Source organism: Allobosea massiliensis (assembly GCF_042655245.1).
In the GTDB taxonomy this organism is placed as follows: domain Bacteria; phylum Pseudomonadota; class Alphaproteobacteria; order Rhizobiales; family Beijerinckiaceae; genus Allobosea; species Allobosea massiliensis.
In genome coordinates this window covers 1-52,657 of record NZ_JBHSLU010000038.1, presented here as the reverse complement: position 1 = coordinate 52,657, position 52,657 = coordinate 1, and the positions used below count along the sequence as shown (strand labels likewise).

General features: G+C 67.8%; 60 protein-coding genes (1 of these 60 cut by a window edge). 43 read left to right on the top strand and 17 right to left on the bottom strand.

Features of this window, described 5'->3' with window-relative positions; all coding sequences use genetic code 11:
- Nucleotides 1-259: the 3' end of a 2-hydroxychromene-2-carboxylate isomerase gene (locus ACFPN9_RS13530; protein WP_066719664.1), read on the top strand. It extends 350 nt beyond the left edge of the window; only the last 259 of its 609 coding nucleotides appear in the window; its start codon lies beyond the left edge, outside the window; it ends in the stop codon at nucleotides 257-259.
- A 10-nt stretch (nucleotides 260-269) separates the two neighbouring features.
- Here the strand turns inward: ACFPN9_RS13530 and ACFPN9_RS13525 are convergent, their stop codons facing one another.
- Both ACFPN9_RS13525 and ACFPN9_RS13520 read right to left on the bottom strand, forming a co-directional pair.
- On the bottom strand, nucleotides 270-1,367 hold the full coding sequence (locus ACFPN9_RS13525) for a M48 family metallopeptidase (protein WP_066719666.1): 1,098 nt from the start codon (nucleotides 1,365-1,367) through the stop codon (nucleotides 270-272).
- 34 nt (nucleotides 1,368-1,401) lie between these two features.
- Complete coding sequence (locus tag ACFPN9_RS13520) at nucleotides 1,402-1,959, bottom strand: LemA family protein (RefSeq protein ID WP_066719668.1); 558 nt, start codon at nucleotides 1,957-1,959, stop codon at nucleotides 1,402-1,404.
- Between the two features lie 210 nt (nucleotides 1,960-2,169).
- Here ACFPN9_RS13520 and ACFPN9_RS13515 point away from each other — a divergent pair, with 210 nt between their 5' ends.
- Nucleotides 2,170-4,008, top strand: a complete 1,839-nt coding sequence (locus tag ACFPN9_RS13515) for a methyl-accepting chemotaxis protein (RefSeq protein ID WP_066719670.1) — start codon at nucleotides 2,170-2,172, stop codon at nucleotides 4,006-4,008.
- A 21-nt stretch (nucleotides 4,009-4,029) separates the two neighbouring features.
- On the opposite strand, the gene ACFPN9_RS13510 is transcribed toward ACFPN9_RS13515, so the two are convergent.
- A complete protein-coding gene (locus ACFPN9_RS13510; protein WP_066719672.1) occupies nucleotides 4,030-4,695 on the bottom strand; it encodes a sulfite oxidase-like oxidoreductase in 666 nt (221 codons plus the stop codon).
- A 90-nt stretch (nucleotides 4,696-4,785) separates the two neighbouring features.
- Between ACFPN9_RS13510 and ACFPN9_RS13505 the strand changes: the two genes are divergently transcribed.
- The 8 genes from ACFPN9_RS13505 (at nucleotide 4,786) to lhpI (ending at nucleotide 11,663) form a co-directional block, all read left to right on the top strand.
- The gene (locus tag ACFPN9_RS13505) at nucleotides 4,786-5,019 is read left to right on the top strand and encodes an antitoxin (protein ID WP_066719679.1); all 234 of its coding nucleotides are present in this window, start codon (nucleotides 4,786-4,788) and stop codon (nucleotides 5,017-5,019) included.
- A gap of 2 nt (nucleotides 5,020-5,021) precedes the next feature.
- Nucleotides 5,022-5,420, top strand: a complete 399-nt coding sequence (locus tag ACFPN9_RS13500; protein ID WP_066719682.1) for a type II toxin-antitoxin system VapC family toxin — start codon at nucleotides 5,022-5,024, stop codon at nucleotides 5,418-5,420.
- A 314-nt stretch (nucleotides 5,421-5,734) separates the two neighbouring features.
- Nucleotides 5,735-7,438 (top strand): 30S ribosomal protein S1, encoded by a 1,704-nt coding sequence (gene rpsA, locus ACFPN9_RS13495; protein ID WP_066721713.1) that lies wholly within the window; start codon nucleotides 5,735-5,737, stop codon nucleotides 7,436-7,438.
- An 88-nt stretch (nucleotides 7,439-7,526) separates the two neighbouring features.
- The gene (locus tag ACFPN9_RS13490) at nucleotides 7,527-8,816 is read left to right on the top strand and encodes an Hsp70 family protein (protein ID WP_066721709.1); all 1,290 of its coding nucleotides are present in this window, start codon (nucleotides 7,527-7,529) and stop codon (nucleotides 8,814-8,816) included.
- Between the two features lie 131 nt (nucleotides 8,817-8,947).
- Nucleotides 8,948-9,916 (top strand): signal peptide peptidase SppA, encoded by a 969-nt coding sequence (gene sppA, locus ACFPN9_RS13485; RefSeq protein WP_066721707.1) that lies wholly within the window; start codon nucleotides 8,948-8,950, stop codon nucleotides 9,914-9,916.
- A gap of 28 nt (nucleotides 9,917-9,944) precedes the next feature.
- Nucleotides 9,945-10,229 (top strand): integration host factor subunit beta, encoded by a 285-nt coding sequence (gene ihfB, locus ACFPN9_RS13480; protein ID WP_066721705.1) that lies wholly within the window; start codon nucleotides 9,945-9,947, stop codon nucleotides 10,227-10,229.
- 145 nt (nucleotides 10,230-10,374) lie between these two features.
- Nucleotides 10,375-10,713, top strand: a complete 339-nt coding sequence (locus tag ACFPN9_RS13475) for a LapA family protein (RefSeq protein ID WP_066721703.1) — start codon at nucleotides 10,375-10,377, stop codon at nucleotides 10,711-10,713.
- On the top strand, nucleotides 10,713-11,663 hold the full coding sequence (gene lhpI, locus ACFPN9_RS13470; protein WP_066721701.1) for a bifunctional Delta(1)-pyrroline-2-carboxylate/Delta(1)-piperideine-2-carboxylate reductase: 951 nt from the start codon (nucleotides 10,713-10,715) through the stop codon (nucleotides 11,661-11,663). The genes ACFPN9_RS13475 and lhpI overlap by 1 nt, the downstream gene beginning before the upstream one ends.
- A 20-nt stretch (nucleotides 11,664-11,683) precedes the next feature.
- Here the strand turns inward: lhpI and ACFPN9_RS13465 are convergent, their stop codons facing one another.
- Nucleotides 11,684-11,857, bottom strand: a complete 174-nt coding sequence (locus tag ACFPN9_RS13465; protein ID WP_082733039.1) for a DUF3309 family protein — start codon at nucleotides 11,855-11,857, stop codon at nucleotides 11,684-11,686.
- Between the two features lie 101 nt (nucleotides 11,858-11,958).
- Nucleotides 11,959-12,945 (bottom strand): tripartite tricarboxylate transporter substrate binding protein, encoded by a 987-nt coding sequence (locus ACFPN9_RS13460; RefSeq protein WP_066721699.1) that lies wholly within the window; start codon nucleotides 12,943-12,945, stop codon nucleotides 11,959-11,961.
- A gap of 140 nt (nucleotides 12,946-13,085) precedes the next feature.
- Here ACFPN9_RS13460 and mepA point away from each other — a divergent pair, with 140 nt between their 5' ends.
- The gene (gene mepA / locus ACFPN9_RS13455) at nucleotides 13,086-14,033 is read left to right on the top strand and encodes a penicillin-insensitive murein endopeptidase (protein ID WP_066721697.1); all 948 of its coding nucleotides are present in this window, start codon (nucleotides 13,086-13,088) and stop codon (nucleotides 14,031-14,033) included.
- 7 nt (nucleotides 14,034-14,040) lie between these two features.
- Here mepA and ACFPN9_RS13450 read toward each other — a convergent pair whose 3' ends face one another.
- Both ACFPN9_RS13450 and ACFPN9_RS13445 read right to left on the bottom strand, forming a co-directional pair.
- Complete coding sequence (locus ACFPN9_RS13450) at nucleotides 14,041-15,177, bottom strand: extensin-like domain-containing protein (RefSeq protein WP_377817183.1); 1,137 nt, start codon at nucleotides 15,175-15,177, stop codon at nucleotides 14,041-14,043.
- Between the two features lie 98 nt (nucleotides 15,178-15,275).
- Entirely contained in the window at nucleotides 15,276-15,680 is a 405-nt protein-coding gene (locus ACFPN9_RS13445; protein ID WP_066721693.1) for a DUF2306 domain-containing protein, read from the bottom strand.
- Nucleotides 15,681-15,854: 174 nt separating this feature from the next.
- Here ACFPN9_RS13445 and ACFPN9_RS13440 point away from each other — a divergent pair, with 174 nt between their 5' ends.
- The 6 genes from ACFPN9_RS13440 (at nucleotide 15,855) to ACFPN9_RS13415 (ending at nucleotide 20,799) form a co-directional block, all read left to right on the top strand.
- Nucleotides 15,855-16,082 (top strand): DUF2798 domain-containing protein, encoded by a 228-nt coding sequence (locus ACFPN9_RS13440; RefSeq protein WP_066721691.1) that lies wholly within the window; start codon nucleotides 15,855-15,857, stop codon nucleotides 16,080-16,082.
- A 1-nt stretch (nucleotide 16,083) separates the two neighbouring features.
- The gene (locus ACFPN9_RS13435; protein ID WP_066721689.1) at nucleotides 16,084-17,328 is read left to right on the top strand and encodes an amidase; all 1,245 of its coding nucleotides are present in this window, start codon (nucleotides 16,084-16,086) and stop codon (nucleotides 17,326-17,328) included.
- A gap of 385 nt (nucleotides 17,329-17,713) precedes the next feature.
- The gene (locus ACFPN9_RS13430) at nucleotides 17,714-18,043 is read left to right on the top strand and encodes a hypothetical protein (protein WP_156446565.1); all 330 of its coding nucleotides are present in this window, start codon (nucleotides 17,714-17,716) and stop codon (nucleotides 18,041-18,043) included.
- A 149-nt stretch (nucleotides 18,044-18,192) separates the two neighbouring features.
- Nucleotides 18,193-19,191 carry a Tim44 domain-containing protein gene (locus ACFPN9_RS13425; RefSeq protein ID WP_066721685.1) on the top strand — a complete coding sequence of 333 codons (999 nt, stop codon included), beginning with the start codon at nucleotides 18,193-18,195 and terminating at the stop codon, nucleotides 19,189-19,191.
- Nucleotides 19,192-19,356: 165 nt separating this feature from the next.
- The gene (dapB, locus tag ACFPN9_RS13420; protein ID WP_066721723.1) at nucleotides 19,357-20,163 is read left to right on the top strand and encodes a 4-hydroxy-tetrahydrodipicolinate reductase; all 807 of its coding nucleotides are present in this window, start codon (nucleotides 19,357-19,359) and stop codon (nucleotides 20,161-20,163) included.
- A 12-nt stretch (nucleotides 20,164-20,175) separates the two neighbouring features.
- Complete coding sequence (locus ACFPN9_RS13415) at nucleotides 20,176-20,799, top strand: alpha-ketoglutarate-dependent dioxygenase AlkB family protein (protein WP_066721683.1); 624 nt, start codon at nucleotides 20,176-20,178, stop codon at nucleotides 20,797-20,799.
- Nucleotides 20,800-20,807: 8 nt separating this feature from the next.
- Here ACFPN9_RS13415 and ACFPN9_RS13410 read toward each other — a convergent pair whose 3' ends face one another.
- From ACFPN9_RS13410 to ACFPN9_RS13400, 3 genes are all read right to left on the bottom strand, one after another.
- The gene (locus ACFPN9_RS13410) at nucleotides 20,808-21,431 is read right to left on the bottom strand and encodes a trimeric intracellular cation channel family protein (RefSeq protein ID WP_066721681.1); all 624 of its coding nucleotides are present in this window, start codon (nucleotides 21,429-21,431) and stop codon (nucleotides 20,808-20,810) included.
- 3 nt (nucleotides 21,432-21,434) lie between these two features.
- On the bottom strand, nucleotides 21,435-22,040 hold the full coding sequence (gene grpE, locus ACFPN9_RS13405; RefSeq protein ID WP_066721679.1) for a nucleotide exchange factor GrpE: 606 nt from the start codon (nucleotides 22,038-22,040) through the stop codon (nucleotides 21,435-21,437).
- 89 nt (nucleotides 22,041-22,129) lie between these two features.
- Nucleotides 22,130-24,874 (bottom strand): [protein-PII] uridylyltransferase, encoded by a 2,745-nt coding sequence (locus ACFPN9_RS13400; RefSeq protein WP_066721721.1) that lies wholly within the window; start codon nucleotides 24,872-24,874, stop codon nucleotides 22,130-22,132.
- Between the two features lie 348 nt (nucleotides 24,875-25,222).
- Between ACFPN9_RS13400 and ACFPN9_RS13395 the strand changes: the two genes are divergently transcribed.
- The 4 genes from ACFPN9_RS13395 (at nucleotide 25,223) to ACFPN9_RS13380 (ending at nucleotide 28,437) form a co-directional block, all read left to right on the top strand.
- Nucleotides 25,223-26,188: an aliphatic sulfonate ABC transporter substrate-binding protein gene (locus ACFPN9_RS13395; protein WP_066721677.1), complete on the top strand. Its 966-nt coding sequence runs from the start codon at nucleotides 25,223-25,225 to the stop codon at nucleotides 26,186-26,188.
- Between the two features lie 16 nt (nucleotides 26,189-26,204).
- Nucleotides 26,205-27,038: an ABC transporter permease gene (locus ACFPN9_RS13390; protein WP_082737554.1), complete on the top strand. Its 834-nt coding sequence runs from the start codon at nucleotides 26,205-26,207 to the stop codon at nucleotides 27,036-27,038.
- Between the two features lie 11 nt (nucleotides 27,039-27,049).
- On the top strand, nucleotides 27,050-27,832 hold the full coding sequence (locus tag ACFPN9_RS13385; protein WP_066721675.1) for an ABC transporter ATP-binding protein: 783 nt from the start codon (nucleotides 27,050-27,052) through the stop codon (nucleotides 27,830-27,832).
- A gap of 95 nt (nucleotides 27,833-27,927) precedes the next feature.
- Nucleotides 27,928-28,437 (top strand): OsmC family protein, encoded by a 510-nt coding sequence (locus tag ACFPN9_RS13380; protein WP_066721673.1) that lies wholly within the window; start codon nucleotides 27,928-27,930, stop codon nucleotides 28,435-28,437.
- A 12-nt stretch (nucleotides 28,438-28,449) separates the two neighbouring features.
- Here the strand turns inward: ACFPN9_RS13380 and ACFPN9_RS13375 are convergent, their stop codons facing one another.
- The gene (locus ACFPN9_RS13375) at nucleotides 28,450-29,634 is read right to left on the bottom strand and encodes a DNA recombination protein RmuC (protein ID WP_066721671.1); all 1,185 of its coding nucleotides are present in this window, start codon (nucleotides 29,632-29,634) and stop codon (nucleotides 28,450-28,452) included.
- A 120-nt stretch (nucleotides 29,635-29,754) separates the two neighbouring features.
- Here ACFPN9_RS13375 and def point away from each other — a divergent pair, with 120 nt between their 5' ends.
- From def to truA, 3 genes are all read left to right on the top strand, one after another.
- Nucleotides 29,755-30,342: a peptide deformylase gene (gene def / locus ACFPN9_RS13370; RefSeq protein ID WP_066721669.1), complete on the top strand. Its 588-nt coding sequence runs from the start codon at nucleotides 29,755-29,757 to the stop codon at nucleotides 30,340-30,342.
- A gap of 155 nt (nucleotides 30,343-30,497) precedes the next feature.
- Nucleotides 30,498-31,427 carry a methionyl-tRNA formyltransferase gene (gene fmt, locus ACFPN9_RS13365; protein ID WP_066721667.1) on the top strand — a complete coding sequence of 310 codons (930 nt, stop codon included), beginning with the start codon at nucleotides 30,498-30,500 and terminating at the stop codon, nucleotides 31,425-31,427.
- Nucleotides 31,427-32,164 carry a tRNA pseudouridine(38-40) synthase TruA gene (truA, locus tag ACFPN9_RS13360; RefSeq protein ID WP_066721666.1) on the top strand — a complete coding sequence of 246 codons (738 nt, stop codon included), beginning with the start codon at nucleotides 31,427-31,429 and terminating at the stop codon, nucleotides 32,162-32,164. The genes fmt and truA overlap by 1 nt, the downstream gene beginning before the upstream one ends.
- A 20-nt stretch (nucleotides 32,165-32,184) precedes the next feature.
- On the opposite strand, the gene ACFPN9_RS13355 is transcribed toward truA, so the two are convergent.
- The 3 genes from ACFPN9_RS13355 to ACFPN9_RS13345 are packed head-to-tail and all read right to left on the bottom strand — an operon-like array spanning nucleotide 32,185 to nucleotide 34,455.
- Complete coding sequence (locus ACFPN9_RS13355; protein WP_066721664.1) at nucleotides 32,185-32,775, bottom strand: hypothetical protein; 591 nt, start codon at nucleotides 32,773-32,775, stop codon at nucleotides 32,185-32,187.
- Between the two features lie 55 nt (nucleotides 32,776-32,830).
- Nucleotides 32,831-34,033 (bottom strand): succinyl-diaminopimelate desuccinylase, encoded by a 1,203-nt coding sequence (gene dapE / locus ACFPN9_RS13350; RefSeq protein ID WP_066721662.1) that lies wholly within the window; start codon nucleotides 34,031-34,033, stop codon nucleotides 32,831-32,833.
- Nucleotides 33,976-34,455, bottom strand: coding sequence for a DUF805 domain-containing protein (locus tag ACFPN9_RS13345; protein ID WP_066721660.1), 480 nt, complete (start codon nucleotides 34,453-34,455; stop codon nucleotides 33,976-33,978). Before ACFPN9_RS13345 ends, dapE begins: the two co-directional genes overlap by 58 nt.
- Before the next feature lie 208 nt (nucleotides 34,456-34,663).
- Here ACFPN9_RS13345 and ACFPN9_RS13340 point away from each other — a divergent pair, with 208 nt between their 5' ends.
- From ACFPN9_RS13340 to ACFPN9_RS13295, 10 genes are all read left to right on the top strand, one after another.
- Nucleotides 34,664-35,278, top strand: coding sequence for a ribonuclease D (locus tag ACFPN9_RS13340; protein ID WP_066721659.1), 615 nt, complete (start codon nucleotides 34,664-34,666; stop codon nucleotides 35,276-35,278).
- 114 nt (nucleotides 35,279-35,392) lie between these two features.
- Complete coding sequence (gene lptC, locus ACFPN9_RS13335; RefSeq protein ID WP_197426640.1) at nucleotides 35,393-36,169, top strand: LPS export ABC transporter periplasmic protein LptC; 777 nt, start codon at nucleotides 35,393-35,395, stop codon at nucleotides 36,167-36,169.
- A 2-nt stretch (nucleotides 36,170-36,171) separates the two neighbouring features.
- Nucleotides 36,172-36,846, top strand: a complete 675-nt coding sequence (locus ACFPN9_RS13330; RefSeq protein ID WP_066721657.1) for an LptA/OstA family protein — start codon at nucleotides 36,172-36,174, stop codon at nucleotides 36,844-36,846.
- A gap of 95 nt (nucleotides 36,847-36,941) precedes the next feature.
- Nucleotides 36,942-37,793, top strand: coding sequence for an LPS export ABC transporter ATP-binding protein (gene lptB, locus ACFPN9_RS13325; RefSeq protein ID WP_066721655.1), 852 nt, complete (start codon nucleotides 36,942-36,944; stop codon nucleotides 37,791-37,793).
- Between the two features lie 221 nt (nucleotides 37,794-38,014).
- The gene (gene rpoN / locus ACFPN9_RS13320; RefSeq protein ID WP_066721653.1) at nucleotides 38,015-39,541 is read left to right on the top strand and encodes an RNA polymerase factor sigma-54; all 1,527 of its coding nucleotides are present in this window, start codon (nucleotides 38,015-38,017) and stop codon (nucleotides 39,539-39,541) included.
- 119 nt (nucleotides 39,542-39,660) lie between these two features.
- On the top strand, nucleotides 39,661-40,248 hold the full coding sequence (gene hpf / locus ACFPN9_RS13315; RefSeq protein ID WP_066721651.1) for a ribosome hibernation-promoting factor, HPF/YfiA family: 588 nt from the start codon (nucleotides 39,661-39,663) through the stop codon (nucleotides 40,246-40,248).
- 83 nt (nucleotides 40,249-40,331) lie between these two features.
- Nucleotides 40,332-40,793 carry a PTS IIA-like nitrogen regulatory protein PtsN gene (gene ptsN, locus ACFPN9_RS13310; protein WP_066721717.1) on the top strand — a complete coding sequence of 154 codons (462 nt, stop codon included), beginning with the start codon at nucleotides 40,332-40,334 and terminating at the stop codon, nucleotides 40,791-40,793.
- A 126-nt stretch (nucleotides 40,794-40,919) separates the two neighbouring features.
- The gene (locus tag ACFPN9_RS13305; RefSeq protein ID WP_066721649.1) at nucleotides 40,920-42,548 is read left to right on the top strand and encodes a fumarate hydratase; all 1,629 of its coding nucleotides are present in this window, start codon (nucleotides 40,920-40,922) and stop codon (nucleotides 42,546-42,548) included.
- Entirely contained in the window at nucleotides 42,545-42,892 is a 348-nt protein-coding gene (locus tag ACFPN9_RS13300; RefSeq protein WP_066721647.1) for a hypothetical protein, read from the top strand. The genes ACFPN9_RS13305 and ACFPN9_RS13300 overlap by 4 nt, the downstream gene beginning before the upstream one ends.
- 47 nt (nucleotides 42,893-42,939) lie before the next feature.
- Nucleotides 42,940-43,602 (top strand): MBL fold metallo-hydrolase, encoded by a 663-nt coding sequence (locus ACFPN9_RS13295; RefSeq protein WP_066721715.1) that lies wholly within the window; start codon nucleotides 42,940-42,942, stop codon nucleotides 43,600-43,602.
- Between the two features lie 15 nt (nucleotides 43,603-43,617).
- Here ACFPN9_RS13295 and ACFPN9_RS13290 read toward each other — a convergent pair whose 3' ends face one another.
- The 3 genes from ACFPN9_RS13290 to efp all read right to left on the bottom strand — a co-directional run bounded on the left by ACFPN9_RS13290 (nucleotide 43,618) and on the right by efp (nucleotide 46,243).
- On the bottom strand, nucleotides 43,618-44,802 hold the full coding sequence (locus ACFPN9_RS13290; protein ID WP_066721645.1) for a hypothetical protein: 1,185 nt from the start codon (nucleotides 44,800-44,802) through the stop codon (nucleotides 43,618-43,620).
- A gap of 261 nt (nucleotides 44,803-45,063) precedes the next feature.
- Nucleotides 45,064-45,582, bottom strand: coding sequence for a DUF1993 domain-containing protein (locus ACFPN9_RS13285; protein WP_066721643.1), 519 nt, complete (start codon nucleotides 45,580-45,582; stop codon nucleotides 45,064-45,066).
- A 91-nt stretch (nucleotides 45,583-45,673) separates the two neighbouring features.
- Nucleotides 45,674-46,243: an elongation factor P gene (gene efp / locus ACFPN9_RS13280; protein ID WP_066721641.1), complete on the bottom strand. Its 570-nt coding sequence runs from the start codon at nucleotides 46,241-46,243 to the stop codon at nucleotides 45,674-45,676.
- Between the two features lie 115 nt (nucleotides 46,244-46,358).
- On the opposite strand from efp, the gene epmA reads away from it, so the two are divergent.
- The 9 genes from epmA to ACFPN9_RS13235 all read left to right on the top strand — a co-directional run bounded on the left by epmA (nucleotide 46,359) and on the right by ACFPN9_RS13235 (nucleotide 52,378).
- Nucleotides 46,359-47,423, top strand: coding sequence for an EF-P lysine aminoacylase EpmA (epmA, locus tag ACFPN9_RS13275; protein WP_066721639.1), 1,065 nt, complete (start codon nucleotides 46,359-46,361; stop codon nucleotides 47,421-47,423).
- Nucleotides 47,420-48,487 (top strand): lysine-2,3-aminomutase-like protein, encoded by a 1,068-nt coding sequence (locus ACFPN9_RS13270; protein WP_377817182.1) that lies wholly within the window; start codon nucleotides 47,420-47,422, stop codon nucleotides 48,485-48,487. The genes epmA and ACFPN9_RS13270 overlap by 4 nt, the downstream gene beginning before the upstream one ends.
- A gap of 53 nt (nucleotides 48,488-48,540) precedes the next feature.
- Nucleotides 48,541-48,786 (top strand): type II toxin-antitoxin system Phd/YefM family antitoxin, encoded by a 246-nt coding sequence (locus ACFPN9_RS13265; RefSeq protein ID WP_066721636.1) that lies wholly within the window; start codon nucleotides 48,541-48,543, stop codon nucleotides 48,784-48,786.
- Nucleotides 48,783-49,169 (top strand): type II toxin-antitoxin system VapC family toxin, encoded by a 387-nt coding sequence (locus tag ACFPN9_RS13260; RefSeq protein ID WP_066721634.1) that lies wholly within the window; start codon nucleotides 48,783-48,785, stop codon nucleotides 49,167-49,169. Before ACFPN9_RS13265 ends, ACFPN9_RS13260 begins: the two co-directional genes overlap by 4 nt.
- A 13-nt stretch (nucleotides 49,170-49,182) precedes the next feature.
- Nucleotides 49,183-49,827: a DsbA family oxidoreductase gene (locus ACFPN9_RS13255; protein ID WP_066721632.1), complete on the top strand. Its 645-nt coding sequence runs from the start codon at nucleotides 49,183-49,185 to the stop codon at nucleotides 49,825-49,827.
- A gap of 81 nt (nucleotides 49,828-49,908) precedes the next feature.
- Entirely contained in the window at nucleotides 49,909-50,616 is a 708-nt protein-coding gene (gene pyrF / locus ACFPN9_RS13250; protein ID WP_066721630.1) for an orotidine-5'-phosphate decarboxylase, read from the top strand.
- 37 nt (nucleotides 50,617-50,653) lie between these two features.
- Nucleotides 50,654-50,941: a DUF1330 domain-containing protein gene (locus ACFPN9_RS13245; protein WP_066721627.1), complete on the top strand. Its 288-nt coding sequence runs from the start codon at nucleotides 50,654-50,656 to the stop codon at nucleotides 50,939-50,941.
- A gap of 1 nt (nucleotide 50,942) precedes the next feature.
- Nucleotides 50,943-51,251, top strand: coding sequence for a DUF1330 domain-containing protein (locus ACFPN9_RS13240; RefSeq protein WP_066721625.1), 309 nt, complete (start codon nucleotides 50,943-50,945; stop codon nucleotides 51,249-51,251).
- A gap of 26 nt (nucleotides 51,252-51,277) precedes the next feature.
- On the top strand, nucleotides 51,278-52,378 hold the full coding sequence (locus ACFPN9_RS13235; protein WP_066721623.1) for an anhydro-N-acetylmuramic acid kinase: 1,101 nt from the start codon (nucleotides 51,278-51,280) through the stop codon (nucleotides 52,376-52,378).
- Nucleotides 52,379-52,657 lie beyond the last annotated feature (279 nt).

The following is a 52,657-nucleotide window of genomic DNA, read 5'->3' as shown; positions in this document are numbered from 1 at the left end:
CGCCGGCTTCGGTGAAGGCCGCAACATCGCGGAGGAGGCGGTTCTGAATGCGGCGCTGAAGGAGGCCGGGGCCGATCCGGGCACTGCCTACGCCGCGTCCCGCAGCGAGGAGGTCAAGGGCCGCCTGCGGGCCGAGATCGAATACGCCAAATCGCTCGGCATCTTCGGCGCGCCGACTTTTGTCACGGAGGATGGTGAGATCTTCTGGGGCGACGATCGTCTGGAGGAGGCGCTGGACTGGTCGCGCCACGGCCGCTGAGGCCCTTGACTCAGGGACTGGCGCTTCCGCCTCCGGGCGGCCGCGCCCAGGGACCCCGGGCGGCCGGATCGACACCTGCGGCCGATTCCGCGACCATCGTCGGCAGATCTTGGCGCTCCGCCACGCGCGGCGGCTGCGGCGGCATCGCCGGCATGCGCCCTCCGGCGGTCTGGATCAGCGCCTGAACACGCTTCGTCACCGAGGGATGGGTCGAGAACAGGTCGGCGAAATCGTCGGGATCGTTCTCGAAACACATGTCCATCACGCCGGACGGCACGCCCTCGATATCGGCGCGGCCGGCGATCTTGAGCAGGGCCGAGATCATCGCATCCGGGTTCTTGGTCAACTCGACCGCCCCCGCATCGGCGAGATACTCGCGCGAGCGCGAGAGCGAGAGCCGGATCACCACGGCCAGGAACCAGGACAGCGCGATCACCGCGAAGCCGATCAGGATCGCGACGCCGCTGCCCTTCTTCGCATCGTCGGACGACATCCGGATGCGGCTGCGCGACAGCCCGCGGAAGACGATTTCCCCGACCAGCGAGATGACACCCGCGATCACGACGGCGATGATCATCAGGCGGACGTCGCCATTGCGGATATGGGTCAGCTCATGCGCCAGCACGGCCTCGACCTCGGCATCGTTGAGCTGCGCCAGCAGGCCGCTCGTCACCGTGACCGTGAACTGCTTGTCGTTGACGCCGCTCGCGAAGGCGTTCAGCGCCTCGCTCTCGACGATGGCGAGCTTGGGGACGGTCAGCCCGCGCGAGATGCAGAGGTTCTCCAGCATCCGGTAGAGCTTGGGGTTGTCGTCCCGCGTCAGCCCCTTGGCTCCCGCCATCGCGCCGATCAGCCCGACATTGATGCGAAAGCCGATAAAGACCCAGGCCCCGGCCGCGAGCGTGGTGAAGGGCAGCCACCGCCAGAAGGTCCGCCCGGCCTCGGCATAGGCGGTGGTTCCGCGCGGCACACCGCCATAGCCATAGCCCACCAGCAGCAGGCCCCAGACCGTGACATAGACGAGGGCGAACAGCCCGGCGATCAGGAAGCCGGACCTGATCCGGTTGTTGCGCATGTGGCTGTAGAGCCCGAAGGCCTGGCCCAGCATCGCAGCCGCCCCGTTCGCCGCCTGCGGCGCCGCTTCAGAACTTCACGCTCGGCGCCACCTCGATCTGAGCGCGCGTGGTTTCGCCGACATCGAAGAATTCGCGCTGGCTGAACCCCATCTGCGGCGCGAACAGCACGGCCGGGAAGGCCTGGATCGCGGCGTTAAACTCGCTGACGGCGTTGTTGAAGAAGCGCCGCGCCGCGGCGAGCTTGTCCTCGACATTGCCGAGATCGACCTGGAGTTGCTGGAAGTTCGCGCTCGCCTTGAGATCGGGATAGGCCTCGCCCAGCGCCAGCAGCCGCCCGACCGCGCCGGACAATTGCTGCTCGGCCGCCGCCTTGTCATGGACGCTCGTCGCGCCCTGCGCGGCGTTGCGCGCGGAAATCACCGCATCGAGCGTCGTCTTCTCGTGAGTGGCGTAGCCCTTCACCGTCTCGACGAGATTGGGGATCAGGTCGTGGCGCTGTTTCAGCTGCACATCGATGTCGGCGAAAGCCTGGTTGACGCGCTGCCGCATCGCCACGAGGCCGTTATAGGTCATGATCAGGTAGACGGCGATCGCGGCGATCAGCCCCAAGACAACCCAGCCCATGGCGTGCTCCTCAAGCGCAGGCGAGACCGCCGCAGCGTGACACGAAGGCGGCTGGCGGGAAAGCGGCCAGACGGGAACCGCACCGCTGACGACCATGCGGCGGATAAAAATCCAGAACCCTGATGTGGATTGTAAAGGCTTCTTAACTGTCGTTGCGTCAAGCTGACAGGAAGGCTGTCAACTCGTCTTACCTTCTGCGTGATCCAAGCCATGACAATCCCCTTTTTTCGCCGCACCGGGACCCAGGCAGGTGAATGGGCCGCCATTCGGCGCTCGCAAGCCGTGATCGAGTTCCGGCTCGACGGTACGATTCTGGACGCCAACGAGAACTTCCTGAAGGCCGTGGGCTACTCCAGGGACGAGGTGGTCGGTCAGCATCACCGCATGTTCGTCGACGAGGTCGAGCGGGAATCGAGAGATTACGCGGCCTTCTGGGACCGGCTGAATCGAGGCGAGTGCATCGAGATCCCGTGCCTGCGCATCGCGAAGGGGGGGCGCCGGATCTGGCTGCTGGCGAACTACACGCCAATCCTAGACGGCAGTGGAAAGCCGGTGAAGGTCGTCAAATTCGCCAGCGACATCACCGCGCGGCGCGAGGCGATGGCCAATCTCGAAGGCCAGATCGCCGCCATCCGCAAGTCGCAGGCCGTGATCGAATTCGACCTCTCCGGCCATATTCTCGATGCGAACGACAACTTCCTCTCGGCTGTCGGCTACAGCCTGGCCGAGATCAAAGGCAAGCATCACCGCCTCTTCGTCGATCCTGCCGAGCAGGGCAGCGAGGCCTATCGCTGCTTCTGGGAGAAGCTAGGACGCGGCGAATTTGACGAAGGGCAGTATCGCCGGCTCGGCCGGGGCGGCCGGGAGATCTGGCTCCAGGCGACGTACAACCCGATCTTCGATGCCATGGGCCAGCCCTGCAAGATCGTGAAATTCGCGACCGACATCACGGCCAACAAGCAGGTTCAGCTGGCCCTGCGTGCCGCCGTGGCCGATACGCGTGGCGTGGTTCAGGCTGCGATGGCGGGAAATCTGACGCGCCGGATTTCGCTAGCGGGCATGACGGGCGAGATCGCCGAACTCTGCGGGGGCGTGAACGAACTGGTGGATGCGGTTGCCCAGATTATCGGGACCGTCACGACCATTTCTCAGGACATCATCGTCGGGGCGGACCGGATCGGCCATGGGAGCCGCGAACTCGCGCAGCAGGCCGAGGCCCAGGCCGACTGCCTCCAGGAAGCAGCGGCGACGACCGACACGCTCTCGGCCTCGGTCAAGCGCAGCGCCGGTCGCGCCCGCGAGGCCACCAGCCTCGGCGAAGCGGCCAACGGCATCGCCAATCGCGGCGGTGGCATCGTCGGCGAGGCGGTTGGCGCGATGGAGCGCATCGAGAAAGCCTCGGGCGACATCGCCGAGATCATCACGGTCATCGACAACATCGCATTCCAGACCAATCTGCTCGCGCTCAATGCGGCGGTCGAGGCGGCCCGGGCGGGCGATGCCGGCAAGGGCTTCGCGGTGGTCGCTTCCGAGGTGCGGGCCTTGGCGCAACGCTCCAGCGACGCCGCCAACGATATCAAGGCTCTGATCTCGAACTCGACGCAGCAGGTCGCCACCGGTGTGCGCCTGGTCAAGGACGCCGGCGCGGCGCTGGCCGAAATCGTCGAGTCCTCGACCAGTGTCGCCGCGGCACTGGCCGATATCTCCAGCGCCTCGACCGAGCAGGCCAATGGCATCGGGGAGGTCGCGAAGGTGGTCGCCCAGATGGACGACATGACCCAGCGCAATTCCTCCATGGCCGAGCAGAGCGCCGGCGTCGCACGCGAGCTACAACAGGCAACCAACGAGCTGCGCAGGATGGTCGAGCGCTTTTCGATCGGTGGTGCGCCCAGCCGCACCCTCGACGCGAGCATTCGCGCCGAACTGCGCGAGATGGCTCCTCACATGGCGCCTGTGCGGGCTGCAGCCACCCGGGCCGCGCCCCCAAGGCTGCCCGCTGCTGCTGCGACCACGCGCCGTGCCGCAGAGACGGGCTGGTCGGAGTTCTGACGCCCTCCGGTCGACGATGCCTCAGTCGTCGCTATAGCGCTGCTCGGTCCACGGATCGCCACGATCGTGATAGCCGCGCACCTCCCAGAAGCCGGGGCGATTCTCGGCCGTGAACTCGATCCGCTTCAGCCATTTGGCGCTCTTCCAGAAGTAGAGCTTCGGAAGCACGAGGCGAAGCGGCCCGCCATGCTCGGCGGAGATCGGTTTGCCCTCCCAGGAATGGGCGAGGATGGCGTCCTCGCTGGCAAAATCGGCCAGCGTCAGATTGGTGGTGTAGCCGTCATAGCTGTGCAGCACGACGAAGCCGGCCTCGGGCCTGGGGTGCGCGAGATCGAGGACGGTGCGCGTCGCAACCCCGTCCCAGCGGTTGTCGTAGCGCGACCAGGTCGTGACGCAGTGGATGTCGGAGACCTCCGTCGCCTGCGGTTGAGCCATGAGATCATCCCAGCGCCAGTGCAGGGAGTGGTCGACCAGCCCGTCGATGTCGAGCGTCCAGCTGGAAAGGGCGATCGCGGGCTGCAGGCCGAGATCGAGCACGGGCCAGTCCTTCACCAGATGCTGGCCGGGCGGCAACCGCTCGTTTTCAGGCCGCGCGACGCGGCCGGTGATGAACTTGCCCGTCTGCGCCCAGGCCTGCTTGGTCCGGGTCAGCTTCGTTGCCGGGGGCGTTTCGGGATCGTCGGGCATGGCCATCTGATGTATATACGAGGATTGACATGGCGGAGCGTGCTGGCCACGTCTTCAATCAGAGCATGATCTTCTTGCAGGAGGAAGCCGATGGCCACGACCCGCGCCTTCAAATCCGGCAATAGCCAGGCTGTGCGCATTCCTGCCGAAATGGCGTTCGAGGATGGTCAGGAACTGACGATCACCCGGCATGGCGACGTGTTGACGATCTTGCCGAAGAGCGAAGGCCTCCGCCAGGTTCTGGAAGAACTTCTCGCGGCCCCGCCGCTCCCGCCTTCCGGGCCGCTTGAACGGATCGAGCTTCCCGAGCGGAAGCGATATTGAGCGTGGCCTTTCTCCTCGACACCAACGTCGTTATCGATGCCCGCGACGGCGTGAGGTCCGTTCTGAGGAAAATGATGGAGCACGAGGGCGCCGTGCTGGTGTCGGCTCTGAGCGTCGCCGAGCTCCAGAGAGGGCTCAGATCGACCGATCCCGATGCGCTGGGCCGCCGCGCGCGGCTGGAGAAGCTACTGGCAAACCTGCCCGTCGTGGCTTTCGGCAAGGCTCAGGCCGAGGCGTATGGCGCGGTACTGTCGGTGCAAGGTTGGGTCCGGGGCCGCGACTTCGATCGCATGATCGCCGGGCATGCCATCAGCCTCGGCGCCACCCTCGTTACCAACAACCAGCGCGACTTCCGCGACATTCCCGGTCTCGCGGTCGAGAATTGGCTGGCGGAAGCCTGACGGACCCTCTTGGCGGCGTCCGCCCTTGCCCCGTCACCAGATTTCCACTACATCGCGCCTGTCCGAAGGGCCGTGATCGATCACAGCCGGGGGCGGCCTTTCCGGCCGGCTCCCGTTTCGTGTTTGGGGCGGACCGTTCGGATGCGGATGCGGAACCGGCGGTTTGGCGCCGTCCGCCGGCCCGGCGCCTCGTGCGCGGGCCTGGCGGCGAGCCTCTCGACGAGGCGCCGACGGGAGCATCCGGCCCGCAACACCAACCCAAACGGGCGCTTGCCGGACATCCGCGGGAGACGCGGCCGGCGTCAGGAGCATACATGTCAGCCGTAGAAAGCTTTTCGGGCCGCGAGGATTTCGCCGCCCTTCTCGAGGAATCGTTCAACCGTAACGAGGCCCTCGAAGGTTCCGTCATCAAGGGCAAGGTCGTCGCCATCGAGAAGGATATGGCGATCATCGACGTCGGCCTGAAGACGGAAGGGCGCGTCGCGCTCAAGGAATTCAACGGCCCCGGCCGTGACCAGGACATCAAGGTCGGCGACGAGGTCGAGGTCTATCTGGACCGGATCGAGAACGCCCTCGGCGAGGCCGTCATCTCGCGCGACAAGGCGCGCCGCGAGGAGAGCTGGGTCAAGCTCGAGAAGGCCTTCGAGGCCCGCGAGAAGGTTTCGGGCGTCATCTTCAACACCGTCAAGGGCGGCTACACCGTCGATCTCGACGGCGCCGTGGCCTTCCTGCCGCGCTCGCAGGTCGACATCCGTCCGATCCGCGACGTCGGCCCGCTGATGGGCCAGCCGCAGCCCTTCGAGATCCTCAAGATGGATCGCCGCCGCGGCAACATCGTTGTGTCGCGCCGCACCGTCCTCGAAGAGACCCGCGCCGAGGCTCGTTCCGAGCTGGTCGCCTCGCTCGAAGAGGGCCAGGTCATCGACGGCGTCGTCAAGAACATCACCGAATACGGTGCCTTCGTGGATCTGGGCGGCATCGACGGCCTGCTCCATGTCACCGACATGGCCTGGCGTCGCGTCAACCATCCGTCCGAGGTCGTGACCATCGGCCAGACGGTCAAGGTCAAGATCATCAAGATCAACCAGGACACGCACCGCATCTCGCTCGGCATCAAGCAGCTGCTCGCCGACCCGTGGGATGGCATCGCGGCGCGTTACCCGGTCGGTGCGCGCCTCAAGGGCCGCGTCACCAACATCACGGACTACGGCGCCTTCGTCGAAGTGGAGCCGGGCATCGAAGGCCTCATCCACGTCTCCGAGATGTCCTGGACCAAGAAGAACGTCCACCCCGGCAAGATCGTCTCGACCTCGCAGGAAGTCGACGTCGCGATCCTCGAGGTCGATCAGGTCAAGCGCCGCATCTCGCTCGGCCTCAAGCAGACCCTGCGCAACCCGTGGGAGGTTTTCGCCGAGCAGCATCCGAGCGGTTCGGTGGTCGAGGGCGAGGTCAAGAACAAGACCGAGTTCGGCCTGTTCCTGGGTCTCGAAGGCGACATCGACGGCATGATCCACCTCTCCGATCTCGACTGGAACCGTCCGGGCGAGCAGGTCATCGAGGAATACAAGAAGGGCGACATGCTGCAGGCTGTCGTTCTCGATGTGGACGTCGAGAAGGAGCGCATCTCGCTCGGCCTGAAGCAGCTCGGCGGCGATCCCTTCGTGGATGCCGGCGAGTTCAAGAAGGGTCAGGTCGTCACCTGTGAGGTGATCGAGGTCAAGGAAGGCGGTCTCGACGTCAAGATCGCCGGCACCGACATGACCACCTTCATCAAGCGCGCCGAGATCGCCCGCGATCGCCAGGAGCAGCGCCCCGAGCGCTTCGCCGCCGGCGAGAAGGTCGACGCCCGCGTCGTCCTCTTCGACAAGAAGGCTCGCAAGATCCAGGTCTCGATCAAGGCTCTGGAGATGGCCGAGGAGAAGGAGGCGATGGCGCAGTACGGCTCCGCCGACTCCGGCGCTTCGCTCGGCGACATCCTGGGCGCCGCCCTCAAGAAGGCGACGACCGAGAAGAAGTGATCGCTCGGCTGCTTCGGCAGCCGGATCGTCCAACCGGCCCGCGCGGAGCAATCCGCGCGGGCTTTTGTTTCGGATCGAGGATCGGACCATGACCCCCGCCGCCATCGGCATCGACTTCGGCACTACCAACAGCGTCGTCGCGCTCGCCGGCGCCGACGGGAGCGTCGTGACACGCTCCTTCGCGACGAAGCAGGGGGCCGTGGACGCCTATCGCTCGGCGCTGATGTTCTGGCGCGAGGGACGCCCGCCCGCGACCCGCATCGCCCATGTCAGCGGGCCCGACGCGCTCGACATGGCGCTGGGCATGACCACCGAACATCGCTTCCTGCAGTCGCTCAAGACGCATCTCTCCAGCCGCGCCTTCCAGGAGACGCGGCTCTTCGGCAAGCTGTTCCGGCTCGAGGACCTGATCGGCGTCTTCCTCGCCGACCTCGTCGCCGGGCTCGATGGCTTGGCCGGGACGCCGCTCGTTTCGGGGCGCCCCGTGGTCTTCGCCGGCGAGCGCCCGGACGAGGACCTCGCGCTGGGCCGCCTGCGGACCTCCTATGCCGAGGCCGGCATGAGCCAGGTCGATTTCGCCTACGAGCCGCTCGGCGCCGCCTACTGGTACGCCCGCGAGCTGACCCGGCCGCAGACCATGCTCGTCGCGGATTTCGGCGGCGGCACCAGCGACTTCTCGGTGATGCGCTTCGAGCCCGGCGCGGCCGGCCGGCTGGAGGCGACGCCGCTGTCGCATGCCGGTGTTGGCGTCGCCGGCGACACCTTCGACTATCGCATCATCGAACATGCGATCTCGCCGCGGCTCGGCAAGGGCACGCAGTACCGTTCCTTCGGCAAGCTCCTGCCGATCCCGGCGCATTACCACGCCGCCTTCGCGCAATGGCACCGGCTCTCGCTGATGAAGAGCCGCGAGACCATGGCCGAGCTCAAGGCGCTGATCCGCGATGCGGTCGAACCCGACCGGCTCGAGGACCTGCTCACCGTGATCGAATACGATCTCGGCTACGAGCTTTACCGTGCAGTCTCCGCGGCGAAGATCGCGCTGTCGGGCGCCGACGATACGGTGCTGCGCTTCGAGCAGACCGGCATCTCGATCGAGCGTCGCATCACGCGAAACGATTTCGAGAGCTGGATCGCGCAGGACGTCGCGGCCATCGAGGCGGCACTCGACCGGGCGCTCGTCGAGGCCGGTGTCGCCGCAGAGGCGATCGAGGCCGTTTTCATGACCGGCGGGACCTCGCATGTGCCGGCGGTGCGGGCGCTGTTCGATCGACGCTTCGGCCGGGAGCGCATCCATGTCGGCGACGCCTTCCGCTCGGTCGCCAGCGGGCTCGCGCTGCTTGCGCTCGACCGCGCGCGCGCCTCGGTCGCGGCCTGAACGGCCGCTGTCGCCTTGCCCCGGCAGGGGGGCGGGGCTACATCACGGGCGCCGGAGCATGATGCCCGGCGCCGAAAGCGGCGTCGCGGCAGCCGAGCCGTCCCGGTCTGAAACCCGCCAGGAGTGCCCTGATGTCGTCCGATGCCGATCTGCTCGCCGACCGTCGCAGCCTGCGCCGCAAGGTGACGCTGTGGCGCCTTCTCGCGGTCGTCGGCGTGCTCGGCGCGGCCGTCGTGGCGGGCCTCGCCTGGACGGGCCGCACGCCGGGTTCGCTGTCGCAGGAACACATCGCCCGCGTCACGATCTCGGGTTTCATTTCCGGCGACCGCCGCACGCTGGAGCTGATCAAGTCGCTGGAAGAGAGCCGCGCCGCGGCGGTGATCCTGCGCATCGACAGCCCCGGGGGCACGGTCAGCGGGTCGGAAGCCCTCTACGAATCCCTGCGGCGGCTGGCCGCGAAGAAGCCGACGGTCGCGGTGGTCGACGGGCTCGCCGCCTCCGGTGGCTACATCGCCGCGCTCGGCTCGGACCGGATCGTGGCGCGCCAGACCTCGCTGGTCGGTTCGATCGGCGTGCTGTTCCAGGTCCCCAATGTCGGACAGTTGCTCGACACGATCGGCGTCAAGGTCGAATCCATCAAGTCCAGCCCGCTCAAGGCGGCTCCGAGCGGTTATGAGCCGACGTCGCCGGAGGCGCGTGCCGCGCTCCAGCGCGTGGTCGACGACAATTACGACTGGTTCAAACGCATGGTCCGCGATCGGCGCAAGCTGGCCGATCCCGAGGTGGCCGTGGTGTCGGACGGGCGTGTCCATAGCGGCCGGCAGGCAGCGGCACTCAAGCTCGTGGACGAAATCGGCGGCGAGCCGGAAGCCATCGCCTGGCTCGAAAGGGACAAGGGCGTCGCGAAGGGGCTGCGCGTCCGCGACTGGCGCCGCACCAGCGAGTCCTCTTCGATGGGGCTGTGGAGCCTGAGCGAGGCGCTCGCCCGCGCTGCCGGTCTCGACACGCTCGCCGCCGTGCTGGCGCGCGCTGCCGACCAGCCGCTCGGTTTGCGGCTTGACGCGCCTCTGGCGCTCTGGCAGCCTGCCGTCGAAAAGTGATGTTGATACAAGCGGTTATATTGCAGCGATGATCAAATCAGAACTCGTCCAACGCATCGCCGAGCGCAATGGTCATCTGTATCAGCGCGACATCGAGAACATCGTGACGGCGATCCTCGACGAGATCGTCAAGGCGCTGTCGCGGGGCGACCGGGTGGAACTGCGCGGCTTTGGCGCCTTCTCCCGCAAGGCCCGCTCCGCCCGCGTCGGCCGCAACCCGCGGACCGGCGATGCGGTCGAGGTCGAGGAGAAGTTCGTGCCCGTCTTCAAGACCGGCAAGGAGCTGCGCCTGCGGCTGAACGGCAAGGCCTGAGCCGGCCGGAGCGCTCGAGGCCGGCCAACCAAGATCCGCGAGGGCGGGGCGCCCGCATTCTCTCGCGATCCCGTCGACGGCGCCCGGCGCCGTCCCACCGCGCGGCCCTTGGGTGCCGATGCGGCGACCTTGCAAAGGAAGTGCGATGAAATCCTTCTTCAAGGCCCTGATCCTGGTCCCGATCGCGCTGGCGGTCGTGCTCTTCGCCGTCGCCAACCGGGCGCCGGTGCGGGTCTCTTTCGACCCCGTCAGCCGCGATGCGCCCCAGTTCGCCTTCGATGTTCCGCTCTTCGCCGTCGTCCTGGCGGCGCTGGCGGTCGGTGTGCTAATCGGTGGTTTCGCGGCCTGGCTGGCGCAGGGGAAACACCGCAAGGCCGCGCGTCGCAACCGCCGTGAGGCCGAGGCGCTGCGCGCCGAGACGCAGATGCTGCGATCCGCCGTGCCGGACTCCGCCCTGCCGGCCCTGACCAACGGGCGCGTCTGATGCGGCTGTTCGGACAGGCCGAGATCGACGCGGCGCTGAGCTTCCCCGGGCTGATCGATACGCTGGCCGAGGCGTTCCGCGGCGAAGCCGTGGTGCCTCCGCGGGCGCATCACCGCATCGAGCGGCCCGGCGAGGAGGCCGTGCTGCTGATTATGCCGGCCTGGAGCGCAGCTGAGGCCGCGCACCCCTACATCGGCACCAAGATCGTCTCCGTCTTCTTCGCCAATGGCACGCGCAACCTGCCGGGGGTGATGGGCGCCTACCTCCTGATGGACGGGCGCACGGGCGAACCGCTGGCGGTGATGGACGGAACCCGGCTGACGCTCTGGCGGACGGCGGCGGCTTCAGCCCTGGCCTCGCGCCATCTCGCCAATCCCGCCGCCAGCAAGATGCTCATGGTGGGCGCAGGCGGCCTTGCCCCCTTCCTGATCAAGGCGCATCGCTCGGTGCGGCCGCTGACCGACATCGCGATCTGGGCGCGGCGACCCGAGGCCGCGGAGGCCGTTGCGGCTCAGCTCACGGCCGAGGGCATCGCGGTCCGTGCCGTGACCGATCTCGAAGGCGAGGCGCGTACCTCCGACATCATCTCCTGCGCCACCAACGCGACCGAGCCGCTGATCCACGGGCGCTGGCTCAAGCGCGACGCCCATCTCGATCTCGTCGGCGCCTTCACCATGCAGATGCGGGAGGCCGATGCCGAGGCGCTGCACCGGGCGCGCGTCATCGTCGACTCGGAGAAGGCCATCGACGAGGGCGGCGATGTCGCGATCGGGATCGACGAAGGCGATTATGCGGCGGAGCGTGTCGCCGGCACGCTGACGGACATCTGCCACGGCCGTGTCCCTGGTCATGCCGAGGGCGGTGAGATCACCCTGTTCAAATCGGTCGGTATGTCGCTGGAAGATCTCGCCGCCGCGATTGCCGTCTGGGAGAACCGCACGCCCCTTTGAGGGCGCGCGGCCATCAACCGTCAGACGCGCACCGGCGCGCCCCCGAGCGCGCCCAGGAGCCAGAGAACCAGCAGCACCACCAGAGCGAGGCCGAGCACGCCGCCGAGCCCCGCGGTGCCATATGAGCGATGTCCGTAATACCCGCCGCCACCGAGCAGCAGGACGACTATCAGGACGATGACGAGCGTGGACATGGCGGCAACCCTTCGACGGCGCATCGCGACGGCGATGCGACTGGATGCCGGGGCAACGCCGCCGCCGAAGGCGGGTTCCCTTCAGGGTGCGCGCCGCAGACTCACTCGACCTTGATGCCGATCTCCTTGATCAGGCCGCCCCATTTCGTCATCTCGCCTTGCAGGAAGGCGGCGAGCTCGGCCGGGGTGCCGCCCACCGGTTCGGCAGCCAGCTGATCCATCTTGGCGCGCAGCGCCGGATCGGCGAGGCCGGCTTTGGTATCGGCCTGGATCTTGTCGATGATGGCTTGCGGCGTCTTGGCGGGCGCGAAGAGCGCAAACCAGGAGGACACGTCGAAGCCCGGCACCGTCTCGGCGATGGGCGCGAATTCCGGGGCGGCCGCCGAGCGCTTGGCGGTGGTGATGCCGAGCCCGCGGATCGAGCCGGCCCGCACATGCGGCAACGCCTGGGTGATGTTGTCGAAGATCAGGTCGATGCGCCCGCCGATCAGATCCTGCGTCGCCTGAGCCGTGCCGCGATAGGGGACATGCACCATCTTCGTCCCGGTCAGCTTCTGGAAATACTCGCCCGAGAGATGCACCGAGGTGCCGATGCCGGAGGAGCCGTAGCTGAGCTTGCCCGGATTCGCCTTGGCATAGGCGATCAGATCCGCGACGGACTTCACCGGCAGGTCCTTGTTCACGACGAGCAGGTTCGGCACCAGCGCGACCATCGTGATCGGCGCCAGATCCTTGACCGGGTCGTAGTTCAGCTTCGGGTAGAGATACTGGTTCGTCGCCATGCCGACCGAGACGATCAGAAGCGTATCACCATTGGGCTCGGCCTTGGCGACGGCATCCGTGCCGATATTGCCGCCTGCGCCGGCGCGGTTCTCGACCACGAAATTGATGCCCCAGCTCTGGCCGAGCTTGTCGGCGACGAGGCGGCCGAGCACGTCGGTGGCGCCGGCCGGGGGAAACGGCACCACGAGCTTGATGGTGCGGCCCTGCGGCCACGCCGCCTGCGCGAAGGCGCTGCCCGGTGCAGCGATCGCGCCGGCGCCGAGCGCGGCGAGCAGGCTGCGACGGTCGATCGAGAATGAATTCATCGGTAATCCTTCCCCCAAGCTGGCGGCTTCCATCCGGTCCGCCACTGATTGCACCAGAAGCTGCCGTCTAGGGGCAGGGTTGTCCATCGCCAAATCGTCGGTGGCTTGACCCGCCCAGCGGAGCTGGACGAATCTGGCTCATGCCCCGTTTTCATCGCCGAATCGCTGCCGCCTGCCTGCTGGCCGCAGCCCTCCTGCCCGCGGCCGCCGGCGCACAGTCGACCGCGGAGGAGGAGGCCAAGCGCCGCGCCGCCAACATCGCCGCCTTCCCGGATGCCGCGCGCGCGCTCTTCGGCCAGAAGACGGCGCCAGCCAATATGCAGGCCCGCGCGATCGGCTCTTATGCGCGCGGCTGCCTCGCCGGCGCGACGGCGCTGCCCGTGGACGGACCGAGCTGGCAGGTGATGCGGCTGAACCGCAACCGCTACTGGGGCCACCCCGTCCTGATCGAATACCTCGAGGATCTCGCTCGCGAGGTCCCGCGGATCACGGGCTGGCCTGGCCTGCTCGTCGGCGACATCTCTCAGCCGCGGGGCGGCCCGATGCTGACCGGCCATGCCTCCCACCAGATCGGCCTCGACGCCGATCTCTGGCTGACGCCGATGCCGCGCGGACGGCTCGACCGCGAGGCGCGCGAGAACATGCCGGCGGTCAACATGGCCCGTGCCGACTGGCGCGATGTCGATCCCAGGCACTGGACGCCGGCCCATACCCGCCTGATCAGGGCCGCCGCCAGCGAACCGCGGGTCGAGCGGATCTTCGTCAATCCCGCGATCAAGGTCGCGCTCTGCCGCGAGGCCGGAGCCGACCGCACCTGGCTCAACAAGGTCCGGCCGATCTGGGGCCACAACTACCATTTCCATATCCGGATGAGCTGTCCGGCCGGCATGGCGAGCTGCAGCGGCCAGGAGCCGCCGAATTTCGGCGATGGCTGCGGCCAGGAACTGACCGACTGGATCGAGCGGCAGCGCGCTGCGATTTTCGCGCCGCCCAAGCCGCCCCGCACCGGGCCGGCGCCCAAGCCCAAGCCGCCTATGGCGCTGGACGAGCTGCCGGCCGAATGCCGGCAGGTCCTGGTCTCACGCTGAGCCCGGCTCAGCGGCGGGGTGTCGTCCGCCCGGAGCTGTAGGCGAAGGGGTCGCGCTGGGGCGTGATCAGCGGCTGGGCCTGGTCGTAGCCCTCCTGATCGATGACGCCCGTGCCCTCGTCGTCGCCGATGACGACTTCCTCCGTCGGCGGCACCGAGCCCGGCAGCGTCAGCGGCCCGCGCTGCTCGCCCGGCAGGTTCTGGACGTCGCCCGGCCGGTTGTAACGCGGCGGATTGAGCGGCCGATTGTCGTACTCCTCGAGGAAGCGGCGCTGGGCGTCGAGCCCCTGTCCCTGATGGTTCGCGACCGGATAGCCGCCCGTCGACACCGCCCCCGGCGGCCGCAGGCCGCCCTGGGGCTGTCGCAGCAACGACCCGCCCGCGACCATGGCCGGCGCGCCGTCGCGCAGGCTCGGCTGCGCCGAGGAGTAGGGCCGGGCCGGATCGGGCGGCGGCAGGTTGTGCTTCGGCGTGTATTTGATCACCGGCTTGCAGATGTGGCGGCCCTTCGAATGGCGCGCCAGGTCGATGTGGAAGTGATCGTAGTGGAACATGTCCGCGCCCGGGCCGAGCACGGTCGAGAAACGCTCGCAGGCGCCGACGAAGATCTCGCGCAGGAAGTTCTGCTCCTCGGGCGAGCCGCGCCAGCCATCCTTCACTGTGACCGTGCGGCCGTCATTGAGCCGGAAGGCGAACACGTCCACGGCGTTGCCATAGGCATGTTCGGAGGTGCGGCTGGTCCCGGTGCCGTTGTTCATGGCTCGGCAGGAATAGGAGCCCGCCCGCATCTCGATCACCTGCGCGCCGAGCACGTTCTGCGCCGCCGGCTGCACCACTTCCGCGAGCCATTTGTCGGTGGTCGCGACCACGGGGCAGGCCAGCGTCGCCTTGCTGGTCAGTCCGATGCCGCCATTGGCGAAAGCCGCGACCCTGAGCGGCCTTTCCATGCCGCAGGTTCCGGGCCCGTCGATCGGCTTCTCGCGCAGGCTGACATAGGCGGAGAGCTGCACCTGGCGGGAGGCCAGGCAGGCGGCCTCGGCCTGGTCGCGCCAGGCCGCGCGCTGCGGCTTCTGGAACTTGCCGCAGCCGGCAAGCCCGGTTCCGAGCAGTCCGAGAGCGATGAGGGCGAGGTGAACGCGTCGCATGACCCATCAATTGCGACCCGTTTCGTGAACGGTTTCTCAACCGGGTGAGCCCGGCGCGACACAGCCTCATGAACTTTGCAGGGGCGGTTAACCGTTCCCTAATGCGCCGTCGCCGCAGCGCCGAAAGCGACCGCATGCATCAGCCGGCCCGGGAGCAGCGTGAAGGCGCCGGCGATGACGAGGCCCAGCAGCAGGCCGATCATCGCGGAGCGATGCGCCGCGATGTTGCCGCGCCGGCGCGCGAGCACGGCATAGGGCAGGCTGATGAGAGTCAGCAGCGTCAGCAGGTGGATCGCGCTGTAATGGCCGCTGCGGGCGATCGCGAGCGAACTGACCGCAGCCACCGCCATCGCCGGCACGAAAACCCAACCCAGACGCCGGTGCAACGGCGTCCCCTTGGGCAGCAGGGCCACCGCCACACCGGAGGCGAGAGCCGCGATCGCTCCGGCAACATGGAGCTGGATCACGGGCGAAGCGGTGGCGAGAGGAACGAGGGACGGCATTGCGGAGGTCTCAATGTTAATTGAATTAACATGACGGGGGGCTCCTGCAGCGTCAAGCGGCACGGACAGGGCCGGCAATGCCGGAGGGGCAAGCCCTCATGTCGTCACGCCTCTGGCCTGCATGCCGGGCGCATGCGACACAGCCCGATCCTCGCCGTCCAGGGAGATCGGCCGATGACGGGCAAGGCGCGCTTCATCTTTCCGGTTCTGATGGCCGGCATCATAGCTTTCCTGATGACCGCCCTCGTGACCTGGCTCAATCTCGGCCTGCCCGCCGACTTCGTCCGCCACTGGCTCGCCGCCTTCGCGGTCGCGTGGCCCTGCGCCGCGGTCACCGCCTTCATCGCCATTCCGGTCGCGCGCCGCGCGACCGGCCTCATCATCCGCGTCATCGGAGAGTGACATGCAGAGCCTGCGCGACATCCTCGCCCGTATCGCCCGTGGCGAGACCACGCCGGCCGGGGCGCTCGCCGTCAGCCAGGCGCGCATCGCCGCGCTTGAGCCTCGGATCCAGGCCTTCGCCAGCCGTCCGGACACGCTGCAGCCCGGCGAGGGCCCGCTCGCCGGCGTCGCCTGCGGCGTGAAGGACATCATCGACACGGCCGATCTGCCGACGATGATGGGCTCGCCGATCTATGCCGGGTGGCGGCCGCGGGCCGATGCGCCGATCGTCATGGCGCTGAAGGCGGCCGGCGCCACCGTCGCGGGCAAGACACACACCACCGCCTTCGCCTTTCTCGACCCCGCTCCGACCTTCAACCCGCATGATCCCGCCGCAAGCCCCGGTGGATCTTCGGCTGGCTCCGCCGCCGCCGTCGCGGCCGGCATGATCCCGCTCGCGATCGGCACGCAGACGGGTGGCTCGGTGATCCGGCCGGCCTCGTATTGTGGCGTCGCTGCGATCAAGCCCTCCTATGCGCTGCTGCCGACGGTCGGAGTGAAGCCCTTTTCCTGGTCGCTTGACACGCTCGGCCTGATGGCGGCGACCGCCGACGACGCGGGGCTGGCCCTGGCCGCCATCGCCGGACGCCCGGAACTCGACGCGCCGGCCGCATCGCTCAAAGGCCTGCGCATCGGCCTCCACCTCCAGGATTACGCCGGCGCTCCCGAGCCCGCATCGGCGACGGCGCTGGAGCGATTCCGCGAGCTGGCAACGGACGCGGGCGCGGTTCTGGTCCCGCATGACGGGCCCGCCGCCCTGGCGGAGGCCTTCCACGCGCATGGGCCACTGCAGGACTATGAGGCGACGCAGGCCTTGGCGTGGGAATATGCCCATCACCGGGAGGCGCTGCCGCCGAAGCTCCAGGCCTATCTGGACACGGCCCAGGCCGTGACGCCGGCGCAGTACGACGAAGCCCGTCGCCGATCCCGCCGCGGCCGGGACGCGGCCCGCGCCTTCTTCGCCGAAGTGGACGTGGTGGCGACCTTCGCGGCGCCGGGCGAGGCGCCGGACAGCCGCGACTCGACCGGTGACTCGCGCTTCAACCGGCTGTGGACCCTGCTCGGCGTGCCCTGCGCCACCGTTCCGGTCGCCCGCGGCCCGCGCGGTCTGCCCACAGGTGTCCAGGTCATCACCGGCTTCGGGCGCGACGAGCAGGCCATCGCAGTCGCCAAGGCGATTGAAAACCTTGTCGCGCGCGCTGGTTAGCAGAGATTATCCCCAAGACTATTCAGTGCTTTAAGCGATTTTTAGTCATACTCTTGGCTGTGCCGCCATGCCGCCACGCTGTCGCCCTCTTGCGGCCTTCGCCAGTTCTGCTAGCGTCGTGTCAGGTCAATGACACAGGAGGGTGTGATGAGCCTCACGCTACGTCTCGACCGATTGATCATGGGTGCGGCCTTCGCCTTCATGATCCTCATCGTGCTGGGTGCGTTCTGACCACGTCAGTCTCGAGTCGCTAAGACCATTGGGCTAAAGGCGCACCGCCGGGATCTCGTCCCGGCGGTGCTGCCGTTTTGGAGCCGTGCTCTCTTGTCGTCGCAGGCCTGCTCAGCTCTCGGGACAGGGGTTCTCCGTCACCTGCCAGGACATCATGTTGATCACCCGTCCGCACAGCGCCATGCGGCGCCCCTGGGTGGTGCGGATGCAGGCGGTGCTGCCCTCGGCGATCTTGCGCCCGTCATTCCAGCAGAAGCAGAGCGGTTCGGGCGCCTGGGCCTGCCGGGGGGGATCGAGCGGGATGGCCGGTTCGGCGGCCAAGCCCGAGAAGGGCAAGCCGATCATCGCCAAGGTCATGAAAAACACGTGCGACGTCGGGAAAATTCTTCGCGATCTGCGTGTTGTCGCGGCGACCGCGGCATTGAAAGCAGTCATATCTCGCTCCTGCGAAACGAAAGGTCGTCTGCAGCGCCATTGCGGCTAGTCTAACATGTTCGGCCACCGCATCCCAGAAATCTTATATTTTCATATTATTGTGTACTCGCAGGCGCTTAGTCGCGTGCGTCTTGCAGAACCAGAACGCATGCCCCATATTCCCACGTAGTGAGCCCAAGGGGGGCTCTGGGAGGAACCATGTCTCTGATCTCGCTCGCCCGTCGTGGTCGTGTCGTCGCCGTACTCGCTGGTGCTCTGCTCCTCGTGCCCGTGCTGGCCGAAGCGCGCCCGGGCGGCAAGGGAGGTGTCGGGAGCCGCGGCTCCCGGACCGAAGCGGCGCCCATGCGCACCGACACGACGCCCAACGGCGCCCAGCCCTTCCAGCGCAGCGCGCAGCCTTCGCCGGCGCAGGCCGCTCCGGCCGCGGGCGCGGCGGCCGCTGCCGCCCAGGCCGCGCGCCCCTCGATGGCCCGCAGCCTGATGATGGGCCTCGGCGCCGGCCTGCTCGGCGCCGGCCTGTTCGGCCTGCTGTCCGGCTCCGGCTTCTTCAGCGGCCTCGCTTCGCTGGCCGGCATCGTCGGCTTCCTGCTCCAGCTCGCCCTGATCGGTGGCGTGATCTGGCTGGCCGTGCGCTTCTTCCGCCGTCGCTCCGAGCCACAGCTCGCCACCGCAGGCGCGCCGCTGTCGCGTGAGGCGATGCAGCCCCAGCCGCGTCCGTCCGCTCCGGTCGGCGCCATGGCGGGTGGCCTCGGCGCCGCCGCGGCTGCTCCCGCTGCGGCCCAGACGACGCCGATCGAACTGGTGGGACAGGACTTCAACGACTTCGAGCGGCTCCTGGGCGAAATCAACGCCGCTTATTCGAACGAGGACGAGAAGGGTCTGCGCGAGCGTGTGACCGACGAGATGTTCGGCTATTTCGACGACGACCTGACCGCCAATGTGCGCAAGGGTGTGGTCGACCGCGTCTCCGACGTGAAGCTGCTCCAGGGCGACCTCTCGGAAGCCTGGACCGAGGAGGGCTTCGATTATGCCACCGTCGCGATGCGCTTCAGCCTGATCAACGCGCTCTACGAGCGCTCCAGCGGCAAGGTCGTGGACGGCAGCGCCACGGTGCCTCAGGAAGTCTCGGAGTATTGGACCTTCGTGCGCAGGCGCGGCGGCCCGTGGAAGCTCTCGGCGATCCAGCAGGCCGCCTGAGCCTCTCGAACACGACATCCGAACGGCCGGGGCGACCCGGCCGTTTTTCGTTGTGCGGTTTCGGGTGTCGCGCCCGCCCGATCCAGCCTATAGGCGGACTCCTGCGATCGGGCGGTCTGTGCTGCCTTGGAACGACACGCTTTGGAGATTCGCCTGATGTCGGACATGCGCCTCGTCGTCGTCGGAGCCGCCGGCCGGATGGGCCGCATGCTGTTGCGGGCCATCCACGACGCCCCGGGCTGTACGCTGTCGGCGGCGGTCGAGCGGCCGGGCTCGCCCCATCTCGGGCAGGACTCAGGGCTGCTCGCAGGGCTGCCGGCCAACGGCATTCCGGTCACGGACGATGCGGCGGCTGCCTTCGCCGCAGCCGACGGCGTGCTGGATTTCACCACGCCGGACGCGACCATTGCCTTCGCGGCGCTGGCGGCGCGGACCCGCATTGCACACATCGTCGGCACGACCGGGCTCGAACCGTCCCATCTGGCGAGGCTCGCCGAGGCGGCGCGCGACACCGCCATCGTCCGCTCCGGCAATATGAGCCTGGGCGTCAATCTGCTCGCCGCGCTGGTGCGCAAGGTCGCCGCGACGCTGGGGACGGATTGGGACATCGAGATCGTCGAGATGCATCACCGCATGAAGGTCGATGCGCCCTCCGGCACCGCGGTGCTGCTCGGCGAGGCGGCTGCGGCGGGCCGGGAGGTTGATCTGGCGCAGGAGCGCGTGGCGGTTCGTGACGGGCAGACCGGTGCCCGCGTGCCCGGCACGATCGGATTTGCGACCCTGCGCGGCGGCACTGTCGTGGGCGAGCACAAGGTCATCTTCGCGGGCGCGGGCGAGCGGCTCGAACTCGCCCATCTCGCCGAGGATCGCGGGCTCTTCGCGCAGGGGGCGGTCAAGGCGGCGCTGTGGGGCCGCGGGCGGGCGCCGGGGCTCTATTCCATGGCCGATGTCCTCGGGCTCGACAGCCTCTGAGCGGCGGCTGCGATGACGCGCCTCGCCGTCGCGCCCGGCGTCGTCCACTGGCCTGGCTATCTCGGGCCGGAGGCGCAGGCTGCATTGGTGGCGGATCTGCGCGCGGTCGCGGCGCAGGCGCCTTTCTTCCAGCCGCGCATGCCGAAGACCGGCAAGCCCTTCTCGGTCCGCATGACGAATTGCGGCACGCTCGGCTGGGTCTCGGACGAGACGGGATACCGCTACCAGCCGCTCCATCCCGTGACCGGCGAGCCCTGGCCGCCGATGCCGGACGTCCTGACGCAAGCCTGGCGCGATCTCGCCTCCTATCCGCACGAGCCCGAGGCCTGCCTCGTCAATTTCTATGCGGCCGACGCGCGGATGGGCCTGCATCAGGACCGCGACGAGCAGGAATTCGACGCCCCCGTGCTCTCGCTCTCGCTCGGCGACACGGCGGTCTTCCGCATCGGCGGGACACAGCGCGGCGGCAAGACGGTCTCGCTGAAGCTGGCCTCGGGCGATGCGCTGCTCTTCGGCGGCGAGGCGCGGCTCGCCTATCACGGCATCGACCGCATCCTCGCCGGCTCTTCGGCGCTGCTGCCGCAAGGGGGGCGGATCAATCTGACCTTGCGCCGCGTGACGAAGCCGCCAGCCTGAGCGCGGGCTCAGCGCGAGCCGTCCGACCCGGGCAGGTTCGGAAACGACCAGCCGAGCAGGATCGAGCCCGCGCGCAGGCCGAACCCGGCCGCCAGCCCGCCGAGCATGACGAGGGGTGCGCTGAAGCCCGTCGTGGTGAGAACAGCGGTCGCCCCGGCGCCCGCCGCGGCGGCGGTGACATAGAAGTCGCGGCTCCACAGCACCATGGCGCGGTCGCCCGCCAGAATGTCGCGCAGGATACCGCCGAAGGAGGCGGTGACCGCCCCCAGCGCCACGGCCGAGAGCGGCGGAACGCCTGCCGCCAGAGCTTTCTGCGTTCCCGAGACCGCAAAGAGGGCGAGCCCCGCCGCGTCGGCCCAGATCAGCAGACGCTTGGCGCTCCAGCTATCCATGCGGCCCGGGCGGAAATAGGCGATGGACCAGGCCGAGAGAGCCACCGCCGTGCAGATGATGACGCTCAGCGGCGCCTCGACCCAGGCGACCGGTCGGCCGAGCAAGAGATCGCGCAGCGTGCCGCCACCGACGCCGGTGACGGTCGCGAGCAGGATGAAGCCGAACGGATCCATGCCCTTGCGGGCGGCGACGAGGGCGCCGGTCAACGCGAAGACGGCGACGCCGGCGGCCTCGAGCACGGATCAGTGCGTGGTCGGAGTGCTGTCGCCGCCCTCGGCCGCCTGCGGCTTCGGCGCACCGGCCGACACGCCGACCAGCGCCGGCCGCAGCACGCGCTCGCCGATCTTGTAGCCGGACTGGACGACCTTGGACACCAGGCCCTTGGCGATCTCGGCGTCGGGCGCCTCGAACATCGCCTGATGCAGGTTCGGATCGAATTTCTCGCCCAGCGGATCGATCTTGCGGACGCCATGGCGCTCGAGCGTCTTCAGCAGGTCGCGCTCGGTCAGATCGACGCCCTCGATCAGACCCTTGAGGGCAGGCTCCTCGGTCGTGCGGGCGGTCTCGGGCAGGCTTTCCAGCGCGCGGCGCAGATTGTCGGCCGCGCCCAGCATGTCGCGGGCGAAGCTCGTTACGGCATAGGCCTTGGCGTCGGCGATCTCACGCTCGGTGCGGCGGCGGAGATTCTCCATGTCCGCCAGCGTGCGCAGCAGCTTGTCCTTCAGATCGTCGCGCTCGGCCTCGATCCGGGCGAAATTCGCCTGGATGATGTCCTCGGGAGACTGCGCGGTGGCCTCCTCGACGGCGGGCTCGGCGTTCGGATTGTCCGTCGCAGGGTTCTGCGTCATGGCGTGTTCCAACTCTCGCAAATCAGGGCCGCCGAGGCGCGAACGGCGGGCGGCGTTCGTGGCCGATATCGGGCTTGTCGGGCGTTAAATCAAGCGCGGGCCGGCGCTCGCGCCCGGGTCGCGGCCGCCTTCTCTCCCTCCGGCTCGAACACCTCGAGCAAGGCCTTGCGGATGGCGAGCTGCCGCGCGGTCGAGACGATCTTCGCATTCGTCAGGTCGGTGACATAGAACACGTCGACCGCCTTCTCGCCGAAAGTGGCGATATGGGCGGATGCGATGTTGAGGTTGAGCTTCCCGATCGCGGTGGTCAGATCGTAGAGCAGGCCGGGCCGGTCGAGCCCGGCGATCTCCAGCACCGTGTGGCGGGCCGAGAGCACATTGTCGATGATGACCTCGGGCGCGACCTGGAAGGTCTGGCCGCGCGGCGGCGGCGCCCGGCGCTGGGCGACGAGATCGGCGATCTTGATCTCCCCCTTCAGCGCCCGCTCGATCGCCGCCGCGATCCGCTCGGCGCGGCGCAACTCGTCGTCGTCACGGTCGAAGGCGCGCGAGACCGAGATCGTATCGAGCACGAGCCCGTCGGTGGTGGTGAAGATCTGGGCGTCGACGATATTGCCGCCCGAGGCCGCGCAGGCGCCGGTGACGATGGCGAGCAGGCGCGGATGGTCGGGCGCGAGGATGGTGAGCTCGGTCACACCGCGGAACTGGTCGGTCTCGACCAGCGTCGCGGTGGTGCGCCCTTCGGCCTCGGCGCGGGCCATGAAGCGGGCATGCTTCTCCTGCCGGCCGACATCGGTCTTGATCCAGTAGGCCGGGTAGTGGCGGGCAAGATAGGCGTCGCGGGCGGCGTCGCCCCAGTCCGAGAGCCGCTCCTTGAGGGCATCCTGCTTCTTCTCAACCCGCGCCTTGCGCTCGATCGCGGAATGTCCGCCGGCGAGCATGATCTCGGTCTCGTAATAGAGCGTGCGCAGGAGCTGGCCCTTCCAGCCGTTCCAGACGCCGGGGCCGACAGCCTTGATGTCGGCCACCGTCAGCACGAGCAGGAGCTTCAGCCGCTCCAGCGTCTGCACCGTCGCGGCGAAGCTTTCGATCGTCTTGGGGTCACCGAGATCCCGGCTCTGCGCCACCGTCGACATGTCGAGATGGTGTTCGACCAGCCAGGCCACGGTCTCGGTCTGGCCTTCGGTCAGGCCGAGCCGCGGCCCGAGCTTGCGGGCGATACGGGCGCCGGCGATCGAATGATCCTCGATGCGGCCCTTGGCGACGTCGTGCAGGAACAGGGCGACGTAGAGCGCCCGCCGGTTGGTGATCGTCGGCATGATGCCGTTGGCGAGGGGATGCTCGGATTCGAGCACGCCCGCATCGATCTCGGCGAGAACGCCGATGCTGCGGATCAGATGCTCGTCGACCGTATAGTGATGATACATGTTGAACTGCATCATCGCGACGACGCGGCCGAAATCCGGCACGAACTTGCCGAGCAGCCCGGACTCGTTCATCCGCCGCAGCACCGCTTCGGGCGAGCGCCGTGCCGTGAGGATCTCCAGGAAGATGCGGTTCGCCTCGGGATCGTTGCGCAGCTGCGGCGTCACCAGTCGCAGGGACTGTGTCACCAGCCGGCTGGCCTCGGGATGGATCGCGAGATCGTCGCGGCTGGCGATCTCGTAGAGCCGCAGCAGATTGACCGGGTCGCGCCGGAAGGCGTCGGGATCGACGACGTTGAGCCGCTGGCTCTTCAGCGTGAAATCAGGATGGCCGAGCGCGCGCACGCGCTTGCGCTTAGCGAAGGAGCCGAGCAGCCGGGAGAGTGAGGCGCGCGGCTTCTGCTGACGCGCTTCCAGCGCGGCGCAGACGATCGCCGTCAGGTCGCCGACATCCTTGGCGACGAGGAAATAGGCCTTCATGAAGCGCTCGACCGGCGCCTGGCCGCTGCGCCCGGCATAGCCGATGGCTGCCGCGACCTGACGCTGCAGGTCGAAGGACAGCCGCTCCTCGGCCCGGCCGGTGATGAAATGCATCCAGCAGCGGACGCGCCAGAGAAATTCCTCCGAACGCTGGAACATCAGCAGTTCCTTGCGGTCGAACAGCCCGGCCGCGACGAGCTCGCGCGCGTCGTTGACGCGGTAGGCGTATTTGGCGATCCAGAACAGCGTGTTGAGATCGCGCAGGCCGCCCTTGCCGTCCTTGACGTTGGGCTCGACCAGATAGCGTGAGGTTCCGGCGCGGCGCACGCGGGTCTCGCGCTCCTGCAGCTTGGCCTCGGTGAAGGCCGGGGCGGTTCCCTCCACGACCTCCGCACCGAAGCGCCTGACGAGATCATGGAACAGCATCACGTCGCCCGCGACGAAGCGCGCTTCCAGCATTGCCGTGCGGATCGTCATGTCCGCACGCGCCTCGCGCACGCAGTCGTCGAGTGAACGGACGGAGTGGCCGACCTTCAGTTTCAGGTCCCAGAGAGGGTACAGCATCGCCTCGACGACGCTCTCGCCCCAGGCCGTCTGCTTGTGCGGGAACAGGAAGAGCAGATCGACATCCGAGCCCGGCGCCAACGTGCCGCGGCCATAGCCCCCGACCGCCACCACGGCGATGCGCTCGGACTGGGAGGGATTCTGCGCGGGATAGAACAGCTCGGTCGCCGCCACATGCAGGCAACCGACGATGGCGTCCATCACGGCGGACAGGTGCTGTGCGCAGACCAGACCATGGCGCGGCCGCTTCAGAAGGCTCTTTGCGGAGTCGAGCCCCTGATCGAGGACGCTTCGCAGCGCCGCGACGAGGGCGGGACGCGCCTGGGGCGTGGGTGCAGCCGCCACGTCGGCCAGCAGCGGAGCCATGGCACGGCGCGGATTGGCGAGAACGGCGTCGAGTTCGAGAGCCGGCTGATCGGCAGAGGATGACACCAGCCCTGACCTCGCTTGCTGGAATGCCCGGCGCGGGACCCTTCTGCTGGTTAGCATGGGGAGGAGATTCGCAAAGAAGTTTAAATAGCAGATAATTGACGTGAAATATGACAAACAACATCCCGACATGTCCTGTTTGACATACAGAACGAATGGACCTACAAGGCGGATACGCGCCGATTTGAGCCACCAGCTTGCGGGCGCGAAACAAGTGCAGCTAAAGCGTGGGGCATGGGCGCCAACCTGTCGCTCGGTCCCTTCGCGCATCGAAAGGGACCACGAATGACCATTTCCCGCCGTCTCGCTATCGCCGGACTCGCCGCCTCGCTCGTTCTGTCTGCCGGACAGGCTTTTGCCCAGGCGCCGAAGGAAATCCGCATCGACTTCGCGACCTACAATCCCGTCAGCCTCGTGCTGAAGGACAGCGGCATCCTCGAAAAGGCGCTGGCCGCCGACGGCATCACCGTGCGCTGGGTCCAGTCCGCCGGATCGAACAAGGCGCTGGAGTTCCTGAACGCGGGCTCGCTCGATTTCGGCTCGACCGCCGGCGCCGCCGCGCTGATCGGCAAGATCAACGGCAACCCGATCAAGTCGATCTACGTCTACTCGCGGCCTGAATGGACGGCACTCGTCACCGGGGCCAAGAGCGAGATCACCAAAGTCGCCGACCTCAAGGGCAAGCGCGTCGCGGTCACGCGCGGCACCGATCCGCACATCTTCCTGGTCCGGGCGCTGGCCGAGGCCAAGCTGACCGAGAAGGATGTCAGGCTCGTCCTGCTGCAGCATGCCGACGGGCGCCTTGCGCTCGAGCGCGGCGACGTCGACGCCTGGGCCGGTCTCGACCCGCTGATGGCCGCGGCCGAGGTCGAGAGCGGCGCGAAGCTCTTCCATCGCAAGGCCGCCGACAACACCTGGGGTATTCTCAATGTCCGGGAGGCCTTCGCCAAGGACAATCCGGCCCTCGTCCGCAAGGTGCTGGCCGCCTATGAGCAGGCGCGGACCTATGCCCTCGCCAATCCGGCCGAGCTGAAGAAGACCCTGGTCGCCTATACCAAGCTGTCGGACGCCGTGATCGAGCGACAGCTCACCCGGACCGAACTCACGCATTCCAGCATCGGGTCAGCGCAGGCCGAGACCATCATCGCGGCCGGCCTCGCGCTGCAGGAGGCGGGCGTCGTGCCCGCCAAGACCGATGTGAAGGCCGTGGTCGACGATCTGCTCGACCGCAGCTTCGCCGTCACCAACTGACCCACGCTGGGATCGGATGAGCGCGCTCGGGATCGAGACGGCAGGGCTGGGCGAGCAGGGCGATCCAGCCCGGCCTCGGCCCCGTCGTCCCGGCCTGGCGCTGGCGGGGTTTGCGCTGCCGGTCGTTCTGGCCGTGCTGTGGGAGGTCGCCGTCAGATCCGGCTTCGCCAATGGCCGGCTGATGCCGCCGCCGAGCGTGGTCGGGGCCACCCTGTGGTCTCTCGCGGCTTCGGGCGAACTCTTCACCCATGCCGCGGCGACGCTCTGGCGGGTTGCGGCCGGGTTTGCTCTCGGTGCGGCGGCGGGCACCCTGCTCGGCGCCATCACCGGTGCGCTTCCGGTGGCGCGCGGCCTGATCGACCCGACGCTTCAGGCCCTGCGCGCCATCCCCTCGATCGCCTGGGTGCCGCTCTTCATCCTCTGGCTCGGCATCTTCGAGGCGTCGAAGGTCGCGCTGATCGCGGTCGGCGTGTTCTTCCCGGTCTATCTCGGGGTCGCTGCGGCGATCCAGGGCATCGACCGCAAGATCGTCGAGGTCGGCCGTGTCTTCCGGCTCGGCCGGCTGGCGATGGCGCGACGGGTTCTGCTGCCGGCAATCCTGCCGGCCTGGATCACCGCGCTGCGCTCGGGGCTGGGGCTGGGCTTCATGTTCGTGGTCGCGGCCGAGATCATGGGCGCCAGCGAAGGGCTCGGCTACCTCCTCGTCGATGGCCAGCAGCTCGGCCGGCCCGACACCATCATTGCGGCCATCATCAGCTTCGCCGTCCTCGGAAAGCTGGCCGATGGCCTGCTCGTCGCCCTCACGCGGCCGGTTCTCGCCTGGCAGGACACGGCCCGCGACAAACTCTGAGTGAGCCCTCGATGCTGAGCTTCGAGACCCTGTCGAAAACCTATGCCGACGGCACGCAGGCGCTGTCGGCCATCACGCTCGACGTCGCGCAGGGGGAGATTCTCGCGCTCGTCGGCGGCTCGGGCTGCGGCAAGACCACCTTGCTGCGGCTGATCGCCGGCCTCGACCGGCCGAGCGCCGGGCGCATCCTGCTCGACGGCGACACGATCGCCGAGCCGCGCGCCGATGTCGGCGTGATCTTCCAGGAGCCGCGACTCTTTCCCTGGCTCTCGGTTGCGGAGAATGTCGGCTTCGGTCTCTCGCATCTCTCGGCCTTCGAGCGGGAGGGACTGGTCACCAACGCGCTCGTGCGGGTGGGCCTTGGCGGTTATGACCGGCGCTGGCCGCGCGAGCTTTCGGGCGGTCAGCAGCAGCGCGTCGCCATCGCGCGCGCCCTCGTCACGCGCCCCAAGCTGCTCTTGATGGACGAGCCCTTCTCCGCGCTCGACGCCACCACCCGCGCCAGCCTCCATGGCCACCTGCTCGCCCTGTGGGTCGAAAGCCGGCCGACGGTGGTCATGGTCACCCATGACGTCGAGGAGGCGGTGACGCTGGCGGACCGGATCGTGGTGATGCAGCCCAAGCCCGGCCGCATCTTCGACGAATTCGACAACCCGCTCGCCCGCCCGCGCGACCGGCTCTCGCCGGCGTTCGAGGCCGCCAAGCGCGAGGTGCTGCGCAGCCTGGATCGTTCGCTGCGTGACGAGGCCCCGCACCAGCAGAAGGCCGCGGAGACGGCCGGGATGTGGTGGTGAGTCGCGTCACGGGGCATCGCTTTCCGGTGGCCTGTGACCGCTCGAGCCTCTATCAGCGCATCCCACAGGTTCATTCGACTTGAGGTTCTGACACCATGGACGTCACCGCTCTTCGCGCCCTGCAGGCCCCGCTCAAGGACGCCTACCGTTCGGACCCCAATGCGGCCGTCGTCACCCTGAAGGCCAAGGGCGAACTCGACGACCAGCATATCGCCTGTAAGGTCGAGACCGGCCGTGCGATCGCGCTGGCGGGGCTGCACCCGGCCACTGGCGGCTCAGGCGCCGAACTCTGCTCGGGCGACATGCTGCTGGAGGCCCTCGTCGCCTGCGCCGGCGTCACCCTGAAGGCGGTGGCGACCGCGCTCGAGATCGAGCTGAAGAAGGGCGTCGTCCATGCCGAGGGCGATCTCGACTTCCGCGGCACGCTCGGCGTCGCCAAGGACGCCGCGGTCGGCTTCAAGGCGATCCGGCTGTCCTTCGAGGTCGAGACCGACGCGCCGCAGGAGAAGCTCGACACGCTGCTGAAGCTGACCGAGCGCTACTGCGTCGTCTTCCAGACGCTCAATGTGAAGCCCGAGATCAGCGCGACCCTTTCGGTCGCCTGATCGCCCGGCCGCTCACTCCGCGGCCTTCTTCAGGGTCAAACCCTCGGCGAAGGGCAGCGTCGGCTCGCCCTTCGCCTCGTCGAAATCGAGCGCCACGATGCGCTCGCCGCGGCTGGCGATCTTGCCGGCCGAGGTGCGCAGCCCGGCCACATCGTCCTGCGCCTGGCGGAAATGCTGATCGAGCTTCTCCGCCCGCTCGGCCAGCCGCCGGACATCGGCCAGCAGCTTGCCGACCTCGCTCTGGATCACCTGCGCCTCTTCCCGCATCCGCGCATCGCGCACCAGCGACTGCATGAGCTGGATCGCGAGCGCCAGCAGCGAGGGCGAGACGATCATGATCCGCGCGCGATGCGCCTTCTGGATCACATCGTCGAAATGCTCGTGCAAATCGGCATAGATCGATTCTGACGGCACGAAGAGCAGGGCGAGGTCCTGGGTCTCGCCGGGCAGGAAATAGCGCTCGGCGATGTCCTTCACGTGCACGCCGACATCGTTGCGGACGCGTGCGGAGGCGGCCTTTCGCGCCTCCTCGCCACGGGCCTCCCGCAATTGCGTGAAGCTCTCCAGCGGGAACTTGGCGTCGATGACGAGCCCGCGCCCGTCGCCGGGCAGCGTCACCAGGCAGTCCGGCCGGTTGCCGTTGGAGAGCTGCGGCTGGAAGGCGAAGAAGGCGCCGGGCAGCCCGTCCCGGATGATCGCCTCCATGCGACCCTGGCCGTAGGCGCCGCGCGCCTGCTTGTTGGAGAGCACGTCGCGCAGCGTCACCACTTCGGAGGTGAGGCTGGTCAGGTTCTTCTGAGCGCTGTCGATTACCGCGAGCCGCTCCTGCAGCTTGCCCAGGCTTTCGGTGGTCTGGCGGACATTCTGCTCCAGACCCTGGCCGACCTGATGGCGCAGCCCCTCCATGCGATCGGCGACGAGGCGTGCGAGATCGCCCTGCCGCGTCGAGAGGATCTCGGCCATGGTCTGCATCCGGCCGGTCAACTCCGCCTGGAGCCGGTTCATCTCGGCGACCTTGTCGTCGGTCTCGCGGGCGCGCTCGGCGGCGATCAGCGCCTCCAGCGCCCGTCTGCGGCTGCCGCGCCAGGCCGACAGCGCTAGCAGCAGGAGCAGCCCGAGCGTCGAGACGCCGAAGCCGAGCGCGGCCTGCGCCCAGGTCACGGGCCGGTCGAGGAGGGTGAAAGCGATCTCTGTCATCGCGGCAGGATAGCCGATTCGGGTGAATCAATTCGAACGAAAGCGGAACGGTTTGACCCGCGATGCGCGAGCGCTTATGTGGCCCGTCCACCACCCGAGAAACCGCGCAGACACAGCCCCATGGCCATCCGCCCGCTCGTCATCCTGCCAGACTCCCAGCTTCGGTTGGTGTCCGCCCCCGTGGCCGAGATCACGCCCGAGATCCGCACCCTCGTCGCCGACATGTTCGAGACGATGTACGACGCGCCCGGGATTGGGCTGGCCGCCATCCAGATCGGCGTACCCAAGCGCGTGGTGACGCTCGACGTGGCCAAGCGCGCGCCTGAGCCGGAGGACGCCGCTGCTGGCGAGGACGAAACTTCCGACGCAGCCGACAGCCAGGAGAAGCGCGACCGGCAGCCGCGCAATCCGATGGCCTTCATCAACCCGGAGATCACCTGGTCCTCGGAGGAGCGCAGCGTCTACGAGGAAGGCTGCCTCTCGATCCCGGAATATTATGAGGAGGTCGAGAGGCCGGCTTCGGTCAGGGTCGCCTACACCGATCTCGACGGACAGCGGCAGGAGATCGAGGCCGACGGCCTGCTCGCCACCTGCATCCAGCATGAGATCGACCATCTGAACGGCGTGCTGTTCATCGACCATCTCTCGCGCCTCAAGCGCGAGCGCGTCACCAAGCGCTTCGCCAAGCAGGCGCGACGCGAGGGGTGACGGGACAGCGAGAGCAAGCCGCCGTCATCCGGACGAGCCGCGCCAGCGGCGCCGATCCGGAATCCATCGGAGGGCTCAGGCATCCTATGATGGATTCCGGGTCCTCGCTTTGCTACGCCCGGAATGGCGGGCGCGATTGAGGTAACATCCAGCGTATGAGTTTGCGCGTCATCTTCATGGGCACGCCCGATTTCGCGGTGCCGACGCTGACCGAAATCATCGGCCAGGGGCACGAGGTCGTCAGCTGCTACACCCGCGCCCCGGCGCAGGCGGGACGGGGCCTCGAACTGAAACCCTCGCCGGTGCACAGGGCGGCCGAGCGCTTCGGCATCCCCGTCTTCACGCCCTCGACCCTGAAGACGCCCGAGGTGGCCGAGCAGATCGCCTCCCATCAGGCCGATGTCGCGGTCGTCGTCGCCTATGGCATGATCCTGCCACAGGCGATCCTCGACATTCCGGAGCTCGGCTGCCTCAACCTGCATGCCTCGCTGCTGCCGCGCTGGCGTGGCGCCGCGCCGATCCAGCGTGCGGTTATGGCCGGCGATGCCGAGAGCGGCGTCTGTGTGATGAAGATGGAGGCGGGCCTCGACACCGGCCCCGTCGGCATGGTCGAGCGGCTGGAGATCGGCCCCGACATGACCTCCGGCGAACTCCACGACCGGCTGGCGCCGCTGGGCGCCGATCTGATGGTCCGTGCGCTCGCCGCGCTCGGGCGCGGCGGCCTGCAGTTCACGCCGCAACCGGAAGAGGGCGTGACCTACGCCGCCAAGATCGCCAATGCCGAGGCGAAGCTGAACTGGGCCCGCCCGGCCCGGCAGGTCCACGATCTCGTCCGAGGGCTCGCGCCCTTTCCGGGCGCCTTTGCCGAGATCGATCTCGGCAAGGGCCCCGAGCGGCTCAAGGTCTTGCGCACGGCACTCGCCGGCGGCGCGGCCGAGCCCGGCATGTTGCTCGACGACGAAGGCACCGTCGCCTGCGCGGAAGGGGCGGTGAAGCTGCTTCAGGTCCAGCGGGCCGGCGGGCGGCCGGTCAGCGGCGCCGAGTTCCTGCGCGGGGCGCGGCTCTCCGCCGGCCAGAAGCTCTGATGCCGCGCTACAAGCTCGTCATCGAATATGACGGCACGCCCTTCTCGGGCTGGCAGCGGCAGCTCAATGGCCCGTCCGTACAGCAGAGCGTCGAGGAAGCGATTCAAGCGTTCTGCAACCATCCGGTCAGGCTGCACTGCGCAGGCCGCACCGATGCCGGCGTCCACGCCACTCATCAGGTCGCCCATGTCGATCTGGAGAAGGAATGGCGCACCGATGTCGTGCGCGATGCCAGCAACGCCCGCCTCAAGCGCCTGCCGGTCGCGGTCTGCTGCGCCGAGGCCGTGCCTGACGATTTCGACGCCCGGATCTCGGCCAAGCGCCGCTACTACATCTACCGCATCCTCGACCGGCGCGCCCAGCCGGCGCTCGACCGCGACCGGCTCTGGCATGTCCCGGTAAAGCTCGATCACGAAGCGATGGACCGCTCGGCCAAGGCCCTGCTCGGTCATCACGACTTCACCACCTTCCGCGCCGCCGAGTGCCAGGCCAACAGCCCGATGCGCACCCTGGACCGGCTCGACGTCCGCCGCGAGGGCGAGGAGATCGTCGTCTATGCCCATGCCCGCTCCTTCCTGCACCATCAGGTCCGCTCGATCGTCGGCTGCCTGAAGATGGTCGGCGCCGGACGCTGGCCCGAGAAAAAGCTGGGCCAAGTGCTGGCGGCGCGGGATCGTTCGCAGTGCGCGGCGCTGGCGCCGCCCTGCGGGCTCTATCTGGCGGGGGTAGACTACTAAGCCCGTCGGGGCTCGCCGCCTCAGAAGATGATGAAGCCGAAGGAGCGGAGGATCGCGTAATCCGCCACGATGCTGGCCAGCAGCACGGGCGTGGCGACCCCGCTCCCGGCCCCGAAGGCTGCACGCGCCACACAATAGCGCAGCCGCAGCACGATGGCGGCGAAGGCGAGCGTCTGGAGCAGCGCGAGGCCCGGTGTGGACCATCCGATCGCGAACACCGTAGCCGGAACGGCGACCAAACCGGCCGCCAGGATTCCCGCCCAGTTCCAGGCGATGACGAAGGCGGTGAAACGCGGTGTTTGCGCGAGATGCGGAGCGAGCGCGAACAGCAGCGCCGGCACGGCCAGAATGCTCGCGAGCGTCGCCCCGAAAACCGCCAGCGCCAGGCCCGGAGCGGTGAACAGCCCCGCCGAATTGGGCAGGCCGGCATGAATTCTCAGCGCCGCGAGCAGGGCGATCGCGGCGGGCAGCGTCAGCGGCAGCAGGGCGACGAAAGAGCGCCAGAATCCGCCGCGTGTCAGTTCCAGATCCTCCAGCGCCTCGGCGCCGCGCCCCATCAGCTGCCAGGAGGCGCGCAGCGAGCGCGTCACGTCATCGGCCGCGAGCTTCATCCCACCATCCTTAGACTTTCGTCTAAGATGACTATGGGTCAGCGCCTGAAGCTCGTCAATCGGCTCCGGCAGCGGCGAAATAGCTCGTCAGCAGGCGATGCGTGATCGCCTCGAGGGTCAGAAGATCCGCCACGGCGACGCGCTCGTCGACCTGATGCATGGTCTGGCCGACCACGCCGTACTCGACCACAGGGCAGTAACTCTTGATGAAGCGCGCATCCGACGTGCCGCCGGTTGTCGACAGGGCCGGCCGCCGCCCGGTCTCGGCCTCGACGGCATCGGCGACCATCGCCACGAAGGGGCCGGGTTCGGTCAGGAACGCGACCGCATTGGTCGGCTCGAAGACGATTTCGTAGCGAACGCTGTTGCCGGCGGCCTCGCGCAGGCGCCGCTCGATCTCGGCCGCGAGAGTCTCCGGCGTCCAGACATCGTTGAAGCGGATGTTGAAGACGGCCCTGGCCTGCGCGGGCACGACATTCGTCGCCGGATTGCCGACGTCGAGCGTCGTGACTTCCAGATTGCTCGGATCGAAATGTGCGGTGCCCTTATCGAGTGCGGTGGCTTCCAGCGCCGCGAGCAGCCGCACCATCCCGCGGATCGGGTTCTCCGCGAGATGCGGATAGCCGACATGGCCCTGCTTGCCATGGACGGTCAGGCGCCCGGTCAGCGAGCCGCGTCGGCCGATCTTGATCATGTCGCTCATGGTCGCCGGATTGGTCGGCTCGCCGAGCAGGCAATGGTCGAAGCGCTCGCCCCGCGCATGCGCCCATTCGAGCAGCTTGACGGTGCCGTTCACAGCCGGTCCCTCCTCGTCGCCCGTAATGAGAAACGCGATCGAGCCTGGAGCGTCGGGGTTCTCGCGGCGGAAACGGAGCGCCGCCGCGATCATCGCGGCGAGGCCGCCCTTCATGTCGCAAGCTCCGCGGCCATGCAGCATGCCGTCGCTGATCGTCCCGCCGAAGGGGGCGCGCGTCCAGGCGCCGGCGTCTCCCACCGGCACGACATCGGTATGGCCGGCAATGACGAAGACGGGGCCCTCGCGCCCGATCCGGGCATAGAGATTCTCGACATCGGGCGTGCCGGCCGCCGAAAAGACCGGCCGCTCGACCGTGAAGCCCTCGGCCGCCAGCAGCTCGGCGATGAGGCCGAGCGCCCCGCCCTCCGCCGGAGTGACCGACGGGCAGCGGACCAGCGCCTGGGTCAGCGCGACGGGGTCGAGGGGATCGAAGGCGAGGAGGTCGCGGGGCTGTGTGTCCATGCGCCCGCTTTAGCATCGGTCCCGCCGGCCGCAAGCGGCTCCTCGTCACGAGCCGACGGCATCAGGCCGAGATCGACCAGCGCGAAGAGCCAGGCGATCAGCGAAATCGTATCGAGCGAGGGCGCCCAGGCGATCGGCAGGAGGGGTCGGAGCTGACCCGGCAGCACGATCGCGCAGACCAGGATGATGCCGTAGAGGCCGCTGCTGCCGCGGTCGGTCGCGCGTTTCGCGGCCAGCGCGGCCCAGGGGAAGAGGGCAAAGGCATGCGCGAAGGCCACGGCGCGCTCGGATCCATGGCCGAACAGGCCTGGTGCAGCCTGCTGAAGGCCGAACAGGGCGACCGCGACGACGGCGCTGCCGAGCCAGAAGCGGCCGAGGCCGATACGGCCGTCGAAGTCGGTGAGCAGGCGGACAAGGGTCATCGATCAGGCTCCGATGATGCCGTTGTGGCACGCTTGCGGCCGCCCCGGAAGGATATGGTGAATAAAAGGTTAACGCCGTCGTGCAGCGCCGGTTCGTGAAAGAGCTTGAACGGGGCCGGCTGCCCCGTTAGCTGCGGCGCAGGGTGCCGGCACCGCCGGGCGCGAACCCGGATGCCAACGGCGCGACGGTGCCGAGCGAGGTTGCGAGATGACGATCCGATTCCACCGTGGCGATCTGCCGGACGGCTTCGACGCCGGGGCCAGCATCGCCATCGACACCGAGACGCTCGGCCTCAACCCGCATCGCGACCGCCTCTGCGTGGTGCAGCTCTCCCGCGGCGACGGCACGGCGGATGTGGTGCAGGTCCTGAAGGACGGTCCAAGGCCCGCGAACCTGATCCGCCTGCTGCAGGATCCCGCCGTGCTCAAGTTGTTCCACTTCGCCCGGTTCGACGTCGCGGTGCTGCGCCATGCCTTCGGCGTCGTCACCGGCCCGGTCTACTGCACCAAGATCGCCTCGAAGCTCACGCGCACCTATACCGACCGACACGGCCTGAAGGATCTGGTTCGCGAGTTGCTCGGGATCGAACTCTCCAAGCAGCAGCAATCCTCCGATTGGGGCGCCGAGACTCTGAGCGAGGCGCAACTGGCTTACGCCGCCTCCGACGTGCTGCATCTGCATGCCCTGCATGGGCGTCTCGAGGCGATGCTGGCGCGCGAGGGGCGCACCCATCTCGCCAGGGCCTGCTTCGACTTCCTGCCCTTCCGGGCGGAGCTGGATCTCGCCGGTTGGTCCGAAAACGACATCTTTGCTCATGCTTGACAAATTCTAAGCCTTCTTGCGTCAGTTTGACCGCGGTGTCCGACGGGGGCGCGTTCGCCGCACGACACGAAAAAGCCGTTTGCGACTGCCATTCCGCGGGGCATGACTGTGGCGATGACAACCAATGACTGGGCCGCCCGCCCCAACGGGCCGGCGGCGCGGCGGCAGGCGGCGTTCGGCGCGGCACGCCGGCACACGCGGCTCGTTCATTTCCTGCGCAAGGCGATTCCCGTGGGAGCGGCTATCGCGGTCGTCTCCCTGCTGGTGGTGCCGTTCTTCACCCCGCTCAGTGGCGTGGCCAGCGTTTCGCTCGGCGCGGTCGGGATCTCCGGCGGCAAGGTCAAGATGGATACGCCGCGCCTGTCGGGCTATCGCAAGGACAACCGGCCCTATGAGGTGACCGCCGAGGCCGCCTTGCAGGAAATCCGCAACCCCACACAGGTCGAACTCCAGCAACTTACCGCGCGGCTCCAGATGGAGCGCGAAGGCTGGGTGACGGTCAACGCCAAGAGCGGCCTCTTCGACACCCAGAAGGAAAAGCTGAAGCTGGTCGACGATGTCCATGTCCGGACCGAGAACGGCCATGACATCCGCATGAAGACGGCCGATGTCGACTTCAAGGGCGGCACGGTCGTCTCGAAGGAGCCCGTCAAGGTCAGCCTCGGAACCACCACCGTCGATGCCGACTCGCTCGATGTGAAGGACAACGGCGCGCTGATCGTTTTCCAGGGGCGCGTGCGCGCCTATATCCCCAATGCTCCGGCCGGCACCATCGCCGGCCCCGAGCGCGAGGGCAGCACCCCGCAACCGGAACTGCTCCGGTCGGGTCTCTCAGGAGCGGGCACGCAGGGATCGGCGGCTGCCGGCCCCTCCCGCGCGACAGGACAGTGACCATGCAGACTTCCGCCCGTATCTCCCTGCTCTCCTGCCTTGCCGCCACGGCCGGCGTATTCGCCCTGCTGATGGCCGCTATGGGGCCTCAGCAGGCGATGGCGCAGGCCAAGGCGCGCGGCGGCAATGCCAGCTCGCCGCTCGGCGGTCTCGGCGGAGACAGCAAGGAGCCGATCAAGATCGATGCCGACAAGCTGGACGTGCTCGACAAGGAGAACCGTGCGGTCTTCAGTGGCAATGTGGTCGCGGTCCAGGGCGAGACCACGGTCCGCTGCACGGTCATGACCGTGTTCTATGAGGGGCGGGGCGGCCAGGGCGCCGGCGCCAAGCCGGCAACGCCCACGCCGGCGGCTGCGCCGGGGCAGGGCAACGACAGCTCGATCAAGCGCATCGAATGCAAGGGGCCGGTGACGGTCGTGTCGAAAACCCAGGCCGCGACCTCCGACAATGCGGTGTTCGACCGTTCGACCAATACCGTCATCATGACCGGCAATGTCGCGCTGAACGACGGGCCCAACATCACGCGCGGCGAGAAGCTGACCTACAACACCGTCACCGGCATCGCCAATGTCGAGACCAACAAGGGTGGTCGTGTGCAGGGCTTCTTCGTGCCGAACGCAGCCGATGCCAACAAGGGCACGCCCGGCGCCAAGCCCGCGACCCCACCGACCAACTGAGCGGCCGATCCCGCGCGCGCTCGGCGCGCGTCCCTCTCGATCTCTCCAGTCCAGGCGCACCCCTCCACGTGACTCTCTCCGACATTTCGCAAAGCGTGACCGCACCCGGGCGCGAGGCGCCTTCGACCGCCCGGCGCGGGGCGAACCTGCTCGGACGGCTCTTCCGCCGGTCGGAGAAGGAGGCTCGGGAGGAGGACTCGGCGGGCGTCACCGCGCTGGGCGGCCCGGGCATCCTGTCCGTCACGGGTCTGCGCAAGAGCTATGGTGGCCGCACCGTCGTCAGCGACGCCAGCCTGTCGCTGCGCCAGGGCGAGGCGGTCGGCCTGCTCGGCCCCAACGGCGCCGGCAAGACGACGATCTTCTACATGATCACCGGGCTGGTCGCGGCCGATCTCGGCACGATCTCGCTGGAAGGAAACGACATCACCCAGCTGCCGATGTACCAGCGGGCGCGGCTCGGCATCGGCTATCTGCCCCAGGAAGCCTCGATCTTCCGCGGGCTGAGCGTGGAAGACAATATCCGGGCGGTGCTCGAGGTGGTCGAGCCCGATCGTCGTGAGCGCGAGCGGCAGCTCGACCAGCTGCTGGAGGAGTTCACCATCGCCCGCCTCCGCAAGGCGCCCTCGATCGCGCTGTCGGGCGGTGAGCGCCGGCGCTGCGAGATTGCGCGCGCGCTCGCCGGCAAGCCCTCCTTCATCCTGCTCGACGAGCCCTTCGCCGGCATCGACCCGATCGCGGTCGGCGACATTCAGGCGCTGGTCCGGCAGCTCACCGACCGCGGCATCGGCGTGCTGATCACCGACCACAATGTCCGCGAGACGCTCGGTCTGGTCGATCGCGCCTATATCATCCATTCGGGCCGGGTGCTGACCGAAGGTTCGCCGGCCGAGATCATCGCCAATCCCGATGTGCGCCGCGTCTATTTGGGCGAAGATTTCCGCCTCTGAGCCGAACGCGGACGCCCGCTTCGGACGCCATCCCGCGACCGGCAATGCCGTCGATCTGGCCGATTGTCATATCGCACTTGCGAGATAATGGTGCGCCGCATTAACTTCGCACGGCAAAGACCGCCAAAGGCCTTTGACGGATGGCGAGCACAGCGCTAGGCTGACCTTCAAAGCAAGAAGCGTGCCGTTTCGGGACGCTGGGTCGGGAAGGTCTGACGCGCATGGCGATGATGCCGCGCATGGAGCTGCGCCAGGGGCAATCCCTGGTGATGACGCCGCAACTGCTGCAGGCGATCAAGCTTCTGCAATTGTCGCATCTCGAACTCCAGAACTTCGTCGAGGGCGAACTCGAGCGCAACCCGCTGCTGGAGCGGGAGGACGTCTCGGAGGGGCCGTTGCAGGCGGCCGCAGACAGCGCCCATGCCGCCGATCAGGAGAGCTACGACCGGGCCGAGAGCCTCAACAGCCAGGAAGGCATGGAGACGCGTCTCGGCACCGGCCTCGACAATGTTTTCCAGAGCGAACAGCCCACCGTGGCGCGGCTCGACAGCAGCGGTGCCGACAGCCTGCCGATCATCGGCGGGGCCTATGGCGGCTCGGGAGGGTCCTTTGAGGAAGGGCCGGACGGGTTCGAGAGCGGTCTGACGGCTGATGTCTCGCTTCACGATCATCTCAGCGCGCAGCTCGATCTCGCCGTCCATGATCCGGCCGAGCGGCTCATCGGCCGCCATCTGATCGATGCGGTCGACGATTCCGGTTATCTGGGCGAGCCTCTGCCCGAGATCGCGGAGCGGCTCGGTGTCCCGGTGGAACGGGTCGAGGGCGTGCTGCGGATCGTCCAGAGCTTCGATCCCTCCGGCGTCGCGGCGCGTGACGTGGCCGAGTGCCTGTCGATCCAGCTGCGGGACCGCGATCGTTTCGACCCGGCCATGCAGACCCTGGTGGCGAACCTTCACCTCGTCGCCAAGCGCGACTTCGCCGCCCTCAAGCGGCTTTGCGGGGTCGATGACGAGGACATCGCCGACATGGTGGCCGAGATCCGGCGCCTCGACCCCAAGCCCGGCCGCGGCTTCGGCGGCTCGGCGGCCGAGACGGTGGTGCCGGATGTCTTCATCCGCGCCGCGCCGGACGGTTCATGGCTCGTCGATCTGAACCCGGATACGCTGCCCCGCGTGCTGGTGAACCAGACTTATCACGCGCGGGTCTCGAAGGCGGCGCGCAGTGACGAGGAGAAGGCCTTCATCGCCGAATGCCTGCAGACCGCCAACTGGCTGACCCGCTCGCTCGAGCAGCGGGCCAGGACCATCCTGAAGGTGGCGAGCGAGATCGTCCGCCAGCAGGACGGATTCTTCGCCCATGGCGTCGAGCATCTGCGCCCGCTCAACCTGAAGACCGTCGCCGACGCCATCGGCATGCATGAATCCACCGTCTCGCGCGTGACCTCGAACAAATACCTGATCTGCTCACGCGGCGTTTTCGAGATGAAATACTTCTTCTCCGCCGCCATCGCCGCGACCGGCTATGGCGAGGCGCATTCGGCCGAGGCCGTGCGGTTCCGCATCCGGCAGATGATCGACGACGAGGCACCCGCCGATGTGCTCTCGGACGATGCGATCGTGGCCCGGCTGAAGGAGGGCGGGATCGACATCGCCCGCCGCACCGTCGCGAAGTATCGCGAATCTCTGCGCATCCCCTCCTCGATGGAGCGCCGCCGCGAAAAGGTCGCGATGGCGATGGGCAGTCGCTGAGCGCCCCTTCGCCACGCCTGCGACGGCTTTGGGCCATATCATTGACAGACCCGGTAGCGAGTTCTTAGCTCCCAAAGACGGTCGATCTCCCGGCCGTGGCTAAGAAGGGGAAGCACTCCATGAGCCTGCGAATCTCCGGCAAGAACCTCGATGTCGGCGAGGCCCTGCGCGGCCAGGCCGAGGCCCGCGTCGCCGCCGCTCTCGGCAAGTATTACGAAGGCGGCTACCAGGGCCATGTGACCGTCGGCAAGGACGGGACCGCGTTCAAGACGGACGGCGTCCTGCACCTGTCGTCCGGCATCACGCTCGAGGCGTCCGGCACGGCGCACGATGCCTATGCCAGCCTGGACAAGATGGCGGAGCGCATCGAGAAGCGTCTGCGTCGCTACAAGCGACGGCTCAAGGACCGCTCGGCCAGCGCCAATGGTCGCGAGCCCGCGCTCGAAATCCCCAGCTATGTCATTGCCGCCCCGGATGAGGATTTCGAGGAGGTTGAGGTCGAGGGCGCCGGCGACAACCCCGTGATCGTGGCGGAATCGACCAAATCCCTGCATGTCATGACCGTCGGCGACGCCGTCGCGGAGCTTGATCTCACCGGCGCGCCGGTCGTGATGTTCCGCCATGCTGGTCATGGCCGGATGAACGTCGTATACCGCCGCCGCGACGGCAACATCGGCTGGATCGATCCTCCCGCGTCGCTGTCATAGGTCCGGCGACGTTCCGCGCGGGCCCGAACCTTGACCCTGTCGCATGTCAGGATACGCGGCACGGGACATGCATGGACTGGCGCATGACGCTGATCGATCTTCTGAGCCCTGCAGCGGTGATCTCGCCGTTGCGGGCCAACGGCAAGAAGCAGGCGCTGCTGGAACTCGCCCAGCAGGCCGCGCAGCTCACGGGCCTGTCCGAGCGGGATCTCTTCGAGGCGCTGCTGCAGCGCGAGCGCCTCGGCTCCACCGGTATCGGTGACGGCATCGCCATCCCCCATGGCCGGATGGCCGGGATTGACCGCCTGGTCGGCCTCTTCGCCCGGGCGGAGAAGCCGATCGATTTCGATGCGCTCGACGGCCAGCCCGTCGATCTGATCTTCGTCCTGATCGCCCCAGAGGGCGCCGGCGCCGACCATCTCAAGGCGCTGGCCCGGGTGGCGCGCGTGCTGCGAAACCCCGCGGTCCTGGAGCAGGTCCGCGCTGCCCGCGACCCTGCCGCCATCTACGCCATCCTGTCCGAATCGGCGGCGCAGGCCGCCTGAGCCGCATTGGCCGCAGCGAGGCGGCTCTCTCTCGCATTTGATTAGATCGCAACATCGGCTATTCGCTTGCGCGAAGCTCCCGCCCGGAGGGCGAGGGGACCGTCGCTGCATGCCGGAGTGCCGCCCATGGCCTATACCCATGTCGATCTCTTCCCGCTCGGGCCGGACGAGACGCCTTATCGCCATCTCGGCAGCGAGGGGGTCTCCGTCGAGCGGATCGGCGATCGCGAGGTTCTGAACGTCTCCCGCGAAGCCATCCGCCGCCTCAGCGAACAGGCCTTCATCGACATCAACCATCTGCTGCGGCCGGGCCATCTCGCCCAACTCGCCAAGATTCTCGACGATCCCGAGGCGACCTCGAACGACAAGTTCGTGGCTTACGACCTCCTGAAGAACGCCAACATCGCCGCCGGCGGCGTGCTGCCGATGTGCCAGGACACCGGCACGGCGATCATCATGGGCAAGAAGGGCCGCCGCGTCTGGACGGAGGGCGAGGACGAAGAGGCGCTCGGCGAGGGCGTCGCCGACGCCTATTTCAAGCGCAACCTGCGCTACTCGCAGGTCGCTCCGCTGTCGATGTTCGAGGAGAAGAACACGGCGACCAACCTGCCGGCGCAGATCGACATCTACGCCGAGGGCAAGGGTCATGGCGAGGACGCCTACAAGTTCCTCTTCGTCGCCAAGGGGGGCGGCTCGGCCAACAAGACCTTCCTGTTTCAGGCGACACCCTCGCTGCTGACGAAGGAGCGCATGATCGCGTTCCTGAAGGAAAAGATTCTGACGCTCGGCACCGCCGCCTGCCCGCCCTACCATCTCGCCATCGTCATCGGCGGCACCTCGGCCGAGCAGAACCTCAAGACAGTGAAGCTGGCTTCGACGCGTTATCTCGACGCGCTACCGACGCAGGGATCGCCCTCGGGGCATGCCTTCCGCGACCTCGAAATGGAGGCGGAGGTCCACAAGCTCACGCAGTCGCTCGGCGTCGGCGCGCAGTTCGGCGGCAAGTACTTCTGCCACGACGTGCGTGTCATCCGCCTGCCGCGCCACGGCGCCTCGCTGCCGATCGGCCTCGGCGTCTCCTGCTCGGCAGACCGGCAGGCCAAGGGCAAGATCACCAAGGATGGCATCTTCCTCGAGGCGCTGGAGACCGACCCGTCGAAGTACCTGCCGGAGGTCGAGGATGCTTCGCTGGGTGGAGACGTGGTCAAGGTCGATCTCAACCGGCCGATGAGCGAAATCCTGGCGACCCTGACGAAGTATCCGGTCAAAACGCGCCTTTCGCTGACGGGCACGATCATCGTCGCGCGCGACGCCGCCCATGCCAAGATCCGCGAGCGGCTGGAGAGCGGCCAGGGCATGCCCGACTATTTCAAGAATCACCCTGTCTATTATGCCGGCCCGGCCAAGACTCCGGAGGGCTTCGCCTCCGGCTCCTTCGGCCCGACCACCGCGGGCCGGATGGATTCCTTCGTCGACCAGTTCCAGTCCTTCGGCGGGTCGATGGTCATGCTCGCCAAGGGCAACCGCTCCGCGGCGGTGCGCGAAGCCTGCAAGACCCATGGCGGCTTCTATCTCGGCTCGATCGGCGGCCCGGCCGCGAGGCTGGCGCAGGACTGCATTCGCAAGGTCGAGGTGCTGGAGTATCCGGAACTCGGCATGGAGGCGGTCTGGCGGATCGAGGTCGAGGATTTTCCGGCCTTCATCGTCATCGATGACAAGGGCAACGACTTCTTCAAGGAGCTGAATCTCGGATGAGGCGGCTTCCGCTCGCCGCAACCGTCGCTTTCGGCCTGCTGCCGGCGCTGCTGGCGGCGGTGCCGCCTGCTGCGGCGCAGGCCCGCCCGGCGACCTGCTCGCGTGATCTCTTCCAGAACGAGGGCGCGCTGCGCCGGCAGCAGACGCGGCTCTCAGCCGTCGCCAATGCCGATCAGGCCACCCAGTGCCGGACCTGGCGCGAGCATGTCGGATTCTTGCAAGATGCGCGCGCCGTCTTCGCGACCTGCCAGGCCGGAGCCGAGCGGGCGCAGAACGTCGCGATGATGGATTCCGACCTCGCCGACTACCGCACGCTGATCGCAGGTCGCTGCGGCAAACGCTGACGAAACGGGCGCGGCGCGGTCGCGTCTCGCAGCCGATATCGATGGAGATGCCCGTGACCGACCAGCCGCAGACCCCGCTCCAGATCGCCGTCATCCCGGTGACGCCGTTCCAGCAGAACTGCTCGATCCTCTGGTGCACGCGCACCAAGCAGGCGGTCGTGGTCGATCCGGGCGGCGACGTCTCGCTGATCCGCGGCGCGCTGAAGGAGGTCGGTGTCACGCCAGTGGCGATCTGGCTGACGCACGGCCATCTCGACCATGCCGGCGGGGCGGCCGAACTGGCCGAGGCTCTGTCGGTGCCGGTCGTCGGCCCTCACGAGGCCGACAAGTTCCTGCTGGACGAACTGCCGACCGCGGGGCTGCGCTTCGACATCCGCGACATGCGGGCCGTCACGCCATCGCGCTGGCTCGTCGAGGGCGACGAGGTCAAGGTCGGCGACGTCGCCTTCTCGGTGCTGCATGTGCCCGGCCACACGCCCGGCCACGTCACCTTCTTCCAAAAGGATCTGCGCTTCCTGCTCGCCGGAGATACTGTTTTCGCCGGCTCCGTCGGCCGCACCGATTTTCCCTATGGCAGCCACGAGACGCTGATCGCGGGGATCCGAAACAAGCTCCTGCCGCTTGGCGACGACGTCCAGTTCCTGCCCGGGCATGGCCCGGCGGGAACCCTCGGCGAAGAGCGGGCGAACAATCCCTTCCTGCAGGGTTGAGCGGGGACGGCTGCCTCAGCCCCTGTTGAAGCGGTTGATGAGGTTGCGCACGTTGCCCTGCTGAACGGGTTGCTGGGAAGCCACTGCCGAAGAGAGCTGTCCGCGGTTGGCCCGGCTCGGCACAGCCGGTCGGCGCGGCAGGTTCAGCTTCTGCCCGACGGTCATCGGCGTTCCGCCGAAGGTGATGTACTCGACATCGTGCCAGTCCGTGCCCGGGAGCTTGCGCTGGAGCAGCTTCAGGAAGGTCATCAGGTGGATGTCCTGCGAGCGGTAGTGGCCGTTCTTCTCATGGATCCCCCGGATGCGGCCGTTCTCGACGCGCAACATGCCCGAAGCGAGGACGGGCGCTCCGCACAGGAAACTGGAGTGGTGGAACAAGCCGCTCACATGCATCCCCGCATAGAGCACCTCCTGCGGGCTCAGGACGAAGGCGGCCCAGCCGGTCGAGACGCCGCGCAGGGCGTTGGACGGCCAGGTGCTGGTGTCGAGCAGCTTCTCGTCCGCGTTCGCAAAGACGGTGGCGCGCGGAAAGCGGCTGAGGATCATGTTCTGCACGACGGGCGACATGCGCGAGCGCATCAGCCCGTTGTCGAAGGTGACCTCGAAAAGCGCGCGGTAGATCAGATCGTCGACATAGCGCACCGAGACTTCGGCCAGTTCCTTCTTTGAAACGGGATCGAGCTTCTCGAGATACTCCCAGAACGAGCAGGACTGCCCCGACGCTTCCCACATCAGGAAATGCTTCTTCAATTCCTGGCCTCGCCGGTGATGCGTATCGAGCACCTCCAGCCAGTTCTCCTGCTGCATCAGCCGGATCGGGGCCGCGCCATGGCCCTTTAACGAGCCCTTGGGAATGAGCTTGCGGATCGCCGTCTTGGCCTTGGCCCAGTTCTGCAGGCCTCTGAGTTCTGCCACCGCAGCCTCATGCAGATCCTGGACTGCGGCGGCCCGGAAGGATTCATGCTGGTCGATCTTGGTCTGCTTGTCCCTGAGCCAGTGATCGCAGAGGGCGACCAGGGCAAGCAGGGCCTGGGTGCGCAGGCTGCGCTCGTCCCGCGGGATCGCGGCATAGCGCGGGAGTGCGTCATCGATCTTGAGCAGCGTCTTGTTGACGCGCCGCGCGAAACGCTTCGCCGTGTCTTTCCGGAACTGCTCGGCGCCCCCCGCCCGCAGATAGACCGCTCCCTTCGGCTCCGCCATCGTCCCCTCCCGCCTTCATCGGCCCATGATGCAGGATAGTCGCGGCAGGGCCGATGCACGTTCAAGGCATCGGCGATGTATCGCAGGGAACAGCAGAGGCTGGAAACGTTAACGGCCATGTCCGGAAGGGTGCGCGTACATCCGGCGTCACACTTCGGGCCCATGGCCGTCTTCTACAGCTCTGGAGGACAGTGGAACGCCCTCGACATCGCCGTGATGCTCATATGGGAGAGCATTGCGGCGCTTTCAAGGGCGCCGGCCTCAGCTGTCGAAAACGCCGAGCAGGAAGTCCTGCTTGCCGATCTGGATGCCGTTCTTGCGCAGGATCGCGTAGGCGGTCGTGGCATGGAAATAGAAGTTCGGCACGGCGAAGCGGGTGAGATAGGCCTCGCCGCGCATCGTCATGGTCGCGTTCTGGCCGCGGGGGAAGGTGACGTCGCGGTCAACGCCGGCCTCGAAGGCCGCCGCGTCGATGCTCTCGACGAAGGCCAGCACCTTGGCGATGCGCGCTTTCAGCTCGTCGAAGCTCTTTTCCTCGTCGGGATGCCTGGGGTTGTCGCCGCCGGCAAGGCGGGCCGCCGCGTTCTTGGCGAAGTCGCAGGCGAGCTGAATCTGGCGCGAGAAGGGCAGCATGTCGGGCGCCAGCCGCGCCTGCAGCAGCACCTCGGGCTGGATCTTGCGCGCCGCCGCCTGCTCGACCGTCTTGTCGAGGATGGCGTCGAGGGCCTTGAGCGTCTGGACGAAGCCGGTGAGGGCGGCGGAGCGGGCGGTGATGGTCATGGGCGATCCTCGGAAACGAAAACGGGCCCGGAAAGGGCCCGTCGCATCGCCGATATAAGCATGCCGCCGGTGGATGCACCGGGCGCCGCGATCAATCCTTGGCGCGCTCCACATAGGAGCCGTCGGCCGTCATCACGACGATCCGGGTGCCGACGCCGATATGGGGCGGCACCGCGCTGCGCACGCCGTTGGAAAGGATCGCGGGCTTGTAGGAGGACGAGGCCGTCTGCCCCTTGGTGACCGGCTCGGTCTCGACCACTTCGAGCGTGATCCGCTGCGGCAGCTCGATCGCCACGGCCTTGTCCTCGAACACCGAGAGCGAGACCTTCATACCCTCCTGGAGATAGGCGGCCATGTCCCCGACGACGTCGCTGTCGACCGGGATCTGGTCGTAGGTCTCGGGGTTCATGAAGACGTATTGCTCGCCGTCCTGGTAGAGATAGGTGTAGTCGCGGTCCTCGACATAGGCGCGCTCGACCTGCTCGGTCGTCTTGTAGCGCTGCGTGACCTTCACCCCGTCCGAGATGCGGCGCATGTCGATCTGCGTCGTCGGCGTGCCCTTGCCGGGGAAGAAGCTCTCGGCCGAGAGCACCGAGCAGAGATGGCCGTCGACTTCGAGCACATTGCCCTTGCGAACGGAGGATGCGATGACCTTGACCACGTGACTTTGTCCTTGAGCTCGCGCCGCGCCCCGGCGCCTTTGGCGAAACCGTTGCCGCGCCACTACCGCATTCGCAGGCGAAACGGAAGCTTGCAGACGTTTTGAACCCGAGACGATGACGAACGCTCTTCCGCCCTTCTGGCGGCCCGACATCCATGCCGACCGTCGCCCGGCGCTTCTGGCGCGCGGCCGCATCAAGGCTGCGCTACGCCGCTGGTTCGAGGCTCGGGACTTCGTCGAGGTCGAGGCCGCGATCCTGCAGGTCTCGCCGGGCAACGAGACGCATCTGCACGGCTTCGCCACCACGCTGATCGACGATGCCGGGGCCCGGCATCCCTATTACCTGCACACCTCGCCCGAATTCGCCGCCAAGAAGCTGCTGGCCGCGGGCGAGCCGCGCCTCTTCGATTTCGCCCGCGTCTTCCGCAATCGCGAGCGGACGGCGCTGCACCACCCCGAATTCACGATGCTGGAATGGTATCGGGCGGGCGAGGGCTACGAGACGCTGATGCAGGATGCCGCTGCGCTCCTGGCCGAGGCGGCCCGCGCCGCCGGCGTGACCACGCTGCACTGGCGCGGCATCGACGCCGATCCGTTCGCCGAGCCCGAGCGGCTGACGCTCCAGGAGGCCTTCCGGCGTCATGCCGGCATCGACCTGTTGCGCACCGTCACCGCCGATAACGACGTCGATCGCGGCGGGCTCGCCGCCGATGCGGCCGAAGCCGGTATCCGGGTTACGGATGACGACAGCTGGTCCGACATCTTCAGCCGCATCCTCGCGGAGCGGATCGAGCCCCATCTCGGCCGGGGGCGCGCGACGATCCTGTGCGAGTATCCGATCTCGGAGGCTGCGCTGGCGCGGCCGAAACCGGGCGATCCCCGCGTCTCCGAGCGCTTCGAGCTCTATGCCTGCGGCGTCGAACTGGCGAATGCCTTCGGGGAACTGACCGATCCGGCCGAGCAGCGCCGGCGCTTCGAGGCCGACATGGACGAGAAGGCGCGCATCTATGGTGAGCGCTATCCGATCGACGAGGATTTTTTGAGCGCGCTCGCCGCGATGCCGCCGGCCAGCGGCATCGCGCTCGGCTTCGATCGCCTCGTCATGCTCTGCACCGGCGCCCGCCGGATCGAGGACGTACTCTGGACGCCGGTGGCGGAACCGGGCAGGGGAGCGGCATGACCCTTCATCAGCCTCCCGGCGGACAGCCGCTGCGCAGCGTCGGGGCCCTCGTCGAGACCGGCCTCGTTGCGCCCGCAGCCCGCGAGGCGTTGGACGCGGTGGCGGCGCGCTATGCGGTCTCGGTGACGCCCGCCATGGCCGCGCTGATCGACCCGGCCGATCCTGACGACCCGATCGCGCGCCAGTTCGTCCCGGATCCGGACGAACTCGTCACGCTGCCGCAGGAGCGTGTCGATCCGATCGGCGACGAGGCGCATTCGCCGGTCGAGGGCGTGGTGCATCGCTACCCCGACCGCGCCCTGCTCAAGCTCGTCCATGCCTGCCCGGTCTATTGCCGCTTCTGCTTCCGCCGCGAGATGGTCGGCCCCGGCGGCGATGCGCTCACGGGCGGGAAGCTCGAGGCGGCGCTGGCCTATCTCGCCGACCGTCCCGAAATCTGGGAGGTCATCATGACGGGCGGTGACCCGTTGATCCTGTCGGCCCGGCGGGTGCGGGAGGTGGCGCAGCGTCTGGGCGCGATCGACCATATCAAGGTCGCGCGCTGGCACACCCGCGTGCCGATGGTCGAGCCCGACCGCATTACGGCTGACTATGCCGCGGCCCTCCGGATCCAGGGCAAGGCGAGCTACATCGCCGTCCACGCCAATCACCCGCGCGAGTTCACCCCTGCGGCACGGACCGCACTGGCGCGGCTGGCGGATGCCGGCCATGTCTTGATCAGCCAGAGCGTGCTCCTCAGAGGCGTCAACGCCGATGTCGCGACCCTGTCGGCCCTGATGCGCGCCTTCGTCGAGAACCGGGTGAAGCCCTACTATCTGCATCATCCGGACCTCGCGCCCGGAACGGCGTCGTTCCGGCTCTCGCTGGAGGAGGGCCAGGCCCTCGTCAAAAGCCTGCGAGGCCATATGTCCGGCCTGTGCCAGCCGACCTATATCCTCGATATCCCCGGCGGGGCAGGAAAGATCCCCGTCGGCCCCGCCTTCCTCTCGGCCTGCGAGACGCCCGGCGCCGAGGCTTTCGCCGAGGACCGTCATGGCGAGCGGCACCTCTATCCGCCGGGTTGAAGACAATGATTGCTCTGGTAAACTAACTCAGTTGAACTAACCTGAGATTGGCCATGGAGAAGGTGAACATCCACGACGCGAAGACGCATCTCTCGCGCCTGGTCGACCGCGCCGCGAAGGGTGAGGCCTTTATCATCGCGAAGGCGGGGAAGGCCATGGTCAAGGTCGTCCCGTTGGAGCCGATCGAGACCAAGCCGCTCCAACGCACTGGTTTCATGGTCGGGCAAATGACGGTGCCCGATGATTTCGATGAGATGGGGCGGGCAGAGATCGAAGCCATGTTCAACGGGCGATCGTGAAGGCGCTCCTCGACACGCACCTCCTGCTTTGGAACGCGGGTCGACCCGACCTGCTGTCGGCGGAAGCGCGACGCATCATCGACTCAGCCGACAGCGAGTTGTATTTCAGCGCGGCGAGCCTGTGGGAGATCGCCATCAAGGCCAGTCTCGGCCGGAGTGATTTTTCGGTGGACGCGAGACTTCTGCGACGCGGCTTGCTCGACCATGGTTTTGCCGAGTTGCCGGTAACGAGCGAGCATGCGGTTGCGATCGACGGATTGCCGCCGATCCATAGGGATCCGTTCGATCGCATCCTGGTCGCTCAGGCCAAGGTCGAAGGAATCACCCTGTTGACGTCCGACAACACGGTGGCCCGCTATGGCGGCGCGATCCAGAAGGTTTGAGAAGGAGACCGCCATGAAAGAAAAACTCCCCATCGCGATCGTCTCCGATCTCGCCTGCCCCTGGTGCTTCATCGGCAAGGCGCGGCTGGAAAGGGCGCTAGAGAACCATGGCCTGACCGAGCGCGTCGCCATCACCTGGCTGCCCTATGAGCTGAACCCCGACATGCCGGCCGAAGGCATGGACCGCACCGCCTATCTCGATGCCAAGTTCGGCGCCGGCAAGCGCAAGGAGATCGAGATCCGCCTTTCCGAGGCGGCGCTCGAAAGCGGCGTCATCTTCAACTGGGCGCGCGTCACCAAGAGCGTCAACACCCGCATGGCCCATATGCTGGTCGCCGCCGCCTCGACCGTGCAGCGCGGCACCGAGATGAAGGCGGCGCTGTTCAAGGCCTATTGGCAGGACGGCCGCGACATCGGCGATCTCGACACGCTCGTCGCCATTGCCGGCGAGCAGGGTTTCGACGAGCAGGCCGCGCGCGACGAGCTGACCAATGAGGAGCTGCGCGAGACCGTGATCGGGCTCGAGGCGCACGCCCAGCAGGTCGGCGTCACCGGCGTGCCCTTCTTCATCGTCGACGGCAAGCTCGCGGTCTCCGGCGCGCAGACCGGCGATGTCTGGGCGCAGGTCTTCAAGCAGGTGCTGAGCGACGCGGCCTGAGCGAACGGGGCTCGCCGGGCGCGCGGCCTTGCGCCGGCGCCCGAATCATGGCCCATCCCCGCAAACAGCGGGAGTGGGCCCATGACCCAGAAGATCAACGACCTGCGCGACCGCATGATCGTCGCGCTCGACGTGCCAACGATCTGGGACGCCTATCGCATCGTCTCCCAACTCGGCGACACGACGAGTTTCTACAAGATCGGCTATGCGCTCGCCTTCGCCGGCGGCCTGCAGCTCACCCAGCAACTGGTGGCCGAGGGCAAGAAGGTCTTCCTCGACCTCAAGCTCCACGACATCGGTAACACGGTGACCGAGGGCGTCGCCTCCCTCAGCAATCTCGGCGTCGACCTGCTCACGGTGCACGCCTACCCCCAGACCATGCGCGGGGCGGTCGAGGGGCGCGACGAGGCGGCACTCAAACTGCTCGCGGTCACCGCGCTCACCTCCTACGACGACGGTGACCTGCGCGATGCCGGCTACGGGCTGGCCGTGCGCGACCTCGTGCGCCTGCGGGCGGAACAGGCCCGCACCGCCGGCATCGACGGCATCGTCTGTTCCGCGGCCGAAACGGAGATCGTCCGGGACGTCATCGGCTCCGACATGCTGATCGTGACGCCCGGCATCCGGCCCGCCGGCAGCGCGGCCGGCGACCAGAAGCGCACGCTCACCCCCGGCGAGGCGATCCGCGCCGGCGTCGACCATCTCGTCGTCGGGCGTCCCATCATCCGCGCAGCCGACCCGCGTGGGGCGGCTGCCGCGATCATGGACGAGATCGCGGCAGCCTCCTAAGTTCGCGCTCCAATCGATCGCTCAGAGGATTCGGATCATGCCCAAGGGATATGTCGTGGCACGCGCCAAGGTCTCGAATGCGACGCAATGGGCCGCCTATGCGGCCAAGGCCTCGGAGGCGATCCGGAAGTTCGGTGGCACGCCGCTGGTGCGCGGCGGCATGATGACCGTTGCGGAAGGCGAGGGCCGGGCCCGCAACGTCGTCATCGAGTTCGAGAGCTTCGAGGCCGCCAAGGCCTATGCGATGTCGCAGGATTATGCCGAGGCCCGCAAGCTGCGCGAGGGTGCCGGCGAGATCGACATCGTCGTGGTCGAGGGCGTTTGAGATGGCCAAGGGCTATTGGATCGCGCGGCTCGACGTCGACAACGAGGAAGAATATGCCCGCTACCGCGCCCTGAACGCCGTGGCCTTCGCCAAATACGGCGCGAAGTTTCTGGTGCGCGGCGGCGAGTACAAGCTCGCCCGCGGCGAGGGCCGCAAGCACAACGTCGTCCTCGAATTCAAGGACGAGGAGACGGCCCGCGCCTGCTACGCCTCCCCCGAATACCAGGAGGCGGTGAAGCACTTGGCCCTGGTCGGGAAGGTCGATCTCGTCATCATCGGCGGTTATGACGGGGCCCAGCCGGGCGAATAGCTGACAGCAGCGCGGGCGGCAGGCGGATGGACCGACTTCGGCAGGACAGCCTCACCGCGCTGGGCGTCATCAGCGGCACGTCGATGGACGGCATCGACGTCTCGATCGTGACCAGCGACGGGCGCGATGCCGTCCGCTTCGGAGCCGGCGCCTCCTACCCCTATCGCGACGAGACGCGCGCAGCGCTCCAGGCGCTGATCGCGCAGGCCGAGCGGGCGATGACCGAGCCGCTCGTTGAACTCGAGGCCGAGGTCACGACCGACCATCTCGCCGCGATCCGGCGCTTCATCGCCGAACAGCATCTCGATCCGGCAAGCATCGATCTCGTCGGCCTGCACGGCCAGACCGTCTATCATCGCCCGCAGCAGCGCTTCACGCGCCAGCTGATCGATGGCCCCGCCATCGCCGCGGCGCTGGGCATCGCGACCGTCGACCGCTTCCGCCATGCCGATGTCGAAGCCGGCGGGGAGGGCGCTCCCTTCGCGCCGCTCTATCATCGGGCGCTGGCGCAGGGGATGGAGCAGCCCGTGATGGTGCTGAACCTCGGCGGCGTCGCCAATGTCACCTGGATCGAGGGTGAGGAGGTCATCGCCTTCGACACCGGCCCGGCGAGCGCGCTGCTCGATGACTTCGTCCTGCGCCGCCTCGGGCGACCCTATGATGCGGATGGGGCGCTGGCCGCGAGCGGCCGGATCCATGAGGATCTCGTCGCGGCCTTCATGGAGAACCCGTTCTTCGACAGGCCCGCGCCGAAATCGCTCGACCGCAACGAGTTTCATCGCCGCGCCCAGATCGTCGAGCCGCTCTCCGATGCCGATGGCGCCGCGACGCTGGCGGCTTTCACGGTCGAGAGCCTGGTCGCGGCCCTGCGTCACGTGCCGCGTGCGCCGCGTCGCTGGCTGGTCGGCGGGGGCGGGCGGCTCAACCACCATCTGATGCAGCGTCTGAGAACCCGGCTCGGTGTCCCCGTCGAGCCGGTCGAGGCCGCGGGCTGGGATGGCGACGCGCTCGAGGCGCAGCTCTTCGCCTATCTCGCCATCCGGTCCGTGAAGAGCCTGCCGCTCAGCCTGCCGGGAACAACCGGTGTGCCCCGGCCGTTGACGGGCGGAAGGCTCAACCGTGCGTGAGTGTCACGAAACCGTCGCGCGCGTCGCGATAGGGTTTGCGTGCCGCGACGGTGAGATTCGAAAAATTCGGAATAGCGGGAAAAGTCGCGTCCCAACGCCGTGAATCCGGCGATCAGGGGCTGGAAATGAGCCCAAAGCGACCCCGCTCACATGATGCGGGCGCTCCGACGCGAAGTTTTTTCAAAAACCGTGTTGACAGTGAGTGAGGGCCCCGCCTATAAACCGCCCATCGAGACGGCGCCGCCGCTGAGCGGCGCCTCTTCTGCGCTTCACCAGGAT

Excerpts from the sequence above, each read along its gene's own strand:
- ACFPN9_RS13345 (WP_066721660.1), bottom strand. The coding sequence starts at position 34,455 with ATGACCCTTGTCCGCCTGCTCACCGACTTCGACGGCCGTATCGGCCTC.
- ACFPN9_RS13245 (WP_066721627.1), top strand. The coding sequence starts at position 50,654 with ATGCCCAAGGGATATGTCGTGGCACGCGCCAAGGTCTCGAATGCGACG.
- rpsA (WP_066721713.1), top strand. The coding sequence starts at position 5,735 with ATGTCAGCCGTAGAAAGCTTTTCGGGCCGCGAGGATTTCGCCGCCCTT.
- ACFPN9_RS13490 (WP_066721709.1), top strand. The coding sequence starts at position 7,527 with ATGACCCCCGCCGCCATCGGCATCGACTTCGGCACTACCAACAGCGTC.
- ACFPN9_RS13415 (WP_066721683.1), top strand. The coding sequence starts at position 20,176 with ATGACGCGCCTCGCCGTCGCGCCCGGCGTCGTCCACTGGCCTGGCTAT.
- ACFPN9_RS13430 (WP_156446565.1), top strand. The coding sequence starts at position 17,714 with ATGTTGATCACCCGTCCGCACAGCGCCATGCGGCGCCCCTGGGTGGTG.
- ACFPN9_RS13255 (WP_066721632.1), top strand. The coding sequence starts at position 49,183 with ATGAAAGAAAAACTCCCCATCGCGATCGTCTCCGATCTCGCCTGCCCC.
- lhpI (WP_066721701.1), top strand. The coding sequence starts at position 10,713 with ATGCGGCTGTTCGGACAGGCCGAGATCGACGCGGCGCTGAGCTTCCCC.
- ACFPN9_RS13525 (WP_066719666.1), bottom strand. The coding sequence starts at position 1,367 with ATGCTGGGCCAGGCCTTCGGGCTCTACAGCCACATGCGCAACAACCGG.
- ACFPN9_RS13270 (WP_377817182.1), top strand. The coding sequence starts at position 47,420 with ATGACCCTTCATCAGCCTCCCGGCGGACAGCCGCTGCGCAGCGTCGGG.
- ACFPN9_RS13385 (WP_066721675.1), top strand. The coding sequence starts at position 27,050 with ATGCTGAGCTTCGAGACCCTGTCGAAAACCTATGCCGACGGCACGCAG.
- ACFPN9_RS13340 (WP_066721659.1), top strand. The coding sequence starts at position 34,664 with ATGACGATCCGATTCCACCGTGGCGATCTGCCGGACGGCTTCGACGCC.
- ACFPN9_RS13460 (WP_066721699.1), bottom strand. The coding sequence starts at position 12,945 with ATGAATTCATTCTCGATCGACCGTCGCAGCCTGCTCGCCGCGCTCGGC.
- def (WP_066721669.1), top strand. The coding sequence starts at position 29,755 with ATGGCCATCCGCCCGCTCGTCATCCTGCCAGACTCCCAGCTTCGGTTG.
- ACFPN9_RS13240 (WP_066721625.1), top strand. The coding sequence starts at position 50,943 with ATGGCCAAGGGCTATTGGATCGCGCGGCTCGACGTCGACAACGAGGAA.
- hpf (WP_066721651.1), top strand. The coding sequence starts at position 39,661 with ATGAGCCTGCGAATCTCCGGCAAGAACCTCGATGTCGGCGAGGCCCTG.
- ihfB (WP_066721705.1), top strand. The coding sequence starts at position 9,945 with ATGATCAAATCAGAACTCGTCCAACGCATCGCCGAGCGCAATGGTCAT.
- ACFPN9_RS13515 (WP_066719670.1), top strand. The coding sequence starts at position 2,170 with ATGACAATCCCCTTTTTTCGCCGCACCGGGACCCAGGCAGGTGAATGG.
- pyrF (WP_066721630.1), top strand. The coding sequence starts at position 49,909 with ATGACCCAGAAGATCAACGACCTGCGCGACCGCATGATCGTCGCGCTC.
- grpE (WP_066721679.1), bottom strand. The coding sequence starts at position 22,040 with ATGACGCAGAACCCTGCGACGGACAATCCGAACGCCGAGCCCGCCGTC.
- ACFPN9_RS13295 (WP_066721715.1), top strand. The coding sequence starts at position 42,940 with ATGCCCGTGACCGACCAGCCGCAGACCCCGCTCCAGATCGCCGTCATC.
- ACFPN9_RS13285 (WP_066721643.1), bottom strand. The coding sequence starts at position 45,582 with ATGACCATCACCGCCCGCTCCGCCGCCCTCACCGGCTTCGTCCAGACG.
- epmA (WP_066721639.1), top strand. The coding sequence starts at position 46,359 with ATGACGAACGCTCTTCCGCCCTTCTGGCGGCCCGACATCCATGCCGAC.
- ACFPN9_RS13435 (WP_066721689.1), top strand. The coding sequence starts at position 16,084 with ATGCAGAGCCTGCGCGACATCCTCGCCCGTATCGCCCGTGGCGAGACC.
- dapE (WP_066721662.1), bottom strand. The coding sequence starts at position 34,033 with ATGGACACACAGCCCCGCGACCTCCTCGCCTTCGATCCCCTCGACCCC.
- ACFPN9_RS13265 (WP_066721636.1), top strand. The coding sequence starts at position 48,541 with ATGGAGAAGGTGAACATCCACGACGCGAAGACGCATCTCTCGCGCCTG.
- rpoN (WP_066721653.1), top strand. The coding sequence starts at position 38,015 with ATGGCGATGATGCCGCGCATGGAGCTGCGCCAGGGGCAATCCCTGGTG.
- ACFPN9_RS13445 (WP_066721693.1), bottom strand. The coding sequence starts at position 15,680 with ATGCCGTCCCTCGTTCCTCTCGCCACCGCTTCGCCCGTGATCCAGCTC.
- ACFPN9_RS13330 (WP_066721657.1), top strand. The coding sequence starts at position 36,172 with ATGCAGACTTCCGCCCGTATCTCCCTGCTCTCCTGCCTTGCCGCCACG.
- ACFPN9_RS13425 (WP_066721685.1), top strand. The coding sequence starts at position 18,193 with ATGTCTCTGATCTCGCTCGCCCGTCGTGGTCGTGTCGTCGCCGTACTC.
- ACFPN9_RS13355 (WP_066721664.1), bottom strand. The coding sequence starts at position 32,775 with ATGAAGCTCGCGGCCGATGACGTGACGCGCTCGCTGCGCGCCTCCTGG.
- ACFPN9_RS13520 (WP_066719668.1), bottom strand. The coding sequence starts at position 1,959 with ATGGGCTGGGTTGTCTTGGGGCTGATCGCCGCGATCGCCGTCTACCTG.
- truA (WP_066721666.1), top strand. The coding sequence starts at position 31,427 with ATGCCGCGCTACAAGCTCGTCATCGAATATGACGGCACGCCCTTCTCG.
- ACFPN9_RS13375 (WP_066721671.1), bottom strand. The coding sequence starts at position 29,634 with ATGACAGAGATCGCTTTCACCCTCCTCGACCGGCCCGTGACCTGGGCG.
- lptC (WP_197426640.1), top strand. The coding sequence starts at position 35,393 with ATGACAACCAATGACTGGGCCGCCCGCCCCAACGGGCCGGCGGCGCGG.
- sppA (WP_066721707.1), top strand. The coding sequence starts at position 8,948 with ATGTCGTCCGATGCCGATCTGCTCGCCGACCGTCGCAGCCTGCGCCGC.
- ACFPN9_RS13450 (WP_377817183.1), bottom strand. The coding sequence starts at position 15,177 with ATGCGACGCGTTCACCTCGCCCTCATCGCTCTCGGACTGCTCGGAACC.
- ACFPN9_RS13290 (WP_066721645.1), bottom strand. The coding sequence starts at position 44,802 with ATGGCGGAGCCGAAGGGAGCGGTCTATCTGCGGGCGGGGGGCGCCGAG.
- ACFPN9_RS13305 (WP_066721649.1), top strand. The coding sequence starts at position 40,920 with ATGGCCTATACCCATGTCGATCTCTTCCCGCTCGGGCCGGACGAGACG.
- ACFPN9_RS13400 (WP_066721721.1), bottom strand. The coding sequence starts at position 24,874 with ATGGCTCCGCTGCTGGCCGACGTGGCGGCTGCACCCACGCCCCAGGCG.
- ACFPN9_RS13475 (WP_066721703.1), top strand. The coding sequence starts at position 10,375 with ATGAAATCCTTCTTCAAGGCCCTGATCCTGGTCCCGATCGCGCTGGCG.
- ACFPN9_RS13395 (WP_066721677.1), top strand. The coding sequence starts at position 25,223 with ATGACCATTTCCCGCCGTCTCGCTATCGCCGGACTCGCCGCCTCGCTC.
- ACFPN9_RS13505 (WP_066719679.1), top strand. The coding sequence starts at position 4,786 with ATGGCCACGACCCGCGCCTTCAAATCCGGCAATAGCCAGGCTGTGCGC.
- ptsN (WP_066721717.1), top strand. The coding sequence starts at position 40,332 with ATGACGCTGATCGATCTTCTGAGCCCTGCAGCGGTGATCTCGCCGTTG.
- dapB (WP_066721723.1), top strand. The coding sequence starts at position 19,357 with ATGCGCCTCGTCGTCGTCGGAGCCGCCGGCCGGATGGGCCGCATGCTG.
- ACFPN9_RS13300 (WP_066721647.1), top strand. The coding sequence starts at position 42,545 with ATGAGGCGGCTTCCGCTCGCCGCAACCGTCGCTTTCGGCCTGCTGCCG.
- ACFPN9_RS13510 (WP_066719672.1), bottom strand. The coding sequence starts at position 4,695 with ATGCCCGACGATCCCGAAACGCCCCCGGCAACGAAGCTGACCCGGACC.
- ACFPN9_RS13465 (WP_082733039.1), bottom strand. The coding sequence starts at position 11,857 with ATGTCCACGCTCGTCATCGTCCTGATAGTCGTCCTGCTGCTCGGTGGC.
- ACFPN9_RS13440 (WP_066721691.1), top strand. The coding sequence starts at position 15,855 with ATGACGGGCAAGGCGCGCTTCATCTTTCCGGTTCTGATGGCCGGCATC.
- mepA (WP_066721697.1), top strand. The coding sequence starts at position 13,086 with ATGCCCCGTTTTCATCGCCGAATCGCTGCCGCCTGCCTGCTGGCCGCA.
- ACFPN9_RS13235 (WP_066721623.1), top strand. The coding sequence starts at position 51,278 with ATGGACCGACTTCGGCAGGACAGCCTCACCGCGCTGGGCGTCATCAGC.
- ACFPN9_RS13380 (WP_066721673.1), top strand. The coding sequence starts at position 27,928 with ATGGACGTCACCGCTCTTCGCGCCCTGCAGGCCCCGCTCAAGGACGCC.
- ACFPN9_RS13390 (WP_082737554.1), top strand. The coding sequence starts at position 26,205 with ATGAGCGCGCTCGGGATCGAGACGGCAGGGCTGGGCGAGCAGGGCGAT.
- fmt (WP_066721667.1), top strand. The coding sequence starts at position 30,498 with ATGAGTTTGCGCGTCATCTTCATGGGCACGCCCGATTTCGCGGTGCCG.